53 protein-coding genes (1 of these 53 running past the window's edge) are annotated in these 56,157 nt (G+C 64.4%); 34 read left to right on the plus strand and 19 right to left on the minus strand.

Features of this window, described 5'->3' with window-relative positions:
• Window positions 1–214: 214 nt before the first annotated feature.
• The 3 genes from ACP92_RS23340 to dprA all read right to left on the minus strand — a co-directional run bounded on the left by ACP92_RS23340 (window position 215) and on the right by dprA (window position 4,902).
• On the minus strand, window positions 215–2,893 hold the full coding sequence (locus ACP92_RS23340) for a DNA topoisomerase III (protein ID WP_013236594.1): 2,679 nt from the start codon (window positions 2,891–2,893) through the stop codon (window positions 215–217).
• A 308-nt stretch (window positions 2,894–3,201) separates the two neighbouring features.
• Window positions 3,202–3,678, minus strand: coding sequence for a Smg family protein (locus tag ACP92_RS23345; protein ID WP_013236595.1), 477 nt, complete (start codon window positions 3,676–3,678; stop codon window positions 3,202–3,204).
• Between the two features lie 87 nt (window positions 3,679–3,765).
• On the minus strand, window positions 3,766–4,902 hold the full coding sequence (gene dprA / locus ACP92_RS23350; protein WP_013236596.1) for a DNA-processing protein DprA: 1,137 nt from the start codon (window positions 4,900–4,902) through the stop codon (window positions 3,766–3,768).
• Between the two features lie 258 nt (window positions 4,903–5,160).
• On the opposite strand from dprA, the gene def reads away from it, so the two are divergent.
• Window positions 5,161–5,679 carry a peptide deformylase gene (gene def, locus ACP92_RS23355; RefSeq protein ID WP_013236597.1) on the plus strand — a complete coding sequence of 173 codons (519 nt, stop codon included), beginning with the start codon at window positions 5,161–5,163 and terminating at the stop codon, window positions 5,677–5,679.
• Window positions 5,680–5,789: 110 nt separating this feature from the next.
• On the opposite strand, the gene ACP92_RS23360 is transcribed toward def, so the two are convergent.
• Window positions 5,790–6,563, minus strand: coding sequence for an aspartate dehydrogenase (locus tag ACP92_RS23360; RefSeq protein WP_013236598.1), 774 nt, complete (start codon window positions 6,561–6,563; stop codon window positions 5,790–5,792).
• Between the two features lie 134 nt (window positions 6,564–6,697).
• Here ACP92_RS23360 and ACP92_RS23365 point away from each other — a divergent pair, with 134 nt between their 5' ends.
• From ACP92_RS23365 to ACP92_RS23375, 3 genes are all read left to right on the plus strand, one after another.
• Window positions 6,698–7,642, plus strand: coding sequence for a LysR substrate-binding domain-containing protein (locus tag ACP92_RS23365; protein WP_013236599.1), 945 nt, complete (start codon window positions 6,698–6,700; stop codon window positions 7,640–7,642).
• 99 nt (window positions 7,643–7,741) lie between these two features.
• Complete coding sequence (locus ACP92_RS23370) at window positions 7,742–8,239, plus strand: contact-dependent growth inhibition system immunity protein (protein ID WP_013236600.1); 498 nt, start codon at window positions 7,742–7,744, stop codon at window positions 8,237–8,239.
• Between the two features lie 118 nt (window positions 8,240–8,357).
• Window positions 8,358–9,326, plus strand: a complete 969-nt coding sequence (locus ACP92_RS23375; RefSeq protein ID WP_013236601.1) for a PoNi-like cognate immunity protein — start codon at window positions 8,358–8,360, stop codon at window positions 9,324–9,326.
• Between the two features lie 12 nt (window positions 9,327–9,338).
• Here the strand turns inward: ACP92_RS23375 and ACP92_RS23380 are convergent, their stop codons facing one another.
• Window positions 9,339–10,403 carry an MBL fold metallo-hydrolase gene (locus ACP92_RS23380; protein WP_041311363.1) on the minus strand — a complete coding sequence of 355 codons (1,065 nt, stop codon included), beginning with the start codon at window positions 10,401–10,403 and terminating at the stop codon, window positions 9,339–9,341.
• Between the two features lie 167 nt (window positions 10,404–10,570).
• Between ACP92_RS23380 and ACP92_RS23385 the strand changes: the two genes are divergently transcribed.
• From ACP92_RS23385 to ACP92_RS23425, 9 genes are all read left to right on the plus strand, one after another.
• Window positions 10,571–10,999 (plus strand): MerR family transcriptional regulator, encoded by a 429-nt coding sequence (locus ACP92_RS23385; protein WP_013236603.1) that lies wholly within the window; start codon window positions 10,571–10,573, stop codon window positions 10,997–10,999.
• 99 nt (window positions 11,000–11,098) lie between these two features.
• Window positions 11,099–12,283, plus strand: a complete 1,185-nt coding sequence (locus ACP92_RS23390; RefSeq protein WP_013236604.1) for an isovaleryl-CoA dehydrogenase — start codon at window positions 11,099–11,101, stop codon at window positions 12,281–12,283.
• A gap of 51 nt (window positions 12,284–12,334) precedes the next feature.
• Window positions 12,335–12,937: a 2-hydroxychromene-2-carboxylate isomerase gene (locus ACP92_RS23395; RefSeq protein WP_013236605.1), complete on the plus strand. Its 603-nt coding sequence runs from the start codon at window positions 12,335–12,337 to the stop codon at window positions 12,935–12,937.
• Window positions 12,937–13,347, plus strand: coding sequence for a YchJ family protein (locus ACP92_RS23400; RefSeq protein WP_013236606.1), 411 nt, complete (start codon window positions 12,937–12,939; stop codon window positions 13,345–13,347). Before ACP92_RS23395 ends, ACP92_RS23400 begins: the two co-directional genes overlap by 1 nt.
• A gap of 77 nt (window positions 13,348–13,424) precedes the next feature.
• Entirely contained in the window at window positions 13,425–15,059 is a 1,635-nt protein-coding gene (locus ACP92_RS23405; protein ID WP_013236607.1) for a carboxyl transferase domain-containing protein, read from the plus strand.
• 22 nt (window positions 15,060–15,081) lie between these two features.
• Entirely contained in the window at window positions 15,082–17,097 is a 2,016-nt protein-coding gene (locus tag ACP92_RS23410) for an acetyl/propionyl/methylcrotonyl-CoA carboxylase subunit alpha (RefSeq protein ID WP_013236608.1), read from the plus strand.
• A 10-nt stretch (window positions 17,098–17,107) separates the two neighbouring features.
• Complete coding sequence (locus ACP92_RS23415; RefSeq protein ID WP_013236609.1) at window positions 17,108–18,037, plus strand: MBL fold metallo-hydrolase; 930 nt, start codon at window positions 17,108–17,110, stop codon at window positions 18,035–18,037.
• A gap of 85 nt (window positions 18,038–18,122) precedes the next feature.
• On the plus strand, window positions 18,123–18,632 hold the full coding sequence (locus tag ACP92_RS23420) for a YbaK/EbsC family protein (RefSeq protein WP_041311365.1): 510 nt from the start codon (window positions 18,123–18,125) through the stop codon (window positions 18,630–18,632).
• A gap of 56 nt (window positions 18,633–18,688) precedes the next feature.
• Window positions 18,689–19,597 (plus strand): hydroxymethylglutaryl-CoA lyase, encoded by a 909-nt coding sequence (locus ACP92_RS23425; protein ID WP_013236611.1) that lies wholly within the window; start codon window positions 18,689–18,691, stop codon window positions 19,595–19,597.
• 131 nt (window positions 19,598–19,728) lie between these two features.
• On the opposite strand, the gene ACP92_RS24950 is transcribed toward ACP92_RS23425, so the two are convergent.
• Complete coding sequence (locus ACP92_RS24950; RefSeq protein WP_167578400.1) at window positions 19,729–19,902, minus strand: hypothetical protein; 174 nt, start codon at window positions 19,900–19,902, stop codon at window positions 19,729–19,731.
• A gap of 298 nt (window positions 19,903–20,200) precedes the next feature.
• Here ACP92_RS24950 and ACP92_RS23435 point away from each other — a divergent pair, with 298 nt between their 5' ends.
• Together ACP92_RS23435 and ACP92_RS23440 are read left to right on the plus strand one after the other, a co-directional pair.
• Entirely contained in the window at window positions 20,201–21,175 is a 975-nt protein-coding gene (locus tag ACP92_RS23435; RefSeq protein ID WP_013236612.1) for an NAD(P)H-dependent flavin oxidoreductase, read from the plus strand.
• Between the two features lie 374 nt (window positions 21,176–21,549).
• Window positions 21,550–21,819, plus strand: a complete 270-nt coding sequence (locus ACP92_RS23440) for a hypothetical protein (protein ID WP_041311369.1) — start codon at window positions 21,550–21,552, stop codon at window positions 21,817–21,819.
• A 27-nt stretch (window positions 21,820–21,846) separates the two neighbouring features.
• Here the strand turns inward: ACP92_RS23440 and ACP92_RS23445 are convergent, their stop codons facing one another.
• Together ACP92_RS23445 and ACP92_RS23450 are read right to left on the minus strand one after the other, a co-directional pair.
• Window positions 21,847–22,542 carry an alpha/beta fold hydrolase gene (locus ACP92_RS23445; protein WP_013236613.1) on the minus strand — a complete coding sequence of 232 codons (696 nt, stop codon included), beginning with the start codon at window positions 22,540–22,542 and terminating at the stop codon, window positions 21,847–21,849.
• A 55-nt stretch (window positions 22,543–22,597) separates the two neighbouring features.
• On the minus strand, window positions 22,598–23,755 hold the full coding sequence (locus ACP92_RS23450) for an MFS transporter (protein ID WP_041311370.1): 1,158 nt from the start codon (window positions 23,753–23,755) through the stop codon (window positions 22,598–22,600).
• Window positions 23,756–24,040: 285 nt separating this feature from the next.
• Between ACP92_RS23450 and ACP92_RS23455 the strand changes: the two genes are divergently transcribed.
• Both ACP92_RS23455 and ACP92_RS23460 read left to right on the plus strand, forming a co-directional pair.
• The gene (locus ACP92_RS23455) at window positions 24,041–24,640 is read left to right on the plus strand and encodes an HD-GYP domain-containing protein (protein ID WP_013236615.1); all 600 of its coding nucleotides are present in this window, start codon (window positions 24,041–24,043) and stop codon (window positions 24,638–24,640) included.
• A gap of 62 nt (window positions 24,641–24,702) precedes the next feature.
• Window positions 24,703–25,911, plus strand: a complete 1,209-nt coding sequence (locus ACP92_RS23460) for a YbfB/YjiJ family MFS transporter (protein ID WP_013236616.1) — start codon at window positions 24,703–24,705, stop codon at window positions 25,909–25,911.
• A gap of 7 nt (window positions 25,912–25,918) precedes the next feature.
• Here the strand turns inward: ACP92_RS23460 and ACP92_RS23465 are convergent, their stop codons facing one another.
• From ACP92_RS23465 to ACP92_RS23480, 4 genes are all read right to left on the minus strand, one after another.
• A complete protein-coding gene (locus tag ACP92_RS23465) occupies window positions 25,919–26,794 on the minus strand; it encodes an OBAP family protein (protein ID WP_013236617.1) in 876 nt (291 codons plus the stop codon).
• 241 nt (window positions 26,795–27,035) lie between these two features.
• Window positions 27,036–28,118, minus strand: a complete 1,083-nt coding sequence (gene hisC, locus ACP92_RS23470) for a histidinol-phosphate transaminase (protein WP_013236618.1) — start codon at window positions 28,116–28,118, stop codon at window positions 27,036–27,038.
• Window positions 28,119–28,212: 94 nt separating this feature from the next.
• Window positions 28,213–28,911, minus strand: a complete 699-nt coding sequence (locus ACP92_RS23475; RefSeq protein WP_013236619.1) for a hypothetical protein — start codon at window positions 28,909–28,911, stop codon at window positions 28,213–28,215.
• A 90-nt stretch (window positions 28,912–29,001) separates the two neighbouring features.
• Complete coding sequence (locus tag ACP92_RS23480; protein WP_013236620.1) at window positions 29,002–29,676, minus strand: Crp/Fnr family transcriptional regulator; 675 nt, start codon at window positions 29,674–29,676, stop codon at window positions 29,002–29,004.
• A gap of 177 nt (window positions 29,677–29,853) precedes the next feature.
• Here ACP92_RS23480 and ACP92_RS23485 point away from each other — a divergent pair, with 177 nt between their 5' ends.
• The gene (locus ACP92_RS23485; RefSeq protein ID WP_013236621.1) at window positions 29,854–31,494 is read left to right on the plus strand and encodes an acyl-CoA synthetase; all 1,641 of its coding nucleotides are present in this window, start codon (window positions 29,854–29,856) and stop codon (window positions 31,492–31,494) included.
• 22 nt (window positions 31,495–31,516) lie between these two features.
• Here the strand turns inward: ACP92_RS23485 and ACP92_RS23490 are convergent, their stop codons facing one another.
• From ACP92_RS23490 to ACP92_RS23510, 5 genes are all read right to left on the minus strand, one after another.
• Window positions 31,517–32,110 (minus strand): putative pterin-binding protein, encoded by a 594-nt coding sequence (locus ACP92_RS23490; protein ID WP_013236622.1) that lies wholly within the window; start codon window positions 32,108–32,110, stop codon window positions 31,517–31,519.
• Between the two features lie 139 nt (window positions 32,111–32,249).
• Window positions 32,250–33,164: a ketopantoate/pantoate/pantothenate transporter PanS gene (gene panS / locus ACP92_RS23495; RefSeq protein ID WP_013236623.1), complete on the minus strand. Its 915-nt coding sequence runs from the start codon at window positions 33,162–33,164 to the stop codon at window positions 32,250–32,252.
• A gap of 339 nt (window positions 33,165–33,503) precedes the next feature.
• Window positions 33,504–35,171 carry an energy-dependent translational throttle protein EttA gene (gene ettA / locus ACP92_RS23500; protein WP_013236624.1) on the minus strand — a complete coding sequence of 556 codons (1,668 nt, stop codon included), beginning with the start codon at window positions 35,169–35,171 and terminating at the stop codon, window positions 33,504–33,506.
• Window positions 35,172–35,211: 40 nt separating this feature from the next.
• A complete protein-coding gene (gene rarD, locus ACP92_RS23505) occupies window positions 35,212–36,108 on the minus strand; it encodes an EamA family transporter RarD (protein WP_013236625.1) in 897 nt (298 codons plus the stop codon).
• Between the two features lie 23 nt (window positions 36,109–36,131).
• The gene (locus tag ACP92_RS23510) at window positions 36,132–37,352 is read right to left on the minus strand and encodes a Bcr/CflA family multidrug efflux MFS transporter (protein WP_013236626.1); all 1,221 of its coding nucleotides are present in this window, start codon (window positions 37,350–37,352) and stop codon (window positions 36,132–36,134) included.
• Between the two features lie 305 nt (window positions 37,353–37,657).
• On the opposite strand from ACP92_RS23510, the gene ACP92_RS23515 reads away from it, so the two are divergent.
• The 16 genes from ACP92_RS23515 (at window position 37,658) to ACP92_RS23590 (ending at window position 54,157) form a co-directional block, all read left to right on the plus strand.
• Window positions 37,658–39,079, plus strand: coding sequence for an ABC transporter substrate-binding protein (locus ACP92_RS23515; protein ID WP_013236627.1), 1,422 nt, complete (start codon window positions 37,658–37,660; stop codon window positions 39,077–39,079).
• Window positions 39,080–39,094: 15 nt separating this feature from the next.
• The gene (locus ACP92_RS23520; protein ID WP_013236628.1) at window positions 39,095–40,816 is read left to right on the plus strand and encodes a sensor domain-containing diguanylate cyclase; all 1,722 of its coding nucleotides are present in this window, start codon (window positions 39,095–39,097) and stop codon (window positions 40,814–40,816) included.
• 101 nt (window positions 40,817–40,917) lie between these two features.
• Entirely contained in the window at window positions 40,918–41,745 is an 828-nt protein-coding gene (locus ACP92_RS23525; RefSeq protein ID WP_013236629.1) for a ferritin-like domain-containing protein, read from the plus strand.
• Between the two features lie 369 nt (window positions 41,746–42,114).
• The gene (urtA, locus tag ACP92_RS23530; protein WP_013236630.1) at window positions 42,115–43,368 is read left to right on the plus strand and encodes an urea ABC transporter substrate-binding protein; all 1,254 of its coding nucleotides are present in this window, start codon (window positions 42,115–42,117) and stop codon (window positions 43,366–43,368) included.
• Window positions 43,369–43,613: 245 nt separating this feature from the next.
• The gene (gene urtB / locus ACP92_RS23535; protein ID WP_013236631.1) at window positions 43,614–45,230 is read left to right on the plus strand and encodes an urea ABC transporter permease subunit UrtB; all 1,617 of its coding nucleotides are present in this window, start codon (window positions 43,614–43,616) and stop codon (window positions 45,228–45,230) included.
• Window positions 45,227–46,357, plus strand: a complete 1,131-nt coding sequence (gene urtC, locus ACP92_RS23540; protein ID WP_013236632.1) for an urea ABC transporter permease subunit UrtC — start codon at window positions 45,227–45,229, stop codon at window positions 46,355–46,357. Before urtB ends, urtC begins: the two co-directional genes overlap by 4 nt.
• Window positions 46,354–47,223 (plus strand): urea ABC transporter ATP-binding protein UrtD, encoded by an 870-nt coding sequence (urtD, locus tag ACP92_RS23545; RefSeq protein ID WP_013236633.1) that lies wholly within the window; start codon window positions 46,354–46,356, stop codon window positions 47,221–47,223. Before urtC ends, urtD begins: the two co-directional genes overlap by 4 nt.
• Window positions 47,224–47,241: 18 nt before the next feature.
• Complete coding sequence (gene urtE / locus ACP92_RS23550; RefSeq protein ID WP_013236634.1) at window positions 47,242–47,940, plus strand: urea ABC transporter ATP-binding subunit UrtE; 699 nt, start codon at window positions 47,242–47,244, stop codon at window positions 47,938–47,940.
• 275 nt (window positions 47,941–48,215) lie between these two features.
• A complete protein-coding gene (locus ACP92_RS23555) occupies window positions 48,216–49,115 on the plus strand; it encodes an urease accessory protein UreD (RefSeq protein ID WP_414091907.1) in 900 nt (299 codons plus the stop codon).
• Between the two features lie 80 nt (window positions 49,116–49,195).
• Window positions 49,196–49,498, plus strand: a complete 303-nt coding sequence (locus ACP92_RS23560) for an urease subunit gamma (RefSeq protein ID WP_008333723.1) — start codon at window positions 49,196–49,198, stop codon at window positions 49,496–49,498.
• 10 nt (window positions 49,499–49,508) lie between these two features.
• On the plus strand, window positions 49,509–49,853 hold the full coding sequence (locus ACP92_RS23565) for an urease subunit beta (RefSeq protein ID WP_013236636.1): 345 nt from the start codon (window positions 49,509–49,511) through the stop codon (window positions 49,851–49,853).
• The gene (ureC, locus tag ACP92_RS23570; RefSeq protein ID WP_013236637.1) at window positions 49,850–51,550 is read left to right on the plus strand and encodes an urease subunit alpha; all 1,701 of its coding nucleotides are present in this window, start codon (window positions 49,850–49,852) and stop codon (window positions 51,548–51,550) included. Before ACP92_RS23565 ends, ureC begins: the two co-directional genes overlap by 4 nt.
• 18 nt (window positions 51,551–51,568) lie before the next feature.
• A complete protein-coding gene (gene ureE / locus ACP92_RS23575; RefSeq protein WP_013236638.1) occupies window positions 51,569–52,102 on the plus strand; it encodes an urease accessory protein UreE in 534 nt (177 codons plus the stop codon).
• 3 nt (window positions 52,103–52,105) lie between these two features.
• Window positions 52,106–52,786 carry an urease accessory protein UreF gene (locus ACP92_RS23580; protein WP_013236639.1) on the plus strand — a complete coding sequence of 227 codons (681 nt, stop codon included), beginning with the start codon at window positions 52,106–52,108 and terminating at the stop codon, window positions 52,784–52,786.
• A 68-nt stretch (window positions 52,787–52,854) separates the two neighbouring features.
• Entirely contained in the window at window positions 52,855–53,487 is a 633-nt protein-coding gene (gene ureG, locus ACP92_RS23585; protein WP_013236640.1) for an urease accessory protein UreG, read from the plus strand.
• 58 nt (window positions 53,488–53,545) lie between these two features.
• Complete coding sequence (locus ACP92_RS23590) at window positions 53,546–54,157, plus strand: HupE/UreJ family protein (RefSeq protein WP_013236641.1); 612 nt, start codon at window positions 53,546–53,548, stop codon at window positions 54,155–54,157.
• Here ACP92_RS23590 and glpD read toward each other — a convergent pair.
• Window positions 54,139–55,743, minus strand: coding sequence for a glycerol-3-phosphate dehydrogenase (glpD, locus tag ACP92_RS23595; RefSeq protein WP_013236642.1), 1,605 nt, complete (start codon window positions 55,741–55,743; stop codon window positions 54,139–54,141). The genes ACP92_RS23590 and glpD overlap by 19 nt on opposite strands.
• 12 nt (window positions 55,744–55,755) lie before the next feature.
• Window positions 55,756–56,157, minus strand: partial view of a phosphonate ABC transporter, permease protein PhnE gene (gene phnE, locus ACP92_RS23600; RefSeq protein WP_013236643.1) — the end only. It continues 432 nt past the right edge of the window; the window shows 402 of its 834 coding nt (coding positions 433–834); the start codon falls outside the window, past its right edge; its stop codon occupies window positions 55,756–55,758.

Consider the following 56,157-nt stretch of genomic DNA (forward strand, 5'->3'; position numbering starts at 1 on the left):
CACCGTTCGGGCTGAGTAGCGGCGCAGCCGCGTATCGAAGACGCGCCGAATTGTGATCGACGGAGCGCCCCTTCGACAGGCTCAGGACTGGCTTCGATACGGCCCTGCGGGCCTACTCAGTCCGAACGGGAAGCAGGTGAAAATCGTTCGAAAAAAAACCAAAGCCCTCGCACCGTGAAGTGCGAGGGCTTTGTCGTTTCCGGCCGGCCGACAATCAGGCGTCGGGAGCGGCCGCCTTCTTCGGCGTCGCCTTGCGCAACGCCGGCTTCTTGGCCGCTGCCGCCTTGGCCTTGGTGGCGGTGGTCTTGGCAGCCGTCTTGGTCGCCGTCTTCTTGGCGGCCGGCTTGGCTACCGCCTCATCGGCACCATCATCGGCATCGGCCGCAGCGGCCTTGCCCTTGGCGGGCGCCTTGGCCTTGCGTTCCTCGAACTCGAAGCTGATCTTGCCATCCTTGCCACGCACCAGGAAGGCCTTGAAAGGCCGGCGGGTACGTTGCGAGATGAAGCCCGGCAGCAGGTCGGTCTTGCCATCGTTCAAGAGCTTGGCCATCTGCTCCGGTAGGATTTCCTGCTGCAGGATGATGCGGCTGCTGCGGAAGTCACAGGCCTTGGGCTTGGCCACGGTCTTCTCGCAGACATAGGCCAGGCCCATCTCGTAGACGCCGCTGCCGCACTTGGGGCAGGCGCCCAGCGGCGTCTGCTCGCTGAAGTCCACCGGCTCGCCGCCCTCGCCCTCGGCCTGGTCCTGGCCGAAGTCGAATTCCAGCTTGAAGTTTTTGATCTCTTCGTCGCGCGAAATCTTCAGGATGGCCGCGAACGGTCGGCCCATCTTGGAGCGGAAGCCCTGCAACGGACCGATGGTGCGGTTCTGCAGCAGTTCTTCCACTTCGGCGATCTCGAACTGACGACCACCGGGCACCTTGCTCATCGAGAATTCGCACTTGGTGCAGGCGAAGCGACGGTAGTTTTCCTTCACCACGCCGCCGCAGTTGGGGCAAGGCGTCTTCAGCGTCGCGTAGTCGCCGGGGATGGTGTCGTTGTCGTATTCCTTGGCGCGCTTGACGATGATCTGGGTCATCTGCGCGATCTCGCGCATGAACTCGTCACGGCTGATCTTGCCGCGCTCCATCTGCGCCAGCTTGTGTTCCCACTCGCCGGTCAGCTCGGGTTCGGTCAGTTCGTCCACGCCCAGGCCGTGCAGCAGCGTCATCAGCTGGAAGGCCTTGGCGGTGGGCATCATCTCGCGGCCTTCGCGGATCAGGTACTTTTCGTTCAGCAGGCCTTCGATGATGGCCGCACGCGTGGCTGGCGTGCCCAGGCCCTTGCCGGCCATGGCTTCGCGCAGTTCATCGGAGTCCACCAGCTTGCCCGCGCCTTCCATGGCCGACAGCAGCGTGGCTTCGGTGTAGCGGGCGGGCGGCTTGGTGACCAGGCCGTTGGCGGTGACCTTGTCGGTCTTGACCTTCTCGCCAGGGGCCACGGCCACCAGGTTGCCACCGCCTTCCTTGTCCTTGTCGTCTTCCTCGACCTGCTTGCCGTAGATGGCCAGCCAGCCAGGGTTGATCATCACTTTACCTTCGCTCTTGAACTGGTGGCCCGACACTTCCGTGTAGCGGGTGGTCACCTGGAACTCGGCCGGCGGGAAGAACACGGCCATGAAGCGGCGCGTCACCAGATCGTAGAGCTTCTGCTCCGGCTCTGACAGGTTCTTGGGCACCTGGGTGGTCGGGATGATGGCGAAGTGGTCGCTGATCTTGGTGTTGTCGAAGATGCGCTTGTTGGGCTTGACCCAGCCTTGCTTGAGGATCTGCTTGGAGAACTGGTGGTAGTTGTTGTTCTCCGCCAGCGCCTCCATGGTGTCCTTGACCGTGTTGATGTAGTCCTCGGGCAGGTGGCGCGAGTCGGTACGCGGATAGGTCAGCACTTTGTGCTTTTCATACAGCGCCTGGGCCAGGCCCAGGGTGTTCTTGGCCGAGAAGCCGAAGCGCGAGTTGGCCTCGCGCTGCAGGCTGGTCAGGTCGAACAGGCCCGGCGACATCTGCGTGGTCGGCTTGGATTCCTCGGTGACATTGCCCGGCTTGTCGCGGCAGGCGGCCACGATGGAGTCCGCTGCGGCTTTGCTCCACAGGCGCTCGGGGCGCTTCTCGGGATCGGCCTCGTCCTTCTTGTGCCCCTTGTCCAGCCAGCGGCCCTTGTAGATGCCAGCGGCGCAGACGAACTCGGCGTGCACTTCCCAGTAATCGCGCGGGACGAACTTCTTGATCTTCTCTTCGCGCTCGACCACGATGGACAGGGTCGGCGTCTGCACGCGGCCCACGGTGGTGAGGTAGAAGCCGCCTTCCTTGGAATTGAAGGCGGTCATGGCGCGGGTGCCGTTGATGCCGATGAGCCAGTCGGCCTCGCTGCGGCAGCGCGCGGCATTGGCCAGCGGCAGCATTTCCTCGTCGTCACGCAGATGGGCGAAGCCCTCGCGGATGGCGCCAGGGGTCATCGATTGCAGCCACAGGCGCTTCACCGGCTGCTTGGCCTTGGTGTATTGCGCAATGAGGCGGAAGATCAGTTCACCTTCGCGGCCCGCGTCACATGCATTGATGAGGGTGGTCACATCCTTGCGCTTGATCAGCTTGGAGAGCACCTTCAGGCGCGACTCGGTCTTGGCGATCGGGTTCAGCGCAAAGTGCGGCGGGATCATGGGCAGGTGGGTGAAGCTCCACTTGCCGCGCTTGACGTCGTATTCCTCGGGGACTGCGATTTCCAGCAGGTGGCCGACGGCCGATGACAGGATGTACTGATCGGATTCGAAATACTCATCGTGCTTGGTGAAGCCGCCGAGCGTCTTCGCGATGTCGTTCGCGACAGAGGGCTTCTCGGCAATGATGAGGGTCTTGCTCATAAGTATGGGTCTCGATGTAGAGAGGTCGGTTGCTGGCTTGTTGCGGGGCCGGTCTGGCCCAGTTGGGGCCGGGATCTCCCGAAACAACCATGTCATCCTGGCAAGGGCGGCACATCTGCCGGCGCTTCATTGCCTGTGGACAACGGAATTTTTATATAGTAGCCAATAACGGCCCAATGCGGGGCAATGATAAGCGTGATGCAAATGAAACGGCAAGCACAAGGCTTGCCGTTGCTGTGTTTCAGACCATTTGCAACTCTGCGGGAACGCCCCGTCCTGGTGCAGACGCGCCAGCTCCCCAGGGGAATTCAGTGCAGCAGGCGCGGTTCGGCGTCTTCCTCGTCGAGGAACAGCTCCTCGAACATCAGCCCATCCGGCTCCTTGCCCTGGCTCCACAACACCATGAGCACGATCACCTTGAGCTTTTCCAGTCCCACCGGTGCTTCGCCAGCGGCCAGCGCGCGCTCGATGACGATCTCGCGCTGGATCGGGTCGAGCATCTTGGCCGATTCGAGGAACTGGATGAAACCGATGGCTTCCACCCCCAGCACATCGCTTTCCTGGCGCGCATAGATGCGGGTACCGAAGGAAAAGGCGGTCTGGCGGGGATAGTTGTCGGCGAATTCGTGGTTGGCGACCTCGAGATCGGTCAGCCATCCGAGTGCCTGGGAGATTTCATCTTCTTCGAAACCGATCGCGGACAACTTCTTGACCAAGGCCTCCGGTTCGGGGCAGGCATCAGGGCGATAGTAGGTTTCGTACAGGTAAACGAGGACATCAAACATGTTCGTACTCTATCGCGAAGGTTATGAATGTACAAGTCAGCCAAGGTCAGTATGGCAGCAATTGGCCGGCGACGGCTACTAATTTCTTCACTCCAACCTGCGGTAAAGCGCACCTGGCAACAACTCGATGCGCCCCGCCAGCTCCAGCGTGAGCAACAAGCCTGCCAGGACCGCCGCTTCCAGCCCACAGCGGGCGGCCAGGGTGTCGATATCGACCGGATCATGCGCCATTGCCTGCATGACAAGGGAAGTCATCGCATCGTCGTCGACCTGGCTCTGCGGTGAGGGATGGGCCACCCGGACAGCTTGCCGTGATGGCAACTCATCGAGCATGTCCTGCGTCGTCTCCACCAGCTTGGCCCCCTGGCGGATCAGCTGGTGGCAGCCCTTGGCCAGCGGCGCATGGATGGAACCGGGAATGGCGAAGACATCGCGCCCCTGCTCGGCGGCCATGCGGGCGGTGATCAGCGAGCCCGACTGCGCCGCCGCCTCCACCACCAGCACCGCGCGCGCCAGTCCCGAGATGAGACGGTTGCGGCGCGGGAAGTTGGATGCCAGCGGCGGCGTACCCAGGGGATATTCACTGACGATGCAGCCGGCAGCGGCGATGCGCGCTGCCAACGCCTCATGGCGGCGTGGATAGACGATGTCGATACCGGTACCGATCACGGCCACGGTCGATCCCGGACCATCGAGCCCACCCTCGTGCGCGGCGGCATCGATGCCCAGGGCCAGTCCGGAGACGATGCTCAGGCCGGCGCGGGAAAGCTCGCGCGAGAAACGGCTGGCATGCGCGATCCCCTGCGCGGTGGCGTTGCGGCTGCCCACCACGGCCACCGCCTCGGCGCCGAGCCAGGCGGGGTCGCCGCGCAGGTAGAGCAACAACGGTGGATCGGCGATGTCCAGCAGGGCCGGCGGATAGCGGGAGTCCGCCAGGGTGAGGATGGCATGGCCGGGCTGCTGCAGCCAGGCCAGCGTCGCTGCGATCTGCGCGCGCACGGCCGGCGTGGGAGCGCGCAGCAGGCGCGCGGCCAGGGCCGGCGACACCACGGCCGCCAGGGCGCTGGCATCAGCCTGCCAGAGCTGGCCCGGCAAGCCGAAGGCCGCCAGCAGGCGGCGCGCCGTGGCTGGGCCCACGCCCTCGGCCAGGGACAGACGCAGCCACCAGGCCAGGTCGGCAGGATCATCATCAGGAAAGTCAGGCAAGGCAGTCGAAGTTGGCATGGTGGCAATGCCGCGCACCCCGAGGCGTTCTGCGGCGCTGTGATACACTTTTTCAGCTTGATCGGGAGATCAACCTGTGGCCGCAAGGCATTCCCGGCGGACCAGACCACGATTGTGCCGCGGTCGCGCTTGAAGCCGTACAGGCTGGCCACATCTAAAACACATTCCCGACACGAATCCTCCGGCGTCTCGCAAAATGACGAGGCCCGGTCCTCCTGCTCCACCCAGAACGATTGCAAGATTTCCGAGAACCAGCGTATGGCCCTGCTCAACATCCTCCGTTACCCCGATCCGCGCCTGCACAAGATCGCCGCCCCCGTGACCGTCTTCGACGAGCGCATCAAGAAGCTGGTGGCCGACATGGCCGAGACCATGTACGCCGCGCCCGGCGTGGGCCTGGCCGCGACCCAGGTGGACGTGCATGAGCAGGTGGTGGTCATCGACGTCTCCGACGATGGCAAGAACCTGCAGGTCTTCATCAACCCCGAGATCGTCTGGGCCAGCGAAGACAAGCGCGTCTATGACGAAGGCTGCCTGTCGGTGCCCGGCATCTACGATGGCGTGGAACGCCCGGCCCGCGTGAAGGTGCGCGCCTTCGACGCCGACGGCAAGGCCTTCGAGGTCGATGCCGATGAACTGCTGGCCGTGTGCATCCAGCACGAGATGGATCACCTCAAGGGCAAGGTCTTCGTCGAATACCTCTCGCCGTTGAAGCGCAACCGCATCAAGACCAAGCTGCAGAAGGAAGAGCGCGAGCTGAAGAAGAAGGCGGGCTAAGCCCCGGCCTGCCAGCCCAGCGAGATGCACCGGCGCAAACGCCGGCCAGGTGGATGCCTGGCCGGCGTTTTTCATGGGCTCCTCGGTCCCAGTGCGCCAGCGCGCCCCCGCTACAGCCGGCGCAGCAAGGCCAGCACCGACTGCGCCGCCAGCGATGACGTCCTCGGATTGGAGGAAGGCATGGCGTCCATGGAAAAGCGCAAGCGTCCGCTGTCGGCCTGCACCTCAACCTCATGCCGGTTGGTGCGTGCATGCGGATCGAGCCACAACTCCACCATGGTGCGGTGCGCGCCCGCGCCCGCCAGCGCCAGCGCCGCCGCCACGTTCAGGTTGTCGGGAAAGAGCTCGAGGGCCTGGGCCGCCGTCCCACCAAAGACCTGGGTCGGCCCGGTGAGCGATTGCAGATCGATGCCCAGCTGCGTCAAGCCGGGGGCGCCCCGCAGCGCCGCCGCCGGCTTGGTGCTCACCAGGCGCACCGTATCGATATGCCCCTCGGCCATGGCGGCCACGGCATCGAGCCCGCCGAGCGCACCGCTGGGGATGTGGATTTGCGAACGATATCTCTGCCACAGCAACGCCAGCGCCGGCGAAGACACAAAGCCCCCCGCACTCATCGCCACCAGCTGCCGGCCCGATTCCAGGACGGGATCGGCTATCTCGCGCAACACATGAGCACCAGCGCACTCGACCACGACGTCGCCGTAATCGGCAAGCGAAGCCAGCGCGACACAGGCCGGAGGATGCGCCAGCATGCGCAGGCGCTCAGCTGCTGCATCCGGATCACGCACGGCGACCGCTGAGAGCGTGATCCCCGGCATCCCTTTATCGATGGCATGGGCAACAGCCCAGCCAATGGCGCCCAGACCTGCAATGGCGACGTTCATCCTGGTCTCCCTGGTAATCAGATCCGCAAAGTCTAGGGAGCCTGGCCGGCGCTGACAAATGACTATAATGGCACACGCATTCCTTCAACTCATGCATGCGCTGATGGCAATGCCCCACCATTCTTCCTCCCACCATGAACAAGCTCCCTCCCCTGACCGCCTTGCGCGCCTTCGAGGCCACCGCACGACTGCTCTCCTTCACCGCCGCTGCCGACGAACTGCATGTGACCCAGAGCGCGGTCAGCCGCCAGGTGCGCATTCTGGAGGCGCATCTGGAGCAGAAACTGTTTGTCCGGCTGACCCGACGCATCGAGCTCACCCGAGCGGGAGCGGCGTACTTCCAGCAGATACGCCAGGCCTTCGAGCGCATCTGCGCAGCGGGCGAGCAGCTCCATGCGCGGCGGCAGCGCCACACACTGACGATAGGCGTGCTGCCCGGCCTGGCCTCGTTATGGCTGGTGCCACGGCTGGAGCTGTTCTGGCGCGAGAACAAGGAGATCGATGTGCGCATCGTCGTGGCCACCGGCGCGGCGGACTTTGGCCGCACGACGATGGATATGTCGATACAGGTGGGCAATCTTCCCGGCACGACCAGTCAGGGTCTGCCGCTGAAGAAGCGCATGGCCGTAGACTGGCACGACCTGCGCGCCGACCTGCTGTTTCCGGACGCCCTGGTCGCGCTCTGCCATCCACGCCTGTGGCGGCAGCATCCGGTCAGGAGCGTGGCCGACCTCAGCCAGCACCGGCTGATCCATACCGCCATCCGTCCCGATGCATGGGCGCACTGGCTGCAGCAGCACGGCAGCCGCCTCGGCGCCCGACAGGCCGGCATGGAATGCAGTCAGTATCCGGTGGCGCTGCAGGCCGCGATGAATGGCGAAGGCATTGCGCTGGTGCCGTCGGTGCTGGCGGAGAGTTTCGATCCCCAACACCGCCTGCGCCGGCTCTTCGGCGGCCCCACCCCCAGCGCGGGGCAATACTACCTGCTCACGCCAGGCGATCGTTATGACGATAGCGCGGTGCGGCGCTTCAGGCAGTGGCTGCTGATGCAGGCGCAAGCCATGGGTTCAACGGGGTGAAAAGGCTGCGGTACAATCGCCGCAACCTCATCGGCGAAGCCGCCGTCGGGCCTGCAACGAAATGCAGACAGCTTAAGTTTCCGGAACGAAAGCCACATCATGGAAGATGCATTCAGAGCGACGGTCTACTTCAATGGTGACCTGTACCAAATCATAACGATGGCGCAAGGTATGCTCGATTTTGCCGACCCCGACCTCTCCCCTCAGATATTGATGCCAACGACCACCGATGCCGAGCTCGGCGGCGCCCTGCGACTGGCCTTGTCCAAGAGCAGACAGGTCACGGTGCCTGAATTTCAGGAAATTCTCAAATCAGGCATCGTGCAAAAAAATGCCAAGGAACGGCAAGCATTGATCATGCAGCGACATGGCTACAAGAATCGCAAGGCCATGATGAGAAAGATGGCGTGCTGCTGGATTACGGCAGACAAGGCCAAAATCGAGATCAAACCCACGCACCACAAGAATATCGATGGCTATTCCGGCATCAGCAATGATGGCCCGGAGATCATCTTTATCAGCACCAACAGCGGCGATGCAGAACTCGGCGCTGCGTTGAAGGAAGGTTTCTCTCGTTGCACCAGTGCGGTACCGTGACAAGAATTCCTGTACAGCCATCCTCGTCCAGCAGTGGTGATCGCAGTCAAGCAGAGGTCATCATCAAGGCTCGCTCCTTGGTTGTCAGTCATGTCAGTCATATTTCAGGACATATAAAGTGACCAGAGCTCCCTTTTGCGACGAAGCATATTGGAACAAGTGGATTCACTTCGGCGGCGAGAGCATCGCTGATCAGCTTGATCGCTTAGGTCGCCCCAGCGGAAATCCCAGCTATCGTCCGCAGTATGCTTTCACCATAGTCAGCAATTATCTGGAGTTGATGCTGATGCATTACTCCAGAGGCGACTCTGCAGAAGTCGTCACGCAACACCTGCCCGACCTGATCTCGGCCTGGGAGGAAGCCGAACGTCTGCATCTGGAAATCATGTCCAGCGAAGACTATTGGCGCAAGTTCAACTGGTCCACCAATCTGGACCATTACATCGTCTGCTTCTGGATCACCGGATTGGCGCTATGTTCGCCCCTCGGTGAAGATGGATGGAAGCGGTTGATCGCCCTGATGGGCAACGAAGGCAAGGATCGTCTGCTCGATACCATTCTCGCCAGCCGGCAGCAGAATCGCGTGATCGGCACGACGCTATGTCATCCCAAGCCCTACCAACAATTGCTCGACGTGGTGACCTGCGATCCAGAACAGCAGGCTCATGCCTTGCAACGCTTTGTCAGCACCTGGTATGCCGATCTGGATCGCCCACCCGCCAACAAGAAGCTCTCCTCCGACACCGCCCTCTACAACAGACCGTTCTGGTACAAATACGGCGAGCACAACAGACAGGGCGGAGCTTATTTCGGCCAGTGGTGCGTCGAGGCTGTCGCTGTGGCCAAGCTGTTCGGTATCGACGATAGCCTTTGCGTGGGTCACCCGCAGTACCCAGGTGATCTCCTGCGCCCTGGCGTCGTTACACCTCCGGACCTGCAGCGCCTGCCGGCCAGCCTGAAGAAGTGGCCGCCGGACACGCCAGCAGAGGAAAATGCATCGGGATCCGAGAACGACGCTGCTCAGAAAAGCAGCACCACCGCATCACGCGGTTGGCTGGCGCGTCTATTCTCCAGGAATCGCGACTAGCCTCGTCCGCACTCACACCACCACAAACCGATACACCCCATCCTCCCCCACCAAGCGCCGCACCGCGCCGTCATACCAAAGCTTGTGCAGATGCGCCACCGCCTCTCCCAGTGCGAAGGAGAGCTGGTGCGTATCCAGCGCACGCTTGAACATCACCGGCAGGATGTCCACGCCCGTCTGCGGCGTGGCGCACGCTTCCAGCACTTCGGCCAGGCGCTGGCGGTGATGATCGTTCAACTGTTCAATGCGCGTGTGCAAGCCTCTGAAAGGCTTGCCATGCGAGGGCAGCACCAGCGCGTCGGCGGGCAGCTGCGCATACTTCTTCAATGAATCCAGATACTGCTGCACCGGATTGCTCTCCGGCTCGATGGCAAACACCGACACATTGGTGGAGATGCGCGGCAAGACCATGTCCCCCGAGATCAACACATTCAAGTCGCGGCAATACAGCGACACATGCTCCGGCGAATGGCCAAATCCGGTGATGATCTCCCAGTCGCGTCCACCGATGGCCACGGCATGGCCATCCTGCATCCGGTGATACGAACGCGGCACCGCCGGCACCAGGTCCTGGTAATAGGTATTGCGCCCTTGCAGCGTGGCAATGGTCTGCGGATCGGCCAATCCATGACGCTGGAAATGCGGCGTGGCCGCCGTGCCTTCCGCGCCGGGCAAGGCCGCTGACATCACGCGGGCAAAGGCGTACTCGCCCGTGCTCATCCATAACGGCGCCTGCCAGCGCTGGCACAGCCACTCGGCCAGGCCGACGTGATCGGGATGGCAGTGCGTGACCAGCACGCGCAGGATGGGCAGGCCTTCGAGCTCATCGGCAAAGATCCTCTCCCAGGCCTGGCGGGTGTCCTCGGTGGCGATGCCGCAATCGACGACGGTCCAGCCGCGCTGGCGTCCGTTGGGCGTGTCCATCTCATCGGCCAGCAGCCACAGGTTGATATGGTTCAACGCAAAGGGCAGCCCCATGCGCAGCCAGCGCACGCCGGGCGCAACCTCCATGACGTGGCCCGGTTCGGGCAGGGTGTCGCCAAAGACGTAATCAAGCTGGGATTCAAGTGCATTCATCAGTGAAATGAGCCGGGCCGCAACGATGACAAGAATGACGCCGGATATTGCTCCAGCGACAAGGAAAGAACGCTCGCCCGGCGCATGCTGCATTTTCCGCTGGACGGCAAGGCACAATATACTTTACGTTAACGTAAAGTGCCAGACCAACCGTATCCGACACCGCCATGCCCACCTACACCATCACCGAACTGGCTGAGGAATTCGCCATCACGCCGCGTGCGATCCGCTTCTACGAGGACCACGGCATCCTCAATCCCAAGCGCGAGGGCGTGGGCGGCCGGCACCGCGTCTACCCAGCACGGGAGCGCACCCGCCTGAAGCTGACGCTGCGCGGCAAGCGCCTGGGTTTTACGCTCTCGGAGATCAAGGACCTCATCGACATGTACGAATCACCCAAGGATACGCAAGCGCAGCTGCAGCGTTTCCTGGGCTTGCTGCAACAGCATCGCGAGAAGCTGGAACAGCAGCGCGAAGACCTGGAATTGACGTTATCGGAAATCGCCGCCCACGAGGAAGAGTGCCGCCAGTTGCTCACCGATGGCAAGCCCAGGCCCCTCGGCAGCAAGCCCCGACGCAAGGCGGTGGCCGCCTGATCGCACCAGCCCGACATCAACCAGACATCATCCAGACACCCGCCGACAAGAACGCGAAGAACGCCCACCACGGCCCCCACCACCCACGAGGAGACCCCCATGATCCACCTGCCCGGCCTGAGTTTCGACCACGGAGAAGACATCGCCGCCCTGCGTGAAGCAGTGGCCGCCTTTGCCCACAGCGAGATCGCCCCGCGCGCCGCCGAGATCGACCGCAGCGACCAGTTCCCCATGGACCTGTGGAAGAAACTGGGCGATCTGGGCGTGCTGGGCATCACGGTGAGCGAAGAATATGGCGGCGCCGGACTGGGCTACCTGGCCCACATCATCGCCATGGAAGAAATCTCGCGCGCCTCGGCCTCGGTGGGATTGTCCTATGGCGCGCACTCCAATCTCTGCGTGAACCAGATCAAGCGCAACGGCAACGAAGAACAGAAACGCAAGTACCTGCCCAGGCTGATCTCGGGGGACTTCATCGGCGCCCTGGCGATGTCCGAACCCAATGCCGGTTCGGATGTGGTGAGCATGAAACTGCGCGCCGACAAGAAGGGCGACCGCTATGTGCTCAATGGCAGCAAGATGTGGATCACCAATGGTCCCGATGCCGACGTGCTGGTGGTCTATGCCAAGACCGATCTCGAAGCCGGCGCGCGCGGCATGACCGCCTTCCTGGTAGAGAAAGGATATAAAGGATTTTCCGTCGCGCAGAAGCTGGACAAACTCGGCATGCGCGGCTCCCACACCGGCGAGCTGGTGTTCCAGGATTGCGAAGTACCGGAAGAGAACGTGCTGGGCGGCGTGGGCCGGGGCGTGAACGTGCTGATGTCGGGCCTGGATTTCGAGCGCAGCGTGCTCTCCGGTGGTCCGCTGGGCATCATGCAGGCCTGCATGGATGTGGTGGTCCCCTACGTGCATGACCGCAAGCAGTTCGGCCAGGCCATCGGTGAATTCCAGCTCATGCAGGGCAAGCTGGCCGACATGTATTCCACCATGATGGCTTGCAAGGCCTACGTCTATGCGGTCGGCCAGGCCTGTGACCGCGCCGACAGCGCCGACAAGGTGCGCGCGCTGCGCAAGGACGCTGCCGGGGCCATCCTGTACTCCGCCGAGAAAGCCACCTGGATGGCCGGCGAAGCCATCCAGTCCCTGGGCGGCAATGGCTACATCAATGAATATCCGGTCGGCCGCCTGTGGCGCGACGCCAAGCTCTACGAGATCGGCGCGGGCACCAGCGAGATCCGCCGCATGCTGATCGGCCGCGAATTGTTTGCCGATACCCTCTGAATACCTCTGAACATTTCTGAACACATCCGCATTCACCAGACACCGGACATCATGAGCAACCCCATCGATTTCTACTTCGACTTCAGCTCGCCCTACGGCTATTTCGCCGCCGTCGAGATCGACAAGCTGGCCGCGCAACATGGCCGCGACGTGAACTGGCATCCCATCCTGCTGGGCCCCATCTTCAAGGCGCTGGGCACCAATTCGCTGGTCAACATTCCGGTCAAGGGCGAGTATTCGCGTCATGACATGGAGCGCACGGCGCGCTTCCACAACATTTTCTACAAAGCGCCCAGTCACTTCCCCATCGGCACCCAGGTCGCCGCACGCGCCACGCTGTGGGTGCAGCAAACCCAGCCGGCCAAGGCGGTCGAGTTGATCAAGACCTTGTACAGCGCCTACTTCACCGAAGACATCGACATCAGCGTCGTCGACAACGTGCTGCGCATCGCCGCCGATCTCGGCATCGACCGCAACGCCCTGCAGGCGGCGCTGGAGTCGCCCGAGCTCAAGGACCAGCTGCGCCAGTCCACCGAAGCGGCGGGCCAGGCCGGAGTGTTCGGCTCGCCCTTCATGATCGTCGATGGCGAACAGTTCTGGGGCTTTGATCGCTTCCCGCAACTGGAAGCCCTGCTGAAGAACGGAAAGATCTGATGAGCAACAAGAAAGACAAGGCCTGCCCCTGCGGCCAACCCAGCTTCGACAAATGCTGTGGGCGCTTCATCACGGGCGGCCAGATTCCCGCCACCGCCGACCTGCTGATGCGCTCGCGCTACAGCGCCTTCGCCCTGCGCGATGAAGCCTACCTGCGCGCCACCTGGTTTCCCGACACCTTGCCCGAGGAAGAGCTGACCAGCGAAACCGACGTCAAGTGGATAGGCCTGGACATCAAGAAGCACCAGCACGTCGCCGGCAGCGATGAGGCAACCGTGGAATTCGTGGCCCGCTTCAAGGTGGCTGGCCGCGCGCACCGCCTGCACGAGATCAGCAACTTCGTGCGCCAGCCTGATGCGGCCGGCCAGATGCGCTGGTACTACGTGGATGGCAGCTTCCCGGAGGATTGACGTTTTCTGCACTACGTACCAAGGCATCAAGGCAGCGCTGCATCACGACAAGAAACTGAACAGAGAGACGAGACACCATGCCGCAGATTGAAAGCAAGCTCAACCCGCGCAGCGAGGATTTCCAGAACAACCGCGCCGCCATGCAGCGCATCGTCGATGACCTGCGCGAGAAGATCGCCGCCATCGCCGAGGGCGGTGGCCAGGCGGCGCGCGAGAAGCACCTCGCGCGCGGCAAGCTGCTACCGCGTGACCGGGTGCAGATGCTGCTGGACCCGGGCACGCCCTTCCTGGAATTCTCGCAGCTGGCCGCCTACGGCATGTATCGCGAAAAAGACCGCGATGGCCAACCCAAGGACGCCGCGCCCTCAGCCGGCATCATCACCGGCATCGGCCGCGTGGCCGGGCAGGAGTGCGTGATCGTCTGCAACGACGCCACCGTCAAGGGCGGCACCTATTATCCGATGACGGCCAAGAAGCACCTGCGCGCCCAGGAGATCGCCGAATTCAACCACCTGCCCTGCATCTACCTGGTCGACAGTGGCGGCGCCAACCTGCCCAACCAGGATGAGGTCTTCCCCGACCGCGACCACTTCGGCCGCATCTTCTACAACCAGGCCAACCTGTCGGCCAAGGGCATTGCCCAGATCGCCGTGGTGATGGGTTCCTGCACCGCCGGCGGCGCCTATGTGCCGGCCATGAGCGATGAGTCCATCATCGTCAAGGACCAGGCCACCATCTTCCTGGCCGGGCCGCCGCTGGTGAAGGCCGCGACCGGCGAAGTGGTAAGCGCCGAAGAACTGGGCGGGGGCGACGTGCATACGCGCCTCTCCGGCGTGGCCGACCACCTGGCCCAGGACGACACCCATGCGCTGGCCATCGCCCGCAACATCGTCGGCCACCTCAACCGCCGCAAGCCGCAACCACTGGCGCTGCGCGAGAGCATCGAACCCAGGTACCCGGCGCAGGAGCTCTATGGCGTCATCCCCACCGATACCCGCAAGCCCTTCGACGTGCGCGAAGTCATCGCCCGCATCGTGGACGCCAGCGAGTTCGATGAATTCAAGGCGCGCTACGGCACTACGCTGGTGTGCGGATTCGCTCACCTGCATGGCATGCCGGTGGGCATCATCGCCAACAACGGCATCCTCTTCTCGGAGGCCGCCGAGAAAGGCACGCACTTCATCGAACTGTGCTGCCAGCGCAAGATCCCGCTGATCTTCCTGCAGAACATCACCGGCTTCATGGTCGGCAAGAAGTACGAGAACGAAGGCATTGCCCGCCATGGTGCAAAAATGGTCACCGCCGTCTCCACCGCCAAGGTGCCCAAGCTCACCGTGATCATCGGCGGCAGCTTCGGCGCCGGCAACTATGGCATGTGCGGCCGCGCCTTCTCGCCGCGCTTCCTGTGGATGTGGCCCAATGCGCGCATCTCGGTGATGGGGGGTGAACAGGCCGCCAGCGTGCTGGCCACGGTCAAGCGCGATGGCATCGAGGCGCGCGGCGGCAGCTGGAGCGCCGAGGAAGAGGCCGCCTTCAAGGAGCCCATCCGCGCCCAGTACGAAACCCAGGGCCATCCCTATTACGCCTCGGCGCGCCTGTGGGACGACGGCGTCATCGATCCCGCCGACACCCGCCAGGTGCTGGCGCTGGGCCTGTCGGCGGCGCTCAACGCCCCCATCGAAGAGACCCGCTTCGGCGTGTTCCGTATTTGAGCCGCGCCTGCGAGGAGAGTCCATGTTCACCAAGATCCTGATCGCCAATCGCGGCGAAATCGCCTGCCGCGTGGCAGCCACCGCACGTCGCCTGGGCATTGCCACGGTAGCCGTCTATTCCGATGCCGACGCCCGCGCCAAGCACGTGGCCGCCTGTGATGAAAGCGTGCGCCTGGGCCCGGCGCCAGCGCGCGAAAGCTACCTCTGTGCCGAAAAGATCATCGCCGCCGCGCTGGCTACAGGCGCACAGGCGATCCATCCCGGCTATGGTTTCCTGTCGGAGAATGCCGGCTTCGCCCAGGCCTGCGCCCAGGCCGGGCTGGTCTTCATCGGCCCGCCCGCGTCGGCCATCGAGGCCATGGGCTCCAAGGCGGCAGCCAAGGCGCTGATGGAACAGGCTGCCGTGCCGCTGGTGCCGGGCTATCACGGCGAAGAACAGGAGAGCGGCTTGCTGCACAGCCAGGCCGATCGCATCGGCTACCCGGTGCTGCTCAAGGCCAGCGCTGGCGGCGGCGGCAAGGGCATGCGCGTGGTCGAGCGTTCGGAAGACTTCGACGCCGCGCTGGCCTCCTGCAAGCGCGAGGCCATTGCCAGCTTCGGCGACGATCGCGTGCTGGTGGAAAAATACCTGACCCGGCCGCGCCACATCGAGATCCAGGTCTTCGCCGATGGCCACGGACACTGCGTCTACCTGTTCGAACGCGACTGCTCCGTGCAACGCCGCCACCAGAAGGTGCTGGAAGAAGCCCCTGCGCCCGGCATGAGCGAAGAGCGCCGCGCCGCCATGGGCGAGGCCGCCGTGGCCGCCGCCCGCGCCGTCGGCTATGTCGGCGCAGGCACGGTGGAATTCATCGCCAACCAGGATGGCAGCTTCTATTTCATGGAGATGAACACCCGCCTGCAGGTCGAGCATCCGGTGACCGAAATGATCACCGGTCTCGATCTGGTGGAGTGGCAGTTACGTGTCGCCGCAGGGCAGGCATTGCCGCTGAAGCAAGAGCAATTACGCATCCACGGCCACGCCATCGAAGCGCGCATCTATGCCGAGAATCCCGAGAAGGGTTTCCTGCCCGCCATCGGCACGCTCACCCGCATGCGCAGTGCTGCAGCGGTGGAATTCCGCCTGGGACAGAGCGCGCCGGGCGACCCGGCGCATGTGCGCATCGACGCGGGCGTGAGAGAAGGCGACGCCATCTCGCCCTTCTATGATCCGATGATCGCCAAGCTCATCGTCTGGGGGCCGGACCGCGACGCCGCCCTGCGCAACATGCAGCGCGCGCTGGCGCAATACCAGGTGGTCGGCCTGGCCACCAATATCGCTTTCCTGCAGCGGCTGGTCGCAGGCCAGGCCTTTTCCACGGCGGCCCTCGATACCGGACTGATCGAGCGGCATCGCGATACCCTGTTCCCGCCGCCCTCCTCGCCCGATACCGAGACCCTGGCCCTGGCCATCGCCGCGATCCTGCAGCAGGAGCACGCACAAGCCGAGCGCAGCGATCCCTGGTCGCAACGCAACGGCTGGCGACTCAATACCCGCCTGCTGCGCACGCTGCGTTTCGAGCACGACGCGGGCGACACGACCGTGCAACTGGACTATGCCGGCGACGGCCAGCACTGGTCCTTGCTGACGAACGGGCAGACGCATGCGCTGCAACTGCACGCAGCCGACGGCGACACCCTGATCATCTCGCTGGACGGACGCACCCTGCGCGCCGATGTGCTGCGCGAAGGTGAATGGCTGCACGTCTTCGATGCCCACGGACAGCACAGCCTGCGCCATGTCGATCCCCTGGCCCACGCCGGCCATAGCGAGGCCGAAGGCGGACGCCTGACCGCGCCCATGCCCGGCAAGATCGTCGCGCTGCTGGTGCAGAAAGGCGCGAGCGTGGCGCATGGCACGCCGCTGCTGATCATGGAGGCGATGAAGATGGAACACACCATCGCCGCGCCTGCCGATGGCGTGGTCGAAGACCTGCTCTATGCAGTCGGCGACCAGGTGGCCGAAGGTGCGCAGCTACTGGAATTCAAGGCCGCTTGAGCACCTCGCCATGAACGCACCGGCCCTGCACATCGCCGCCAGCATCCATGTGCTGGAACGCGGCTGGCTGTCGTCCAACAATGTGCTGCTGTTCGGGCGCGATGAGGTGGCGATGATCGATAGCGGTTACGTCACCCACGCCGAACAGACCCGGACCCTGGTGCGCCATGTCCTGGCGCAACGCGGGCGGCCCCGGCTGGACCTGCTGGTCAACACCCATCTGCACTCGGACCACTGCGGCGGCAATGCTGCGCTCCAGCAGGAGCACCACTGCCGCATCGCCATCCCCGCTGCAGAAGAGGAGAAGGTCCGCCACTGGGATGAAGACGCGCTGAGCTACCGCGCCACCGGACAGCGCTGCGCGCGTTTTACCGCTACGCAGACCTTGCGCAGCGGCGAGGTGCTACGCATGGGCGAGCTGGACTGGCAGGTGCTGGCCGCACCCGGCCATGATCCGCATGCGCTGCTGTTCTACTGCGCGCAGGAGGGCGTGCTGGTCTCGGCTGATGCACTGTGGCGCAACGGTTTTGGCATCATCTTCCCGGAACTGGACGGTCAATCCGGCTTCGCAGAAGCCCGCGCCACGCTGGAACTGATCCGCAGCCTGGAGGTACGCACCGTCATCCCCGGCCACGGCGCGCCCTTCACCGAGGTCGATGATGCGCTGGAGAAGGCCTTCTCGCGGCTCGATTACCTGCAGGCCGATCCACGCCGCAATGCGCACAATGGCATCAAGGTATTGGTGAAGTTCCTGTTGATGGAGCGTGGCCGCATCGCGCTGGAGCAGTTGCCGGCGATGATGCGGGAGATCCCGCTGCTGCGCATCACCAATGAACGCCACCTGCAGATGGACGACCTCGCCCTCGCCCGCTGGTGCGTAGCGCAGCTGGAGAAGGCCGGCGCCGCCCAAAGCGACGGCGTCTTCCTGCTCGACCGATGAGCACACGCACCGGCCTGCCAGCGCCTGAAGCACGGCAGCCATGCTGTTATCATTTCCCGCTTGTTCCCCAGCCTTTGTGATTGCCATGACTGATACCGCCGCACCCCTGCCCTCTTCCGCCCAACGGGTGGCCGACCTGCTGGTCTCCATGGGCCACGACAAGCCGGTCGTGATGCTGCCCTCGACCGGCCGCACCTCTGCCGAAGCCGCTGCCGCCGTCGGTTGCGACGTGGCCGAGATCGCCAAGTCCATCATCTTCCGCCGTCTTGCCGACGACGCCCCGGTGCTGGTCATCGCCAGCGGCGCCAACCGCGTAGACGAAGCCAAGGTCACCGCGCTGACCGGCCCGCTGGGCAAGGCCGACGCCAAGTTCGTGCGCGAGAAGACCGGCTACGCCATCGGCGGCGTCTGCCCGGTCGGCCATGTGGTCAAGCCGGTCATGCTGATCGACCGCGACCTGTTCAACTTCGACAGCATCTGGGCCGCCGCCGGCCATCCCCATGCGCTGTTCAGCCTGACCGCCGCGCAGCTGGAAAAGATGACTGGCGGCGCCGTCGCCGACGTGCGCCTGGAAGCACCGCCCCCGGCCCACTGATATCATCGTCGCAGACAGAGACAAGCCCGCCCATCCCAGCCACGGAGACCCGCCAGATGAACCTGCCCAAGAAAGTGAAGATCGTCGAAGTCGGACCGCGCGACGGTTTGCAGAACGAGAAGGACACCATTTCCGCCGAGGTCAAGATCGAGCTGGTCAATCGTCTCGCCGCGGCGGGCTTCCCGAATGTGGAGGCGGCCTCGTTCGTCTCGCCCAAGTGGGTGCCGCAGATGGCCACCTCCGCCGAGGTCATGCATGGCATCACGCGCAGGCCCGGCGTGGTCTATTCCGCGCTGGTGCCCAACATGAAGGGCTTCGAGGCCGCGCTGGAGGCCGGCGTTGACGAGGTGGTGATCTTTGGCGCGGCCTCGGAAGCGTTTTCGCAGAAGAACATCAACTGTTCCATTGCAGAATCCATCGACCGTTTTGCCGAAGTGGCGCGCGCCGCCAAGGAGCACCGCAAGCGCCTGCGTGCGGCGGTCAGTTGCGCCTTTGGCTGTCCCTACCAGGGCGAGGTGCCGCTGGAGGCCGTGGCCGACGTAGTACGGCGCTTCCGCGAACTGGGCTGTGACGAGATCGACATCGCCGACACCATCGGCGTAGCCACGCCAGGCAAGGTGCGGCCGGTGATGGAAACGGCGATCCGCGAATTCCACATCGAAGGCCTCTCCGGCCATTTCCACGATACCTATGGACAGGCGCTGGCCAACATCTATGCCAGCCTGCAGACGGGCATCAGCATCTATCACGCCTCGGTGGCGGGGCTGGGCGGATGTCCTTATGCCAAGGGCGCCACCGGCAATGTGGCCACTGAGGATGTGCTGTACATGATGAATGGACTCGGCATCGAAACCGGCGTGGACCTGGACGCCGTGGTGGAGGCGGGGCAGTTCATCTCGCAGCAGCTGGGGCGCAGGTCGGTGAGCAGGGCGGGGAATGCGATCGCGGCGAAACGTGCGGGATAAGCCATAGGCGCTGACACCTCGCGCCGCTGAATCTCATCACGCCGTTTCGCTACCGAGGCCATTTCCGTTCAGACAGATGAACGGCTACCCGCCCAGCCGATGCGCTGGCGCTGCTGAGCCAGCAGCCGACCTCACTGCTGGCGATACCGCCGCAGCCCGCGAATCGGATACTTCTCGCGCTTCTCGCGCGTATCCGACGCCGCCAGCGCCTTCTTCAGTGCACGCTTGTGCAACACCGCCCCGCCGATCACGACGACAGCCGCCAGGGCGATGATGAGGATATTGACCAGATCGAATGTTTGCATGACTTCCCCCTCTTGCAACAACAGATGAAACGCGGGCATGGCCCCTTTCCGGTTTTGCCGGAGCCGCAAGGCACCCCCGGTGGCGCTTGCGTGGCCTGTCAAACACCAGGCTTGTGGAAAACATAGCACATGGTTTCGGTCGGACAGTAAATCATATAAATAATTTCCTGAATATTTCCCCTGTATGCAACAAAGCCACAAAAAGCACGACCGTAATATTTTGTGGCTTTTTGCCCTATAATCGTCCGACAAACCCGGCCCTGCGCCTTGAAATAACGACAACCCACGAGAGACGACCATGACATCAGCCCCGGCTTATCCGAAAGCTTTGCAAGATCTGCGCCTGCCCATCATCTGCTCACCGATGTTCATCGCCAGCGGTCCGGCCCTGGTGGCGGCGCAGTGCAAGGCGGGGTTGGTGGGGTCGTTTCCGGCGCTCAATGCGCGTCCGGCCGAGCTGCTCGATACCTGGCTGACCCAGTTGCAAGAGGAGCTGGCGCAGTGGCAGGCCGAGCACGCGCAGCGCAAGGTGGGGCCGATTGCGGTCAACCAGATCGTGCACCAGTCCAACGACCGGCTGGCCCAGGATGTGGCCACCTGCGTGAAGCACCAGGTGCCCATCATCATCTCCAGCCTGCGCGCGCCGCCGCAGGAGATGCTGGATGCGGTGCACAGCTATGGCGGCATCGTGCTGCACGATGTGATTTCGCTGCGCCATGCCGAGAAGGCGCTGGAGGCCGGCGTGGATGGGCTCATCCTGGTGGCGGCCGGGGCGGGCGGACATGCGGGTACGCTCTCGCCGTTCGCGCTGGTGGGCGAGGTGCGCAAGATGTTCAAGGGACCGCTGGTGCTTTCCGGGGCCATCGCTACGGGCGACGCCGTGCTGGCGGCGCAGGCCATGGGCGCGGACTTTGCCTACATGGGCTCGCGCTGGCTGGCCACGCAGGAATCGAATGTGGACCAGGCCTATCGCCAGGCCATCGTCGACTCCACGGCGGCCGATGTGGTGTACACCAATCTCTTCACGGGTGTACACGGCAATTACCTGAAGAAATCCATCGTCAATGCCGGCCTCGATCCGGACAACCTGCCCGAGGCCGACAAGACCAAGATGAATTTCGGCTCCGGCGGCGGCAGCAAGGCCAAGGCCTGGCGCGACATCTGGGGCGCGGGCCAGGGCGTGGGCCTGATGGATGACGTGCCGACGGTGGCCGAGATGGTGGACCGGCTGGAGGCCGAATACCGCGCCGCGCGCTCGCGCCTGGCGCTGTAGGCGCGCCCTGCGCGCACGGGCCTGCGGCCACGGACGCGACCGCAGGCGGACCTTCCCGGTCCGCCTTTCTTTTTTTGTGCATCTTTGCACCAGCCTGACGGAACGCGCCCCGCGCTGGCGCATCCAAGCATGAGCTTGTACGGCGTCCATCCCCGCCGGATGAGCGCTCCCCCCTTCATTTGTGAGATTTGTCCGTCGGACAATTTCTCATTTTTCATCACGCGCTGAATCTGGCGGCACTTCTGCTGCGCCCTCCGGTCGTACCTGTTCGCTTCCTGCCTTCGCAAGGGCCGGGGCTAGCGCCGCACTCAGCTGCAGCGGCACTGCCTCCCTGCGACAAAGAAGAGCCATGACTTTTATGCGAGGACATCCCCATGACCAGCTTCCTAAGAACCAGAAAAGATCGTCATCCCAAACACGACAAGCCACGCCTGCCGCACGAGCATGACCAGAACATCGATCGCCAGGACCCGGCGCGCAGCGGCCACAAGGTGGAACGCCCGGAGATCCGCCAGGCCTACGATGACATCCGTCAGGGCCAGGTCGATACCGACCTGCGCGGCACCGGCGGGCTTGATGAAATGAACAAGGAAGGCGGCAAGCGCGCCGCCAGTGCGCCGCCCAAGCAGCTGGAAAAGGACTGAAGTTTGGAGGATGGCCGGCCAGCGCTGCTATAGCGCTGACTGCGCCATCCAGTCACGGATCAGGGCCGCGAGTTCCTGCGGCTTTTCCATCGGCGTCATGTGGCCGCAGTCGCGGATGAGTTCCAGGCGTGACTGCGGAATCTGCCGCGCCATCTCCTCCGATTCCTCCACGCTGCGCAACTTGTCCTGGTCGCTGCTGACGATGAGCACCGGGCAACGTAACTGCTGCAAGCTCTCCGCATCACTATCCCGCAAAGTCTGCAGCTGGCGCAGGAACACTTCCTTGCCATTGGCCAGGGCCATCGCCTGCAGGCGGTCCAGCAAGGCGCGCTCGCCGCTGCGTGCCGGGTGCAAGGACGAGGCCAGCGCCCGCGAAGTCAATCCCTTGAAGGGCGTACGTTGGGCCAGTTCGATCTGCGCCAGCGTACCGGCCGATTCACGCTCGGTCTGCGGGCGCGACGAGGTGTTGAGCAGGGCCAGCCCGGCTACCCGCTCGGGCGCCATCAGCGCCATGGCCTGCGCCACGAAGCCTCCCATCGAGAAACCGAACAGCACGAAGCGCTCGGGCGCATTGCGCAGCACTGAGGCGGCCAGGGCGCGGATGCCGATCTCCTGGCCGAGATCGCCGAAATGCAGTGCGCCCAGCGCCTCCAGGTCGGACTGCATGTCGTCCCAGAGATGATGATTGAGCATGAAGCCGGGCAGCAGGACCAGGTTGCGCATGGAATTCCTTACAACGTTGAACAAAGAAGAAAACGAAAAACGCCACCGCAAGCGGCTATTGCAGCCACTGCGCGCGCCGGCTCGACAGCGCCATGGCCAGGCACAGCGCGCCCAGCAGCGCCAGCGCCGCCTGCAGGCCCCAGCCATGGGCCAGGAAACCGAACACGGGCGGCCCGATCAGGCTGCCGCTGTAGCCCAGCGTGGCCACGGCGGCCAGGGCGGTCGAGCCATGCCGGCCGGCGGCGCTGAAGACGAACGGGAACACCGCCGCCACACCCGCGCCTGCAATGGCAAACCCGAGGATGGCCGGCGTCATGCCCTGCGCCGTCACGGCCAGCGCCATCCCGCCGGTGGCCACCAGGGTGCCGATCGAGACCACGCGGCGCGCATCATAACGCGCCTTGAGGCCGTCGCCGACCATGCGCATGACCAGCATCATGCCGGCAAAGGCGGCATAGGCCAGGGGCGTGGCGCCATCGCTGGCGCCGATGTGGTCCTTCATGTAGATGCCGCTCCAGTCGGCCACCGACCCTTCCACGATGGCGCCGCAAAAGGCGATCACGCCCAGCACCACCAGATGGCCATGCGGCAGCGCGAAGAGCTGGCGCTGCGGATCGTACTGCGGACGGTCATCGGGCAGGGCCTGGCAACCGGCATAGAGCGGCCAGGCCAGCAGCGCCGCCGCCAGCAGGAAATGCCACAGCGGCGCCACGCCCAGGCCGGCCACGGCGCTGGCGACCAGCGCGCCAGAGAAGGTGCCGACACAGAACCAGCCATGCAGCATCGACATGATGGGCCGGCCGGCCTCGCGCTCGGCCTGGGCGCCCAGTGCATTGATGGCCACGTCGAAGCAGCTGGAGGCCGCGCCATACAGGGTGCAGACCGCCATCAGCGTCCATAGCCCCGGGGCCAGCGCCAGCAACGGCAATGAGAGCAGCAGGACCAGCCCGGCGTAGAGGCTGCTGTGACGCGCGCCGTAATGGCCGGTGATCCAGGCCGCCAGCGGAAAGGAGCCGACCGCGCCGATGCCGCCGCACAACAGGACCAGGGCCAGCGTTGCCGCGTCCAGCTGCAACTGGTCCCGGATGGCGGGAATGCGCGCCGCCCAAGTGGAAAAGACCACCCCCAGCAGGAGGAACAGGAAAGGGATGGCGATCTTGCGCCAGGCCTGGTGGTTTTGCGGGAGTGCAGGAATGCAATGCTTGGTTGTCATCGGGATGTCAGGAATGTAAACTGCCGGAAACTCATTTCGCTTCAGCAATGAGTCTCAGTAATGCCACCGCTAGCCACCGCTATTATCCGACAACCGGGAAGGACGCAGGAATGCGGCCTTTGTCGGAACCGGCGGGAGCAGGCAAGAGGGGGGTCGCCGTGGGACGGCGGCCAATGCCAGAGGTTCAACGTCAACGCGGGTGCAAGCCCGCCTCGCCAGATCACGCATCCAGCCGCTTCTGACGACAACCGACTCCGCCAGCGGCGGCGACTCGCAGGGACAGGGATGCCAGTTTCAGAATCAAACAAGATCTACCAGGAAGTCATCGACGCCATGATCGCCGTGCATCGGCTCACCGATGGCTATACCCCCAATCACGAGGACCAGACCGCCGAGCTGGCCGTCATGATCGGTCGTCACCTGGACCTGGCCACCGAGCGCATCGACGCACTGCACATGGCTTCGCAGGTGCATGACATCGGCAAGGCCAGGATTCCGCTGGCGCTGTTGACCAAGCCGGGCCGCATCAGCGTGGAAGAATATGACGTGCTCAAGACGCACGTACAATTCGGTTACGAGATTCTCAACAAGATCAGTTTCCCCTTCAACCTGGCCGAAATCGTCCATTGCCATCATGAGTACCTGGACGGCAGCGGCTATCCGCGCGGCATCAGCGGCGACGAGATCCCGTTGGAGGCCCGCATCCTGACCGTGGCCGACATTGTCGAGTCGATGTCGGCCGACCGCCCCTATCGCAAGTCCCTGGGCATGAGCGCGGCGCTGGACGAGATCCAGCGGCAAAGCGGCGTGCGGCTGGACGCCGTTGTGGTGGACGCCTGCCTGGATGTGGTCAAGCGCAGCAACTGGCGTCCCATCTCCAACTGAGTTACACCCTTGGGCTACACTGGGCGTCATAACCTCACAATGACACCCGGAGACGCCACCCCATGCCCACCGACGCGGCCCGCCCGCCCTCGCCTTTCATCCTCCAGCATCCCATCCTGACAGCCCTGGCCTTGTCGCTGGGCACCGCCGTGGCGCTGGGCGTGGCGCGTTTTTCCTATGCGCTGCTGCTGGCGCCGATGCGCGCCGACCTGGGCTGGCCCTACCTGGTGGCTGGCGGCATGAATACCGGCAATGCACTGGGCTATCTGCTGGGCGCGCTGGCCACGCCGCTGCTGATGCGCCGCTTCCTGGCGCACCGGGTCCTGATTGCCGGGGCGTTCGCCACCGCGCTGCTGTCCTTCCTGCCGGCGCTGACCACCGACACGCTGCTGCAACTGCTGCTGCGTGTGGTCACCGGGGTGAGCAGCGCGCTGATCTTTGTCTCGGGCGGCCTGCTGGTGAGCCGCCTGGCGGCCATGCACGGACATCGTGCCGGCCTGTTGCTGGGACTGTATTACGGCGGGACGGGACTGGGCATCGTGGCGGCCTCGCTGCTGGTGCCGCCGGTCATGGCGGCAGCGCTGGCGCACGGCGCAGCCCATCCCTGGCAATGGGCCTGGCTGCTGCTGGGGACGCTGGCGCTGGCGGCCAGCCTGGTGATGGCCGGGCCGGCGCGCCTCATGCCCACCACCGCTGCGCATGTCCAGGGCAACGGACGCTGGCAGGCGCGCAGCCTCCTCTTCGGGCTGATCGGCTATCTCTTCTTTGGGCTGGGCTATATCGGCTACATGACCTTCGTCATCGCCCTGCTCAAGGAAGAAGGCATGCCCGCCGAACGCATCACGCTGTTCTTTGCCTTGCTGGGGGCGGCCACCTTCGCTTCTTCACGCATCTGGGCGCGCATGCTGGACCGCTTCCGCGGCGGCCAGTCGCTGGCCATCCTCAATGGCCTGCTGGCGCTGGCGACCCTGTTGCCGGCGCTGACCGCCGAGCCGGTGGCGGTGTTCGCTTCCGGCCTGCTGTTCGGCGGCTGCTTCCTCTCGGCCGTGGCCTCGACCACCGCCATGGTGCGGCACAACCTGCCGCCACATCACTGGCCGGCGGGCATCAGCGCCTTTACCATCATCTTTGCAGTGGGCCAGATCATCGGCCCGACCATCGTCGGCTGGATCGCCGATGGCGCCGGCGGGCTGCAGCGCGGGCTGAGCTTTTCGGCACTGATGCTGCTGGCCGGTGCGCTGACGGCGTGGCGGCAGCGGCCGCTGGCCTGAGCCCGCCTCAGCGCGAGGAACGGGCATTGCGGTCGGGCTCGCTGGCGCGGGAATAGTCATCGTCCTGGCGGTGGGCGTGGGCGTTGCCGGTGGGGTCGGTGATCTGCCAGGCCTTGCCGTGCAGCCAGCCGTTGGCCTGCGGGGATGGCGCGGGCGCGGCGATATCGGCACGGTCGAGGCGCTTGGCCTCGGCATCGATGCGCATGCGCCGGTTGCGTTCTTCGACCATGGCCGCTTGCGCCTGACCATCGGCAGTGAAACCCATCATCAACTGCGGCACGCCCAAGGGCAGGGTCTTGTCCAGATCGGTATGCCAGGTGTGCCAGGTCTTGCCGTAGCTGCCGACCAGCTTCTTCATCAAGGCCTTCTCGGCCGGCTGCGGCACGCCGGGCGCCACCAGCTGGCCCGACTTCACCTCATAGGCGTGGCTGTGCCAGAGCGGTTTTTCCTGCGCCGGCAAGGCGTCGAACAGACGCGCGCTGATGATGTATTCGATGCCCATCATCTTGGCGTCCCGGCCATTGCCGTCGAAGATCAGGCACTGGATCAGCTCTTCGTTGAGGATGCTGCAATAGTGATGGGCTTCCATCTGCGCGTCCTGGCGGTCGCTGTAGAAGTGGAAGCCGTCGAGATAGGTATTGATGGCTGCGACGGGCCACTTGTCCTGCAGGGCGTCCGCGCCCGCTTCGAGCAGCCGGGTCTTGCCGCTTTCGGCCGCGCCCGGCGCACTCACGGCGGAGCGGGTATCGCCGCTGCGCTCGCAGGCGCTCAGCAACACGCCGGCGGCCATCAGCAGGCAAGGCGCAAGACGCGTCATCACCAGAACGGCGCCGAGATCAGCAGCACCAGGATCAGGACTGCGCCTGCGGCCTTCCAGGGCCATTTGTAGGTTCGTCGTTGCATGGATGTCCTCCTCTGAAGTGTCGGGCCGCAGGAAATGCGGCAGAGAGAAGTCATCCTAGCGGGCAGGCGCCCGGCCATACAATCGGCGATCAAGGTAGGCGCGCGTAGGAAAGAAAGAAAAGCGGAAGAAATGCAGAAGAAATGGGAAAAAACGCCGCTGACGTTTTCTGCACATCGGGCCGCGCGGTCAATACCGGCGCGGCCCGCAGGCAAGCCTGCTGCTACTGCTGGCCGAGATGGCGGCGCAGCGCCTCCACCAGGACGCCGCAATCCTCATCGGTGCCGATGGTGATACGCAGGAACTGGCTGATGCGCTCGCTCTTGAAGTGCCGCACGATGATGCCGTCGGCGCGCAATGCCGCCGCCAGTTGCGCCGCGTCGTGCTGCGGATGGCGCACGAACAGGAAGTTGGCCGCCGACGGCAAGACCTGGAATCCAAGTCCGGCAAGCTGGGCAGCCAGCGCGGTGCGGCTGGCGATGACCATGTTGCAGGTCTTGCGGAAGTAGTCCTCATCCTCGATGGCAGCGGTCGCGCCGGCGATCGCGGGGCGGTCCAGCGGATAGGAGTTGAAGCTGTTCTTGACCCGCTCCAGCGCATCGATCAGGTCGGCATGGCCGACCGCAAAGCCCACCCGCATGCCGGCCAGCGCGCGCGACTTGGACAGGGTCTGCACCACCAGCAGGTTGGGATAGCGCTGCACCAGCGGGATGGCGCTCTGGCCGCCGAAATCGATGTAGGCCTCATCGACCACCACCACACGTTCAGGATTGCCCTGCAGGATGCGCTCGACGTCTGCCAGTCCCAGCAGGCAGCCGGTGGGCGCATTCGGGTTGGGGAAGATGATGCCGCCGATGGCCTGGCCATGGCCCAGATAGTCCTCGCTGCGCAGGGTGAAGTCCTCGGCCAGCGGCACGGCGCGATACTCGACCTGGTACAGGCCGGCATAGGTGGGATAGAAGCTGTAGGTGATGTCCGGGAAGAGGATGGGCTTGCCATGCTGCAGCAGCGCGTGGAAGGCATGCGCCAGCACTTCATCGGAACCGTTGCCCACGAACACCTCGCGCACGCTGACGCCATCGGCGGCGTGACGGCGGGCGATGGCCTGCTTTAGGGGTTCGGCGTCCGGATTGGGATACAGGCGCAGGCTGTCGCTGACTTCGCGGGCGATGGCCTGCAAGGCCAGCGGCGAGGGGCCGTAGGGGCTTTCATTGGTGTTCAGCTTGACCAGGCGGGCGATCTTGGGTTGTTCACCGGGGGTATAGGGCGTCAGGCGGCTGACGATGGGGCTCCAGAACTTGCTCATGAGAATGCGGCCCCTGCCGGGCCGTGCTGAATTGAGGGGAAAGCGCAGATGGTAGCAAACTTGCCGCCCACCGGCGCCAGTCGCCCTGGAAATCTCAGAAATAGGGACGGTAGCGCGGCTGGCGCGGGGCATCCCCACCAGAGTGCTGCGCCGCCCCGATGGCAGGCAGGGCCGCAGGTGCGACGCTGCTGCTGAGCAGGGAGATAGCGCGGCTGGCAGTCCCGGGCGGCAGGCCGATCAGGTCCTGGCAAGCCCGTTGCAGGGCCGGCAAGGTCGCAAATCCTGCTGCGGCCGGCGCGGGAGCCGAGGCAGCGCCGGCATCGTCCATGCGCGCCAGCTGCGCCAATACCCAGGCCACGCGCTGCTCGCGCACCAGGCTGCGCAGCGATTCGCCTTCGGCAAAGAGCAGGGCGCGCAGCCGCGCCGTGCTGAGCTGCCAGTCGCCGGCGATACGCTCGGCGCACCAGTGCGCCGCTGGCTGCGCGAAGATGGCGGCGGCCAGACGGCGAGCGTGGGGCTTGCTGGTATCGGCGGCGCGCTCCAGGTCGGCGCTGGATTGCGTCTCCAAGGCCAGCGACCAGACGGCCGGCCGCATGCCCTGCGCGCTCACGCGCGGATGGGCCAGGCAGGCAAAGCGCACGAACGATGGCACCGTGAAGCTCTCGCCCTCGCCCAGCTCGACAGCCACGCCGCCGCTCTTCAAGGTGGCCGCGCCCTTCCATACCCGCACGCGCGCCGGTGCGGCAAAGCGCAGGTCGTGCAGGTGCAGGTGATGATGGGTGACGATGGCCATGGATGTGTCAGAAGGGGCAGCGGCTGCGGGAGGCTGGCCCGATCTTAAGACAGGGACGGCGGCAAGACTGTCATCGTGGTGACAGGCCGCTTAGAGCGAGGCCATGCCGAAGGCGCGCAGGCCATCCAGGTCGACCACGCGGATGCTCTGGTAGGAGATCTCCACCAGGCCCAGCTCGGCCAGACGGCGCATGGCCTGATTCACGCGCTGGCGCGACAGGCCGGTCAACAGACCGATCTCTTCCTGCGACAGCTCCAGCACCTTGGACGTGCGCGGATACAGCATGGGATGGAACAGCTGCGCAATGGCCTGCGCCACGCGGGCATCGACATCGAGCAGCCGCTCGTTCTGGACGGTCGCGATGAACTGGCCCATGCGCTCGTTCAACTGGCCGATCACGAAGGCATTGAAGGGCAGGCTCTCGGCCATGAGGCAATGGAAGGTATCGGCCGGCACCAGCAGGATCTGCGACGCCCGGATGGCGATGACGTCATAGCGGCGCGGCTCGCGCTTGATGACGCTGCCCTCGCCGCACCAGCCGCCTTCGGGCACGCCCGAGAGCGTGCTGCTGCGACCATCGATGTTGTAGACGGCCAGCTTGATCAAGCCCTCATGCACGCCGATCCAGTATTGCGAGAGCTCACCGCGCCGGGCCACGAAGGCATCGGCGGCATAGCGCACGCGCTGGGTGGTGGCCGCCGCCAGCGCACGATGCTCGCTGGCCAGCGCGGCGAACCAGTCGTATTGCTGCAGAAGCTGCGCCATCGGGCTGCTCATAGGGTGGGCACGGAGGTGGAGGGAAACGGCAAACATTGTCGCATGTCAGCCTTGTCGTCGTGATGACAAAGCGCAAGGCGGCATCGGTGCTACCCTAGCGCGATAGCACGCGGCTGATAAAAAATGCACAGGCCGCCACCCTCATCCCGCTGCAAGGAGACCAGCATGGCAGACTTCGACACCGGCCTTGGCCGCAATGCCGCCAATTACGCGGCCCTCACGCCCATCGACTTCATCGCGCGCGCCGCCGCCGTCTATGGCAAGCGCACCGCCATCATCCACGGCGCGCTGCGCCAGGACTGGGACCAGACCTATCGCCGCACACGTCGCCTGGCCAGCGCCCTGCAAGGCCTGGGAGTGGGCAAGAACGATACCGTCTCGGCCATGCTGCCCAATACGCCGGCGATGGTGGAGGCGCACTTTGGCGTTCCCATGGCGGGAGCGGTGTTGAATGCACTCAACATCCGGCTCGATGCCGAATCGATCGTCTTCATGCTGCGCCATGGCGAGGCCAAGGTGCTGCTCATCGACAGCGAATTCGCTGCACTGGCGCAGCAGTTGCGCACGCAACTGCCGGCGCTGAAGATCGTCGAGGTGTTCGACGAACTGGGTCCACCGCCGGTGGCCGGCGAGCGCTTCGGCCATCTGGAATACGAAGCCCTGCTGGCCGGCGGCGATGAGCATTTCGACTGGCAGATGCCGGCCGACGAATGGGATGCGATTGCCCTGAACTATACCTCCGGCACCACCGGCGACCCCAAGGGCGTGGTCTATCACCATCGCGGCGCGGCCTTGAATGCGGTCTCCAACATCCTCGAATGGGACTTGCCCAAGCATCCGGTCTACCTGTGGACGCTGCCCATGTTCCATTGCAATGGCTGGTGCTTCCCGTGGACGGTGGCGGCACGCGCGGGCGTGAATGTCTGCCTGCGCAAGTTCGAGCCCAAGCTGGTGTTCGACCTCATCGCCGAGCATGGCATCACCCATTACTGCGCTGCGCCCATCGTCCACGCGGCCTTGGCCAATGCGCCCGAAGGCTGGCGCGCCGGCATACGCGGCCCGGTCAAGGCGATGGTGGCCGGCGCGCCGCCGCCAGCGGCCGTGCTGGCCAAGATGGAGGCAATGCAGTTCGAGCTGACCCATGTGTATGGCCTGACCGAGGTCTATGGCCCGGCCGCCGTGTGTGCGGAACAGGATGAATGGAACACGCTGTCGGTGGACCAGCGCGCCGTGCAGAAGTCGCGCCAGGGCGTGCGCTATCACCTTCAGAGCGGGGTCACGGTGCTCTCACCGGACACCATGGCGCCGGTGGCCGCCGATGGTGAGGAAATCGGCGAGATCATGTTCCGCGGCAACATCTGCATGAAGGGTTACCTCAAGAACGACCGTGCCACCCACGAAGCCTTTGCCGGCGGCTGGTTCCATACCGGCGACCTGGGCGTGATGAATGCCGATGGCTATATCAAGATCAAGGATCGCAGCAAGGACATCATCATCTCCGGCGGGGAAAACATTTCCAGCGTGGAGGTGGAGGACGTGCTGTATCGCCATCCCGCCGTGCTGGCCGCTGCGGTGGTGGCGCAGCCCGACGAGAAATGGGGCGAGACGCCCTGCGCCTTCGTCGAGCTGAAGGAAGGGGCCGAGGTCGGCGCGGCTGAACTGACCGAGTTCTGCCGCAGCCACCTGGCTGGCTTCAAGGTGCCCAAGGCGATCTACTTCGGCCCGCTGCCCAAGACGTCCACCGGCAAGATCCAGAAGTTCGAGCTGCGCAAGCGCATGAAGTCGGACAGCGCCATCAACGTCTGAGGCGCTGCCCTACGGCATCTCATCAGGCCTTGCGTACGGCGATGTGATACAGGCCCCACGGACATTGGCCGAAACGCTCCGGCAAGGCACGCGCGGCCATGTCGGGGAAGCTGTCGGCGTCATAGACGGCCCACAGCGGACCCAGGCCGCCCAGCGGGATGGGCTTGCCATCGAGGTGGGTGGCGATGATGAAGCGATACTTGGCGATATCGGCTGGCGAGACCAGGACCGCATAGCCATCCACGGCGCGCAGGGCGCAGTTCTCCAGGGCGGCGGGCGCACCCACGGCGCGCAATACCTCCGAGAGCAGCGGGCCGCGCAGGCGGTGGCGGCGGCCGTCGTATTCCAGCGTGGGCTGGATCTCCACCGAGGGCAAGGCCGCCAGGGCGGCGAAGTCGAAGGTATAGGCCTTGTCGAAACTGAGCTTCTGCTTGGCCATCATCTGGTCCAGCGCCGGATCGAGCGCGCCGCGATTGGCCTTGCCGATGTCGCCGGTGATGGTGAGCAGGACCGGGCCAGCGCTGGCGCCGGCCTTCTTGTCAGCCGCCAGCGCCGGCAGAGCGACGGGCGCGGCCAGCAGCGAAGCGCCCAGGCTGAGGAACTTGCGTTTTTGCATCGGATTCCCTCTCCTTCGGTATGGATGTGAGCTGTATTGATGGCGGATTGTAGACGCATCGGCGCGCAACCGACAACGCACAAGGGACAACGGCCCGGTTCCATCAGGAAGCGGGCCGTTGTCTTCAGCGTCGGACTACTCAGTCACGCGGCGGACGCCCGCGCCAGTAGCCGGCCAACAGCGAGCCCGAGAGGTTGTGCCACACCGAGAACAGCGCGCCCGGCAAGGCCGCCACCGGCGTGAAATACAGCTTGCCCAGCGCGGCGGCCAGTCCGGAATTCTGCATCCCCACTTCAATGGCCAGCGTGCGGCAGACCGCTTCGTCGAAGCCCAGCAGGCGACCACCCCAGTATCCCCCCAGCAAACCCAGGCCGTTGTGCAGGATCACGCCCACCAGCACCACCAGGCCCACCGAAGCGATGCTGGCCTGGCTGCCGGCGACCACTGCGGCGATGATCAAGAGGATGGCCACCATCGATACCAGCGACAGATAGGGCTCGATGCGGCGGATCAGCTTGCCTGCGAACAGGTTCAGCACCAGGCCGACCGCGATGGGGACGACGACGATCTGCACGATGGACATCAGCATGGCATGGGCGTCGAAGTGGATGGAGGCATCCACGTAGAGCTCGGTGAGCATCGGCGTGGCGAACACCGACACCAGCGCCGACAGTGTGGAAATGGTGACCGACAGCGCGACGTCGCCGCGCGAGAGATAGATCATCACGTTGGAGGCGGTGCCCGAAGCGACGCTGCCCACCAGCACCATGCCGGCGGTGAGATCGGGCGGCATGCGCAGCACCTTGGCGATGATCCAGGCCGCCAGCGGCATGACCAGGTAGTGCAGGATGATGCCGGCGGCGACTGGCGCGGGGCGCTTGATGATGCGCTTGAAGTCGTCCACCGTGAGGGTGACGCCCATGGTCAGCATGATCAATGTCAGCAGCTGGGTGATGTATTTGCCGATGGGCGTGAAGGTCGGCGGAGTGAAGTAGGCAGCGGCGGAAAGCAGCAGCGCCCACACGGGAAAGAGGCGGGTGATGGTGGCAAGCATGGCAGTGGATGAAAGGATCTATACAGTCCCGGCCGCCGATGCGATCGGGGACAGGTGGCGCGTTCTTTTTCTGGGTGCTGCGCGCGTGGCGCAAACGAAAGGCAGAGGCCGTCTCGCACCGGATAGGACGGCGACCTCTTCCTGGGCTTGCGCCGGATGGACGCAAGGGCGTGATTCTACCCGCGCAGGGGCTTTTCTGCCGCGTCCCGCCTGGCGCGACGCCGCGGCGGGCGCATGTTGACGCGGTCGGCGCGAAAAAAAAACGCCGCTGGCTTGTCCAGCGGCGTCTTGCTGCATGCACCTGCCCGGTTTGCCCGGGCTTGCGCATCGGTCAAGCCATTAGCGCGTAACCGGCTTGTAACGGATACGCTTGGGCTTGGCGGCTTCTTCGCCCAGGCGCTTCTTCTTGTCGGCTTCGTATTCCTGATAGTTGCCGTCGAAGAAGGTGACCTGCGAATCGCCTTCGAAGGCGATGATGTGGGTGGCGATACGGTCCAGGAACCAGCGATCGTGGGAGATCACCAGCACGGTGCCGGCGAATTCCAGCAACGCATCTTCCAGGGCGCGCAGGGTTTCCACGTCGAGGTCGTTGGAGGGTTCGTCCAGCAGCAGGACGTTGCCGCCCTGCAGCAGGGTCTTGGCCAGGTGCAGACGGCCGCGCTCACCACCGGAGAGGTTGCCGACGATCTTCTGCTGGTCGCCGCCCTTGAAGTTGAAGCGGCCCAGGTAGGCGCGCGAAGGCATTTCGAAGCGGCCCACGGTGAGGATGTCGGCGCCGCCGGAGACGTCTTCGAAGACCGTCTTCTTGTTGCCCAGGTCTTCGCGCGACTGGTCCACCAGCGATACCTTGACGGTGGGGCCGAGCACGACTTCGCCGCTGTCCGGGGTTTCGCGGCCGGCCAGCATGCGGAACAGGGTCGACTTACCGGCGCCGTTGGGGCCGATGATGCCGACGATGGCGCCGGCCGGAATCTTGAAGTTCAGATCGTCGATCAGCAGACGGTCGCCATAACCCTTGCTGACGTTCTTGAATTCGATGACTTCATTGCCCAGGCGCTCGGCCACGGGAATGAAGATTTCCTGGGTCTCGTTGCGCTTCTGGTATTCGTATTCGGACAGCTCGTTGAAGCGCGCCAGACGCGCCTTGCTCTTGGCCTGGCGGCCCTTGGGGTTCTGCCGCACCCACTCCAGTTCCTTGGCGATGGTCTTCTGGCGCGCCGATTCGCTGGCTTCTTCCTGCTTCAGGCGCGCTTCCTTCTGTTCCAGCCAGGAGCTGTAGTTGCCCTTCCAGGGGATGCCGTGGCCACGGTCCAGTTCCAGGATCCATTCGGCGGCGTTGTCGAGGAAGTAGCGATCGTGGGTGATGGCCACCACGGTGCCGGGGAAGCGTTGCAGGAACTGCTCCAGCCAGTCCACCGATTCGGCGTCCAGGTGGTTGGTCGGTTCGTCCAGCAGCAGCATGTCGGGCTTGGAGAGCAGCAGCTTGCACAGCGCCACGCGGCGCTTTTCGCCGCCGGAGAGCACGCCGATCTTGGCGTCCCAGGGCGGCAGGCGCAGTGCGTCGGCGGCCATTTCCAGCTGCTGGTTGAGGCTGTTGCCGTCAGCGGCGGCGATGATGGCTTCCAGGCGCGCCTGTTCGGTGGCCAGGGCGTCGAAGTCGGCGTCTTCCTCGGCATAGGCGGCATAGACCGCATCGAGCTTGGCCTGGGCTTCGAAGACTTCGCCCAGGGCGCTTTCGACTTCCTGGCGCACGGTCTTCTCGGCGTCGAGCTGGGGTTCCTGCGGCAGGTAACCGATGTTGAGGTTGGGCATCGGGATGGCTTCACCCTCGATTTCCTTGTCGATGCCGGCCATGATCTTGAGCAGGGTGGACTTGCCCGAGCCGTTCAGGCCGAGCACGCCGATCTTGGCGCCGGGGAAGAAGGACAGCGAGATGTCCTTGAGGATCTGCCGCTTCGGCGGCACGATCTTGCCGACGCGGTTCATGGTAAAGACGTATTGGGCCATGGTATGAGTTGCCAGTAAGAGGGAAACGATAGGGCAGCGTTCAGGCGCCGCCGGCGCTGGGCTCTGCCGAGCTTTGCGCGCGGGTGCGCAGGTAGCGCCACAAGCCTTCGGCGGAGTATACCGCGAGCGCCGCCCAGATCACGCAAAAGCCGATGGCGCGCGCCCCGGTAAAGGCTTCGCCGTAGATCAGCACCCCGCCCAGCAGCTGGATGGTGGGCGAAATGTATTGCATCAGGCCCAGCATCGACAAGGGGATGCGACGCGCGCCATGGGCAAAGAGCAGCAGCGGCACCGCCGTGATGGGGCCGGACAGGGCCAGCAGGATCCGGGCCGAGGTGGAGGCATGGGTGAAGGCATTGCTGTCGCGCAGCGTATCCACACCCAGGACCAGCAGCACCAGGGGCAGCATCAGCAGGGTTTCCAGCGACAGGCCTTCGAGCGCACCGAGGTGCGCGGTCTTGCGCAAGAGGCCATAGAAGGCGAAGCTCAGGGCGATCAGCAAGGAGACCCACGGCAGGCTGCCATTGGCGATGGTCAGCCAGATCACCGCCCCCAGCGCCAGGAAGACCGCCAGCCATTGCAGCGGCCGCATGCGTTCCTTCAAGATCAGGTAGCCCATGAAGACGCTCATGAGCGGGCTCATGAAATAGCCCAGGCTGGTATCGACGATGCGCCCGGCGTTGACGGCCCAGACATACAGGGTCCAGTTGCCGGTGAGCAGCAGCGCCGACAGCAGGAAGCCGCCCACCACCATGGGCCGCTTGACGACCTCCCCGACCCAGCGCCACTGCCGCCGCCAGGTCAGCACGGCCACCAGGAACACGCAGGACCAGAACAGGCGATGCACCACGATATCGAAGGAGGGGATCTCCTTCAACAGCTTGAAGTAGAGCGGAAACAGGCCCCACAGGATGGAGGCGGCGACGGCGTAGAGCATGGTCGGTCAGGCCATCGGCGCGGTCATTGCGGCGACACCGCCGGCGCATGCTTGGCCGCGAAGTGATAGACCAGCAGGGCCGTGACCCCGCAGACCGCCATCACCGAGACCAGCGGCAAGGCCGTGCCGTCATGCCACAGGCTCATGGCCACACCGGAGAGCACGCCCATGCCGAACTGCAGGCTGCCCATCAGGGCGGCGGCGGTGCCGGCCTGGCGGCCCTGGTGCTTCAGGGCGATGGCGGTGGCGTTGGGGCCGGTGAAGCCATAGGCGGTCAGGAAGCCGAAGAAACCTAACAGGAGCAGCGGCAGCGTTTCCAGCCCGACCAACACCAACAGCGAGACCGTCAACGACAGACCAGCGGGCACCCACAGCACCTTGCCCAGCACGCGTTCGGCCGAACGCTTGACCACCAGGCGCGCATTGACCTGCGAGGCGGCGATGAGGCCGATGGCGTTGGAGGCGAAGACGAAACCGAAATACTGCGGCTTGACCCCATGCAACTCGATCACCACGAAGGGGCCGCCGGCGATGTAGGCAAACATGCCGGCCTGCACCAGGCCGCCGCACAGCACATACGACATGAACTGGCGGTGCCGCAGCAAACCCCAGTACTGGCGCAGGGTGCGGCCCAGGTGCAAGGGTTCGGCGCGGGACACGTCCACGGTTTCGGTGAGGTACTTGCGCGTACCCAGGATGCACAGCAGGCCGAACAAGGTCAGCACCACGAAGATGCCGCGCCAGCTGGCGAAGACCAGCATCAGGCCGCCGATGAAGGGCGCCAGGATGGGCGCCAGGCCGAACACCAGCATGAGCATCGAGAAGGCCTTGGCCGAGCCTTCCGCCCCCATGCGGTCGCGCACCATGGCGCGCGGGATCACCATGCCCGCGCTGCCGCCCAGGCCCTGGAACAGGCGCAGCACGATCAGCGTCTCGATGTTCTGGGCGAAGATGCACAGCAGCGAACAAACGAAATACAGCGCAATGCCGAAGAACAGCGGCGGCTTGCGCCCGAAGCGGTCCGACAGCGGGCCGTAGAACATCTGCCCCACGGCCACGCCGATCAAGAAGGTCGCCAGCGTCAGCTGGACCTGGTTGGTCCCCACGCCCAGGTCCTGGGCGATGGCGGTGAAGCTGGGCAGGTACATGTCGATGGCCAGCGCGCCCATGGCGGTAAGGCCAGCCAATACGGCCAGCCATGCGGGAAATTTGCCCGTCGAGAGCGATGTGTCGTTGTTCTGCATGTGGAAATGATGAGGCAGCTGCCGGGGCAGCCTGATGGCGTGAGGCCGCCATTATAGATCGGTGCGCAATTTGCTTCAGGCATCCAGGTCAAGGCCCCAGCGTCAACACGAGCAACAAACCTGAGCCTGGACAAGGAAATGGCAGGCCATCTCTCCCCGGATTCGTGCACGACCGTACAAAAACTGGCACACTCGTTTCCACAGAGCTCACAGCCAGGCAACAGTGCAGCGAGCGGCGAGGAGGCGCACCGTATCACGATGACGCCAGGAAACACAGACAAAACTCATAGCCGCAGGGGGAATCGATGCATGGACGATCCACGCCATCCAGCAGCGTTGCAGGACCAACAGATGAAGTAGGTGCGCCCGCGGCCTGCGCTGCGGATTCGGCCTATTCTGCCTATTCGGCGTGCTCGCGGCGCACATGGCTGCGCGCCAGCGCCGCCGCCACAGCCTCGCTGCTGCTGGGCTGCGAGCGCGCGGGCAAAGAGGAAAGCTCAACAGTCGAGCTGGCGCCGGCGCAGGACACGCTGGTGCTCAACGCCCTGGTCTGGGCGCCGGACTGGGCCGAGGAAATGCAGCGTGTCTGCGATGGCTTCATGCATGAGCACCCTGGGGTGCGCATCAACCTGCAATTCATGATCGGCAATTCGGTGGAGGAAAACCTCAAGCCGCGCGCCACCACCGACAGCCTGCCCGACATCGTCTCGGTCAACGCCAGCCCCTACACCGCCAGCCTGGCGGACCAGGGCCTGCTGGCCGACCTGGGCCAGACGCGCAGCTGGCACGGCCTGCTGGATATCCTGCAACGCGAGTGGACGGCGCCGGGCGGCTGCCGCTTCGGGCTGCCTTCGGGCGTGGCCACGACGCTGATCTATTACCACCCCGACCTGTTCGAACGCGCTGGCATCCAGGCGCTGCCGGGCGACTTCGAGCAATTCCTGGCGGCCGGCGCAGCCTTGCGTCGGGCCGGCATCACCCCGCTGGCGCTGTCGGGCGGCTTTCCCAACATGCTGGGCAACGGACCTTTCAGTTACGGCTTTGCCAATCTGGTGGCCAGCAGCACGCCGGACTGGCGCCAGCACATCGCCAACGGCACGCTGGCGCTGGACAATGCCCAGGGCTGGGCAGTCTTCAGCCGTCTGCGCACCCTGATGACGCGACACCTGGTGCAAGCCGATTGCCTGCGCGCCGGCTACGACGCCACCCTGCGCCAGTTCGCCGAGGGCCGCGCCGCCATGACCTTCCAGGGCAGCTGGGCGGCCGGCGTGCTCATGCAGGGGCGCGGCCAGCCGGTGGGGGTGTTCGTGCCGCCGTGGAATGACAAGGATCAGCCGCGCCAGGCCGTCATCGGCAGCGAAACCGGCTTTGCCATCGCCCAGCGCATCAGCGCGCGGCACCGCCAGGCGGCGGCGCGCTTCCTGGACTATCTGTTCGGCGCGGGTCTGCCGGTCTGGCAAGGCAAGCGCCAGAATATCCTGCCCTTCAAGACGCCCGCCCCTTCGGCCAAGGGCGATGCCGCCCTGTTCGCGCTGGCGGCCGGGATGGCGCGCGACGCGGCGGCCACGGGCGCGCCGGGACTGTATTACTCCTACCTGCCGGTCAATACCATCGACGTGCTGCATGCGCTGCTGCCGGCGGTGCTGTCGGGCAAGACCACGCCTGTGCAGGCGGCCCGCGCGCTGCAGGAGTCCATCAGCGCGCAAGCCCGCGTGGGCGGCAAATAAGAGCGAGGCCAAGGCATGCGCAAGCGACTGGACTTCCTCTCCCGCCATTTCCTGCGCCGCATTGCGATCGGCTATCGGCTCATCAGCGCCTTCATCCTGGTCTCGCTGTTGCCGCTGCTGATCTCGGGCCTGCTGGCCTATGGCGAAACCAGCCGCGCGACCCAGGACAAGGTGCGCGCCTACTCGGTGCAAGTGGTCCAGCAGATCTCGCAGAACCTGCTCTTGCGCATGGAAAAGATCGAGGACACCAGCGAAGCGCTGGCGCTGTCGGAGAAGATGCAGCGTCTGCTGGCCGACTACTACAGCGGCGACGCCGACGCCAGCGCAGCAGCCCGCAACAGTGCGGCGCGCGTGCTGCTCGATACCTACGGCGCCTTGACTTACGTGAACCAGAAGTATTTGCTGGACCGTGACCGCCAGGTCATCGATCCGCAAATCTTCGCGCCGCTGGCCAGCAGCATCGGCCGGGTGGCGGAAGAGGCCCCCGAGCTGACCGGGCGCGGCTGGTGGACGCTCTACCACGCCGGCCATGGCCAGAAGAGCCTGGCCATGCTGCGCGAGGTGCGCTTCACCGCCAACAACCGGCCTGCCGGGGTGCTCTTCGTGGGCGTGCATCCGAGTTACTTCTTCGACATCTTCCGTGGCGCGGACCTGGGCTATGGCGCCAGCATTTCGATTGTCGACGCCAGCGATGGCGCAGTGGTGGTACAGAGCCGGGAATCTTCCGCCAGCCAGGCCGATCCGGCGCTGCTGGGCGGCATCACCGAGAGCCTGGCGCAAGGCCGCGACAGCGACTTCATCGCCTATGTGGGCGCTGACAAGACCCCCTATTACGCCGCCATCGCACGCCTGCCGCATACCTCCTGGTGGGTGGCCAGCATCACGCCCAGCGATCGCCTCAATGCCGATACGCGCTCGGTGCGGGACAAGATCATCGCCATCGGCCTGGTCTGCTTTGCGGTCTCGCTGCTGCTCTCGGCGCTGATCTCGCGCAGCATCAGCGTACCGCTGCAACGGCTGGTGGCGGCGATGAAGGAGGCGGGCAGCGGCGACACCACGGTACGGGTGGAACAGCACGGCAATGACGAGATCGCAGTGCTTTCGCGCAAGTTCAACGAGATGGCCGGCAAGCTGCAGCAGAACAGGGAAGTGCTGGAAGAACAGGTGCGGCTGCGCACCCGCGAACTGGAGCGCGCCAACCGCAAGCTCGAGGCGCTCTCGGCCACCGACGGGCTCACGGGCGTGGCCAACCGGCGTCGCTTCGACGAGGCGCTGGCCAATGAAATGCGGCGCGCGGTGCGCTCCGGCCAGTCATTGGCCTTGCTGATGCTGGACGTGGATTACTTCAAGAAATACAACGATCGCTATGGCCACCTGGCCGGCGACGAATGCCTGCGCATCGTGGCGCGGGTGCTGCAGAAGAGTTCGCGTCGCGCTACCGACCTGGTAGCGCGCTACGGCGGCGAAGAGTTCAGCGTCATCATCGCCGAATGCGATACCACCCAGGCGCTGCAACAGGCCGAGAACATCTGCCAGGCCATCTTCGAACTGAAGCTGCCACATGCCGATTCGCCCTTCGGCTACATCAGCGCCAGCATCGGCGTGGCCGTGCTGCTGCCCGATGAGCATACCGCGCCCGAACAGATGGTGCGCATCGCCGACCAGGCGCTGTATCACGCCAAGTACCAGGGCCGCAACCGCGTCGTGCTCGGCAGCGACGCTACCCAGGGCCTCTAGAGCAGCCTTCCTGACGCCGCGCTGACAGCCCTGAACCAATGCCGGTGCGCTGCATCATACCGCTATGCCAACCCGTTCCTGACAGAGAAAGGTATAGCAAGATGAGCTCGAGCCGCCAAGAAAAACAACACTGGACCATTGAAGACATCGACTTCTCCCGCATCGACCTGGCGCGGGTGCGACAGGATGAAGACCTGTTCTACCTGGTGGCCTGCGCCTCCTTTGTCGAGAGCGGTTCCGACCTCTACACCCACAACCTGGTCGAATACTACAAAGGCGACGCCGAGGTCGAGACCTGGCTGCGCGAGCAATGGGAACAGGAAGAGCTGCAGCACGGCGCGGCCCTGCGCGCCTATGTCGAGCACGTCTGGCCGGAATTCGACTGGCAGCGCGCCTATCAGGGCTTCCTGGATGAATATTCGCAGTATTGCAAGGTCGAGCTGCTCGAGCCCACCCGCGCCCAGGAGCTGGCCGCGCGCTGCGTGGTCGAGACCGGCACCTCGACCTATTACCGGGCGCTGGCGCGCGCCACCGACGAGCCGGTCCTCAAGCAGCTGGCCGGGCTGATCGCCAATGACGAGGTCAACCACTACAAGCACTTCTACCATTACTTCCGCCGCTACCGCCGCGAGGAAAACATCGGCCGCTCGCGCGTCTTCGGCACCCTCAGCCGCCGCACCCTGGAACTGAAGAACGAAGACGCCGATTGCGCCATCCGCCACGTGGCCATGGTCTACAAGCCGGAACTGGCGGCCGATCCGGCCCGCCTGAAGGAACTGGCCTCGCGCATGAGCCGCACGGTGCGGGTCAATCTCAAGCCCGAGACCACCATCAAGATGATCATGCGGCCGCTGGAATTGCCCATCCGCCTGCAGAACATGATCGAATTCCCGCTGCGGCAGTTCATGCAGCATGTGCTGCTGCGCTGAACGATCCAGGTTGGCGCAAGCGCGGCCTCCGCTGTGATTTGCTGATTGCCAACAATTGAGAACGCGCGCGGCCTGAACTGGCAACAGCCCGCAAACCCGCTTGTGACATGGCTTTTCGGCCGCCCCAAGATCGGGCGGTCGCAAGCGCCAGCTTGGTGAATATTGCCATCCCGCCATTAAATTGTTGACGATTGCGCCCGCCTTTGGTGCGCAATCGTTTTCATCCTGGCACGACCTCCCCTGCCAGGCCTCCCTCTTCGCCCCGCTTTGATGCAGCCGCACGCCCATTTCCGGGGATTGGCACGCAATCTGCTAAAGCGACTGGGCAGTGAAAAAATTCTTCCAAAACTCTTCTCGAGGGAGCACCACATGTCACGTCGTACCGTACTGAAAGCCACCGCTCTGGGCGCATTCGCACTGGCCGCATCCTCCTGGCTGCCTTCGGCTTTCGCTGCCGACACCATCAAGGTCGGTATCCTGCATTCGCTGTCGGGCACCATGGCCATCTCTGAAACGTCCCTGAAGGATGTCGCCCTGATGACCATCGATGAGATCAACGCCGCCGGCGGCGTGATGGGCAAGAAGCTGGAACCGGTGGTGGTCGACCCGGCCTCGAACTGGCCGCTGTTCGCTGAAAAGGCGCGTCAGCTGATCTCGCAGGACAAGGTCTCGGTGGTGTTCGGCTGCTGGACTTCGGTGTCGCGCAAGTCGGTGCTGCCGGTCTTCAAGGAATTGAACAGCCTGCTGTTCTACCCGGTGCAGTACGAAGGTGAAGAACTGGAGAAGAACGTCTTCTACACCGGTGCGGCGCCCAACCAGCAAGCCATTCCGGCCGTGGAATACCTGATGTCCAAGGAAGGCGGCGGCGCCAAGCGCTTCGTGCTGCTGGGCACCGACTACGTCTATCCGCGCACCACCAACAAGATCCTGCGCGCCTTCCTGCACAGCAAGGGCGTGAAGGATTCCGACATCGACGAGGTCTACACCCCGTTCGGTCACTCCGATTACCAGACCATCGTGGCCAACATCAAGAAGTTCTCCGCCGGTGGCAAGACTGCGGTGATCTCGACCATCAACGGCGACTCCAACGTGCCCTTCTACAAGGAACTGGGCAACGCTGGCCTGAAGGCGACCGACGTGCCGGTGGTGGCGTTCTCGGTGGGTGAAGAAGAACTGCGCGGCGTGGACACCAAGCCGCTGGTGGGCCACCTGGCCGCCTGGAACTACTTCGAATCGGTGAAGAATCCGGTCAACACCGCCTTCATCAAGAAGTGGAAGGAATACGCCAAGGCCAAGAACCTGCCCAACGCCGATACCGTCGTGACCAACGACCCGATGGAAGCCACCTACGTCGGCATCCACATGTGGGCGCAAGCCGTGGAAAAGGCCAAGTCCACCGACACCGACAAGGTGATCGCGGCCATGGGCGGCCAGACCTACAAGGCGCCCTCGGGCTACACGCTGGAAATGGACAAGACCAACCACCACCTGCACAAGCCTGTGATGATCGGCGAAATCAAGGCGGACGGTCAGTTCAACGTGGTCTACAAGACCAAGACCACCATCCGCGCGCAACCCTGGAGCCCGTACATCCCGGGCAACGAAAGCAAGCAGAAGAACTAAGCTTGCGCTTGTTGTTGTAGTTCATGGCGTTCTTCGGAGCGCCTTCGATACGCCGCTGGCGCGGCTACTCAGGACGAACGGTCCGTGGGTTGTGCAACAAAGACCCGTTCGGACTGAGTAGCCGCAAGGCGGCGTATCGAAGGCGCTCCGTCCGCCCAGGCATTCCCCTCCACAAGAAAACCGCCCGACGACTCGCCCCGGCCACAGCATCGTGCCCGGCCCGCGCTTCGCGGCGCACACCGACCATGAAACCAGCCATCCAGTTCCTACGCGGGCTGCTCGCGACCTGGCTTTGCGTCCACGCCCTGGCGGCGTCGGCGGCCATCGATCCGGCCTTGCTCAAGCCCCTTGGCGGAGACGACCCCGACGCGCGCATCGACGCCGTCAACCAGATTGCCGCGCTGGCCAATGATGACGCGCTCAAGATTCTCAACGCATTGAACAGCGACGCGCTCTACGTCACCCCGGCCGGCGACGTGCTCATCGTCGATGAGGCCGGCCAGGCCTTCAACCCGGCCACCGACAAGAGCGGCCCCGCGCCCGATGACGCCGAAGGCATTACCGTCAACAACCGTCTGCGCGGTGCGGTCGATGGCGCGCTCTCGGGCCTGAAGCTGCTCTCGCCGCAACGCGAGCAACGCCTGGCGGCCGCCAATGAATTGCTCAAGAATGCCGACCCGGCGCAGATCCCCTTGATCGTCAAGGCGCTGGCCAAAGAAAGCGATGCGCAGATCAAGGATGTGCTGCAACAGGTGCAGGCCACCGCCAATCTGCATTCTCCTGATCCCGCTGCGCGTCGCGCCGCCGTCAAGACGCTGGCCGACACCACCAATGCCTCCTTGAAGCCGGCCCTGGAAAACATGCTGGCCAAACATCCCGATGGCTCCTACGTGGAACCCGATGAGGGCGTGCGCGTGGAAGCCGTGCGCACCCTGGCCGCGCTGGACCGCCACTTGGCCATCGTCGATTTTGCCGGCAAGCTGTTCTATGGCGTCTCGCTGGGTAGCGTGCTGTTGCTGGCGGCGCTGGGCCTGGCCATCACCTTTGGCCTCATGGGCATCATCAACATGGCGCATGGTGAATTGCTGATGATCGGCGCCTACACCACCTATGTGTGCCAACTGGTCTTCCGCAAGTTCTTCCCCGGCGCCATCGATGCGTATCTCGTGGTGGCGCTGCCGGCGGCCTTCATCGTGGCCGCCGCCGTCGGCATCGCGCTGGAGCGCCTGGTGATCCGCTGGCTCTATGGCCGTCCGCTGGAAACCCTGCTCTGCACCTGGGGCATCAGCCTGATGTTGATGCAAGGCGTGCGCTCCATCTTCGGTGCGCAGAACGTGGAAGTGGCCAACCCGAGCTGGATGTCGGGCGGTGTCACCGTGCTGGGTTCGCTGGTGCTGTCCTATAACCGCATCGTGATCGTGTTCTTCGCGCTGTTCGTGGTGTTCGCGGTCTGGCTGATCTTGAACAAGACCCGCCTGGGCCTGTTCGTGCGGGCCGTGACGCAGAATCGCCGCATGGCCGATTGCGTGGGCGTGTCCACCGGCAAGATCGACATGATGACCTTCGGCCTGGGTTGCGGTATCGCCGGTCTGGGCGGCGTGGCGCTGTCGCAGCTGGGCAACGTCGGCCCCGACCTCGGACAAGGTTACATCGTGGATTCCTTCATGGTGGTGGTGCTGGGCGGTGTGGGCCAGTTGGCCGGTACCGTCATCGCCGCCTTCGGCCTGGGTGAGGTCAACAAGTTCCTGGAGCCGATGGCCGGCGCCGTGCTGGCCAAGATCGCCATCCTGGTCTTCATCATCGTATTCATCCAGAAGCGCCCGCAAGGCCTCTTCGCACTCAAGGGAAGGAGCGTGGAATGAGCACCATGATCATGCGCCCCTCGCTGTTCAATCGTCCGGCCTGGACCGGCATCGTCATCTGCACCATCGTCCTGGCGCTGCTGCCGGTCTGCAACCTGCTGTTCCCCGCCGGTAGCGCATTGCACGTCTCGTCCTATACCGTCGCCCTGGTCGGCAAGTTCATGTGCTACGCCATGGCGGCGCTGGCGCTGGACCTGGTGTGGGGCTACACGGGCATCCTCTCGCTGGGACATGGCGTGTTCTTTGCCCTGGGCGGTTATGCCCATGGCATGTACCTGATGCGCGCCATCGGCCGTGATGGTGTGTACCAGAGCGACCTGCCGGACTTCATGGTGTTCCTGAACTGGAAGGCCTATCCCTGGTACTGGTGGATGACGGATCACTTCTGGTTCGCCATGCTGCTGGTGGTGCTGGTGCCGGGTCTCTTGGCCTTCGTGTTCGGTTACTTCGCGTTCCGTTCGCGCATCAAGGGCGTGTATTTCTCCATCATCACGCAGGCCATGACCTTCGCCTTCATGCTGCTGTTCTTCCGCAACGATACCGGCTTTGGCGGCAACAACGGCTTCACCGACTTCAAGCGCATCCTCGGCTTCACCATCACTGCACCTGCCACCAAGGCGGTGCTGTACCTGGTGACGCTGGGGCTCCTGTTCGGTGCGCTGGTACTGTGCCGCATGATCGTCACCTCCAAGCTGGGTCGCGTGCTGCAGGGCGTGCGCGATTCCGAATCGCGCCTCATGTTCATCGGCTACAACCCGCTGTGGTTCAAGCTGTTCGTCTGGACGCTGTCGGCCGTGATCTGCGGCATCGCAGGTGCGCTGTACGTGCCGCAGGTGGGCATCATCAATCCCTCCGAGATGTCGCCGGCCAATTCCATCGAGATGGTGATCTGGGCCGCCGTCGGTGGCCGGGGCACGCTGATCGGTCCCATCATCGGCGCCTTCACCGTCAATGGTCTGAAGAGCTGGTTCACGGCCGCCTTCCCGGACCTGTGGCTGTATGCGCTGGGCCTGATCTTCATCCTGGTCACGCTGTTCCTGCCGCAAGGCATCCTCGGGCTGGTGCAGAAATTCAAGAAACGCGATGCCGTTGCCGCTGAAGGCAGCGCATCCAAGGAGGCAGCATGAGCGCAGTCGAACCCGGGAAAAATCCGGTCGCCATCGGCGGCCTGGGCGGCAACGTCGATACGCCACGCGCCGATCACGGCACGTCCTACGAGCGCATCAAACCCGAGGGCGTCGATACCACCCACGGCGCCATTCTCTACCTGGAAAACATCACGGTGTCCTTCGATGGCTTCAAGGCCATCAACAACCTGAACCTGGATATCTCGGTGGGGGAGCTGCGCTGCATCATCGGCCCCAATGGCGCGGGCAAGACCACGATGATGGATGTGATCACCGGCAAGACCCGTCCTACCTCGGGCACCGCCTTCTTCGGCCAGACCATCGACCTGACCAAGATGACCGAATACGAGATCGCCCACGCCGGCATCGGCCGCAAGTTCCAGCGTCCGACCGTGTTCGAGCAGCACACCGTGTTCGAGAACCTGGAACTGGCGATGAAGATGGACAAGCGCGTCAAGACCACGCTCTTTGCGCGCCTGTCCTCCGAGCAGATCGGCAAGATCGAGGAGATCCTCAAGCTGATCCGCCTGAACGGCCAGGAGCAGCGCGTCGCCGGCCTGCTCTCGCACGGCCAGAAGCAATGGCTGGAGATCGGCATGCTGTTGATGCAGGAACCGCAATTGCTGTTGCTCGATGAACCGGTGGCCGGCATGTCCGACGCCGAGACCGCCCGCACCGCTGAGCTGTTGAACGAGTTGCGCGGCAAGCATTCCATCATGGTGGTGGAACACGACATGGGCTTCGTCGAAGAGATTGCCCAGGGTGGCAAGGTGACCGTGCTGCATGAAGGATCGGTGCTGGCCGAGGGCAATATGCGCCAGGTGCAATCCAATGAGCGCGTCATCGAAGTCTACCTGGGACGATAAGAGCGGAGACCATCATCCATGCTGCAAGTCAATGAACTGAACCAGTACTATGGCGCGGCGCATACGCTGCGCGGTGTCTCGCTCGATGTGCAAAAAGGGAAGGTATTGTCCCTGCTGGGGCGTAATGGCGTGGGCAAGACTACGCTCTTGAAATGCCTGATGGGCGTGCTGCCGGTGGCCAAGGGCAATGTCATGTTCGAAGGCCATGACATCACCAAGCTCAAGCCGCACCAGCGCGCCAAGCTGGGCATCGCCTACGTGCCGCAGGGGCGCGAGATCTTTGCGCGCCTGACGGTCGAGGAAAACATGCTCATGGGCATGGCCACGCTGTCGGGCCGCCGTGCATCCAGCATCAAGGGCGAGGTCTATGAGCTCTTCCCGGTGTTGAAGGAAATGCTGCATCGTCGCGGCGGCGATCTTTCCGGCGGTCAACAGCAGCAGCTGGCGATTGCCCGCGCACTGCTGGCCGAACCCAAGCTCATCATCCTGGATGAACCGACCGAGGGCATCCAGCCTTCCATCATCAAGGACATCGGTCGTGTCATCAGCCTGTTGCGCCAGCGCGGCGACATCGGCATCCTGCTGTGCGAGCAGTATTTCGACTTCGCGCGCGAACTGGCCGATACTTTCGTGGTGATGTCGCGCGGCGAGGTGGTGGCTGCCGGCACGCAGGATCAGATGGATGGCGAGGATGTGAAGAAGCATCTGGCGGTGTGAGCAAAGGATGTCCGAACGGGAAGAGATGGAAATGATGCTCCCCCCGACCGTTCGGACTGAGTAGCCGCGCAGCGGCGTATCGAAGGCGCTCCAAGGTTGCGCCCGGCACAGTGCCTTCGATACGACCCTACGGGTCTACTCAGTACGAACGGGGGGCGATGCACAAGACGAAGCTGCGCTTTTGCAGCGGGTCTGCTATAAAGTCGCATGTTCGCGGCCAGGCAATCCGGCAGTCCGACTCTGAGCGCCGCCTTCCACGCAATGAAGAACCAGGTATGAAACGACTCCCCGGCCATCCGGAACCCGCCAGCATGCCGGCCCCCGCGACACCAGGCGCGCCTCTGCGGCATGCGCCGGACCAGGCACGCCTGGCGCTGGGCTTTGCCGACGACAAGGGTACGACGCGCCTCATGCGCCGCCAGCACTTCGGCCCCCTGCGCGTACAGAAACCGCTCTATCCCGAAGACCCGTCGATCTGCCATGCCATCATCGTCCACCCGCCGGGCGGCATCGTCGGTGGCGACCAGCTCTCCATCACCGCCGAGGCGGGCGAACGCGCCCATGCGCTGCTGACCACGCCCGGTGCGGGCAAGTGGTATCGCGCCAATGGCCAGTCCTCCCGCCAGGCCGTCAGGCTCGACGCCGCAGCAGGGGCGACACTGGAGTGGCTGCCGCAGGAAACCATCTTCTTCGATGGCGCCGAGGTGCGCATGGAACATGAAGTGACCCTGGCCGCCAACGCGGCTTACCTGGGTGCGGAAATCCTCTGCTTCGGCCGCACCGCTTCGGGCGAAACCTTCAACACCGGCGCAATCAGCCAGCGTACCAGCATCCGCCGTGGCGGCAAGCTGGTGTGGTTCGAGCAGGGCCGCCTGCAGGCCGAGGCAGGCGCCATGCAAGGTCCGCTGGCGCTGGATGGGCAGACCATCTGCGGCACCCTGATTGCCGTAGGCGATGGCATGGATGCCGCCCTGTTGGGCCACTTGCGCGAGACCATCGGGGCGCTGCAACTGGAAGGACGCAGCGGCGCCACGCTGATGAAGCAGGTACTGATCGCGCGCTACATGGGGCAATCCAGCCTGGTGGCGCGGCAGTGGCTGCATGCGGCGTGGCATGTGCTGCGGCCAGCCGTGACCGGCAAGGAGGCCGCCATCCCGCGCATCTGGAATACCTGAATACGCTGCATCAGAAAAACTGCATCAAGCGACGTTGAACCTTATAGAACCTGAAGGCCGCCAGCCGGCCGGGAGCCAACATGGAACTGACCCCACGAGAAAAAGACAAGCTGCTCATCTTCACCGCCGCCCTGCTGGCCGAGCGCCGCAAGGCCCGGGGCCTGAAGCTGAACTATCCGGAAGCGGTGGCGCTGATCACGGCGGCCATCATGGAAGGCGCACGCGATGGCAAGACGGTGGCCGAACTGATGTCCGAAGGCACCACCATCCTGACCCGCGACGACGTCATGGAAGGGGTGCCGGAGATGATCCCCGACATCCAGGTCGAAGCCACCTTCCCCGACGGCAGCAAGCTGGTCACCGTCCACCATCCGATTCCTTGAGGAGCGCGTCATGATTCCAGGCGAAATGCTGGTCGAACCCGGCGACATCGAACTCAACACCGGCCGCCCCACCGTGACGGTGACGGTGGCCAACAGCGGCGACCGTCCGATCCAGGTCGGCTCCCACTTCCATTTCTACGAAACCAATCCGGCGCTGCGCTTCGAACGTGAAGCGGCCTATGGCATGCGCCTCAACATCGCAGCCGGTACGGCAGTGCGCTTCGAGCCCGGACAGGAACGCACGGTGGAACTGGTGGCGCTGGCAGGGGACCGCCGCGTCTATGGCTTCAATGCGCTGGTGATGGGCAAGCTGAAGGCCCAGCATGGCAACGACAAGAAGGGGCAAACCAAATGAGCAAGATTTCCCGTTCGGCCTATGCCGAGATGTTTGGCCCCACCGTCGGTGACCGCGTGCGCCTGGCCGATACCGAGCTGTTCCTGGAGGTGGAGAAGGACTATACGGTCTATGGCGAGGAAGTGAAATTCGGCGGCGGCAAGGTGATCCGCGACGGCATGGGCCAGTCGCAACGCGCCCATGCGGACGTGATGGATACCGTCATCACCAATGCCCTGATCGTGGATCACTGGGGCATCGTCAAGGCCGACATCGGCATCAAGTCGGGCAAGATCGCCGGCATCGGCAAGGCCGGCAATCCCGACATCCAGCCTGGCGTGACCATGGCCATCGGTGGCGCTACCGAAATCATCGCGGGTGAAGGCATGATCGTCACCGCCGGCGGCATCGACAGCCACATCCACTTCATCTGTCCGCAGCAGATCGAGGAAGCCCTCATGAGCGGCGTGACCACCATGCTGGGCGGCGGCACCGGTCCTGCCGTGGGCACGGCGGCGACGACCTGCACGCCCGGCCCGTGGCACATCCATTCCATGCTGGCCGCGGCCGACGCCTTCCCGATGAACCTGGGTTTCCTGGGCAAGGGTAACGTCAGCCTGCCGCTACCGCTGGAAGAACAGATCCGCGCCGGCGCCATCGGCTTGAAGCTGCACGAGGACTGGGGCTCGACCCCGGCGGCCATCGACAACTGCCTGACGGTGGCCGACCGCATGGACATCCAGGTGGCCATCCACACCGATACGCTCAACGAGGGCGGCTTCCTGGAACACACCCTGTCCGCCTTCAAGGACCGCACCATCCACACCTTCCACACCGAAGGCGCAGGCGGCGGCCATGCACCGGACATCATCGCCGCCGTGGGCGAGGGCAACGTGCTGCCGTCCTCGACCAATCCGACGCGTCCCTTCACGGTCAATACGCTGGACGAACACCTGGACATGCTGATGGTCTGCCATCACCTGGACCCGGCCATCGCCGAAGACATCGCCTTCGCCGAGTCGCGCATCCGCCGCGAGACCATCGCCGCCGAAGACATCCTGCATGACATCGGCGCGATCTCGATGATGTCGTCCGACTCGCAGGCCATGGGCCGGGTGGGCGAGGTGATCATGCGCACCTGGCAGACCGCGCACAAGATGAAGGTGCAGCGCGGTTCGCTCAAGGAAGACACTTCCCGCAACGACAACTTCCGTATCAAGCGCTACATCGCCAAGTACACCATCAACCCGGCCATCACCCACGGCATCGCGCACGTGGTCGGTTCGCTGGAGGTGGGCAAGCTGGCCGACATCGTGTTGTGGAAGCCGGCCTTCTTCGGCGCCAAGCCGTCGATGATCTTGAAGAGCGGCATGATCGCAGCCGCCCAGATGGGTGACCCGAACGCCTCGATTCCGACGCCGCAGCCGGTGCATTACCGGATGATGTTCGGAGCCTATGGCGGTGGCCTGAAGACCTCGATGACCTTCGTCTCGCAGGCCGCCTTCGATGCCGGCATCGGTGAGCAGTTGAAGCTCAACAAGCCCGTGGTGGCCGTGAAGAACATGCGCAACCTGCGCAAGCGCGACATGATCCACAACGGCGCCACGCCGAAGATGGAGGTCGATGCCGAGACCTATGAAGTGCGCGCCGATGGCGAGTTGCTGGTATGCGAACCGGCGGTCTCGCTGCCGCTGGCGCAACGCTATTTCCTGTTCTGATTTTCTTTAGATTTCTTCATGCTCACTCTCAATACCAAGATAGCCCAGGCCGAGCGGATCGACGGCGAACTGGAACTGCCCTACGACCAGCGCGAGAAGAGCCGCCTGCGCGCCACCCTGCGTTCGGGCGAGGACGTGGCGGTGTTCACCGTGCGCGGTACGGTACTGCGCGATGGCGACCTGCTGCGCGGCGATGATGGCCGCGTGGTCAAGATCGTCGCCAAGGCCGAAGCGACCTATCGCGTCGATGCGGCCGATGCGCACCTGCTGCTGCGTTGCGCCTTCCATCTCGGCAATCGCCATACCCAGGCGCATGTGGGGCAGGAAGGCGGCGTCGGATTCCTGCGCATCCGCAAGGATCCGGTGCTGAAGGAAATGCTGGAAGGGCTGGGGGCGCGCGTGACTGAAGAGCTGGCGGCTTTCGAGCCGGAAGCGGGTGCCTATGGCGGCGGTCATCACCATCATGGCGACGACCATCACCACAATCCGCTGGCGCCGATTCCGCTGCGCCAGAAGATCCATCGTCCGAGCGACAAGAAGGAAGAGGGCTGACCCATGCAAGCCAGCGCCTTGCTGCATCTGCTGCAACTGAGCAGCCCGTCCTTGCCGATTGGCGCCTACAGCTATTCGCAAGGGCTGGAGGCGGCCATCGAGAATGGCCGGGTCAGCAGCGAAGCCACGGCGCGCAACTGGATCGGTCATGCGCTGCATGAAGTGGTGGCGCGTTTCGAAGCCCCCATTTTTGCGCGCCTGGTGGCGGCCTTCGAGGCCCGTGATGCAGAAAAGGTCAGCTTGTGGACCGAACGCTTCATCGCGGCCCGCGACACTTCCGAGTTTCGTGCCGAGACCATCCAGATGGGCTACTCATTGGGCAAGCTGGTCACTGACCTGAAGCTGGGCGACGCGACCTTGCTGGCCATCCTGCAGGGCCAGCCGGAACTGCCGCTACCGACCTCGCTGGCCTTTGCCACAGTGGCCTTGCAGGTGCCGCGTGAAGCGGCGGTGCTGGGCATGCTGTTCGCCTGGGCCGAGAACCAGGTGCTGGCCTGCGTGAAGACGGTGCCACTGGGCCAGGTGGCGGGGCAGCGCATCTTGCTGTCGCTGCAGCCGGAACTGGAAAAGGCCGCGGCCACCGCGCTCACGCTGGAGGATGACGAGCTGTGCAACTGGGCGCCGGGGCTGTCGCTGCTGTCGATGCAGCATGAGGTGCAGTACAGCCGCATCTATCGTTCTTAATGATTGAATTACCGAAATCGTTTATATCGTTTTCGTTCCAACACGACCAAGAGATCAAGAGACCAACCATGAGCAATTCCACTTCCAATCCGCTGCGCGTGGGCATCGGCGGCCCGGTCGGTTCCGGCAAGACGGCGCTGTGCGAAATGCTGTGCAAGCGCATGCGCGACCATTACGACATGGCCGTCATCACCAATGACATCTACACCAAGGAAGACATGGAAATCCTGCTGCGCGCCGATGCACTGCCGGCAGAACGCCTGATGGGTGTGGAAACCGGCGGCTGCCCGCACACGGCCATCCGCGAGGACGCCTCCATCAACCTGGAAGCCATCGCCCGCATGAGCGCCGATTTCCCCGACCTGGACCTGATCCTGGTGGAGTCCGGCGGTGACAACCTGGCTGCCACCTTCAGCCCGGAACTGTCGGACCTGACCATCTACGTGATCGACGTGGCCGGTGGCGAAAAGATTCCGCGCAAGGGCGGCCCCGGCATCACCCGTTCGGACCTGCTGATCATCAACAAGACCGACCTGGCCCCCTACGTGGGCGCAAATCTGGATATCATGGCGGCCGATGCCAAGCGCATGCGCGGTGAACGCCCCTTCGTGTTCACCAACCTGCGCAGTGGCGACGGGGTGGAGAAGGTCATCGAATACATCCGCAAGCAGGGCTTGCTGGACGAGAAGCCGAAGAACTGAACCTGAACCCTGTCATTTCACCGATCAAGAATCTGCCGTATCAGCCCAAGGAGAAAACATGTTGACCCTCTCGACCAAGACCCGCGCCCGCCTGGGCGTTCTGGCCGTCACCGCACTGGCGGCCGGCACTGCCCTGGCGCACCCCGGCCATCCGGGCTCCGCCATGGATGCCTCGGCCAGCATGGCGGCCGGCTTCGCCCACCCGTTCTCGGGCATCGATCACCTGCTGGCCATGCTGGCCGTGGGCCTGTGGGCGGCGCAGAACAAGCAGCGCGCCCTGTGGGTGCTGCCGCTGGCCTTCCCGCTGATGATGGTGGCAGGTGCGCTGCTGGCCTTCGCCGGCCTGCAGGTGCCGGCCGTGGAAACCGGCATCGCCGCTTCGGTGGCCGTGCTGGGCTTGCTGATCGCCTTTGCCGTGCGCATGCCGCTGTGGGGCAGCACGCTGGTGGTGTCGCTGTTTGCGATGTTCCATGGTTACGCGCACGGTGCTGAACTGCCGCATGGCAGCTCGGCGGCGATGTACGGCGCCGGCTTCATCGCCGCCACCGCATTGCTGCATGCCGCCGGCCTGGGCATTGGCCTCATCGCCGGTCAGCAGATGGCCGACCGCGTGGTGCGCATCGGCGGTGTGGGTATTGCCGCCGTGGGTGCTTACCTGCTGGCTGCCTGAGCCAGCTCAAGCGCTTCGTGCGCTTGTTCCCGACCTGACTGCTGGCCGCCGCGTGCGGCCAGCCAGGCATCCAGCACGGCCTCGCTGCCCTTGGGGAAATGCAGGCCGAGCTTGGAGCGGCGCCACAGGATGTCGGCCGCATTGCTGGCCCATTCGTGACGCAGCAAGTAGTCCACCTCGGCGGCGTAGAGCCCGTCCAGAATCTCTTCTCCCATCTCTTCCACGTTCTGTCTTCCTTCCAGCAGCGTATGCGTGCGGCTGCCATAGGCGCGCGCATAGCGTTGCAACAATGCAGCCGGCAGCCACGGATACTGCTGCTGCAAGCCTTGCACGTATTGATCGAACTGGCGCACCGAGCGGTTGGACGGCTGCGCACCATACAGGTCGCCGCCCGGCAGGCAGCCGTGTTCTGTCCAGGCGCCGCGCTGGTTGCCCAGCACCGGCGCGATCATGTCCACCGCTTCCTCGGCCAGCTTGCGGAAGGTGGTGATCTTGCCGCCGAAGATGGAGAGCAGCGGGGCGCCTTGCAGGTTCAGGTCCAGTTGATAGTCACGCGTGACGGCGGACGCATCGGCGGCGGCGTCTTCCAGCAGCGGGCGCACACCCGAATAGGACCACACCACATCGTCTGGCGTGATGGGCTTCTCGAAATAGCGATTGGCCAACTGGCAGAGATAAGCCGTCTCATCCGCGGAGATGGCCACGTCTTCCACCCGGCCCTGGTACTCGATATCGGTGGTGCCGATGAGCGTGAAGTCCTGCTCGTAGGGAATGGCAAAGACGATGCGGCCATCCGGGTTCTGGAAGATGTAGGCGTGATCGTGCTCGAACAGGCGCGGCACCACGATGTGGCTGCCCTTGACCAGGCGCACCGACTTGCTCGAATGCACGTGGGCCGCACCGCCCAGGAACTGCGCCACCCACGGGCCGGCGGCGTTGACCACGCAGCGTGCACGCACCTGCATGGCATGGCCGTCCTCACGGCGCAGCACCGCTTGCCAGCCGTTGTCCTGGCGGGTCAGGGATTCACAGCGGGTGCGGGTCATGATGTGCGCGCCTTTTTCGGCGGCATCCATGGCGTTCAAGACCACCAGCCGCGCATCATCGACCCAGCCATCGGAATAGACGAAGCCACGCGTGAATTGCGCTTTCAAGGGCGCACCGGAGGCGTGGCGGCGCAGGTCCAGCGCCCGCGAGCCGGGCAGCAGCTCGCGCCGGGCCAGGTGATCGTAGAGGAACATGCCCAGGCGGATCAGCCAGGCCGGGCGCTGTCCCTGGTCATGCGGCATGACGAAGCGCAGCGGCCACATGATGTGCGGGGCGCTGCGCAACAGCACTTCGCGTTCGATCAGCGCCTTGCGCACCAGGCCGAACTCGTAATGCTCCAGGTAGCGCAGGCCACCGTGGATGAGCTTGCTGGAAGACGATGAGGTGTGCTGCGCCAGGTCGTGCTGTTCGCACAGGGCCACCGACAGGCCGCGTCCGGCGGCGTCACGCGCGATGCCCGCGCCATTGATGCCGCCGCCGACCACCAGCACATCGTACTGCGGAGGATAGGTGATGCCTTCCGTGCCACGTGCTTTCATGCTGGCTCCCGGTCAGAGAATGCGCTTGCGGATCTGCGTGACCACCACTTCGGTCACGATCACGATGGCGAAGATGGAGACCAGCACGGTAGCCACGCGCGGCCACTGGAACAGGTTCAGCGCGGTATCGAGCACCATGCCCACGCCACCAGCGCCGACGATGCCCAGCACGGCCGATTCACGCACGTTGATGTCCCAGCGCAGCAGCACGATGGACATGAAGGCGGGCTTCAGTTGCGGCCAGTAGCCATACCAGATCTCGGAGAACTTGCTCGCGCCCGACGCCTGCAGGGCTTCGATGGGACCACGCGGCATCTGCTCGATGGTTTCGCCGGCCATCTTGCCGACGAAGCCGATGGAGCGGAAGGCGATGGCTAGGGTGCCCGCCAGCGGGCCGGGGCCGAAGATGGCCAG

It is taken from the genome of Herbaspirillum seropedicae, assembly GCF_001040945.1.
GTDB classification, from domain to species: Bacteria; Pseudomonadota; Gammaproteobacteria; order Burkholderiales; family Burkholderiaceae_D; genus Herbaspirillum; species Herbaspirillum seropedicae.

Excerpts from the sequence above, each read along its gene's own strand:
- ACP92_RS23340 (WP_013236594.1), bottom strand. The coding sequence starts at position 2,893 with ATGAGCAAGACCCTCATCATTGCCGAGAAGCCCTCTGTCGCGAACGAC.
- ACP92_RS23345 (WP_013236595.1), bottom strand. The coding sequence starts at position 3,678 with ATGTTTGATGTCCTCGTTTACCTGTACGAAACCTACTATCGCCCTGAT.
- dprA (WP_013236596.1), bottom strand. The coding sequence starts at position 4,902 with ATGCCAACTTCGACTGCCTTGCCTGACTTTCCTGATGATGATCCTGCC.
- def (WP_013236597.1), top strand. The coding sequence starts at position 5,161 with ATGGCCCTGCTCAACATCCTCCGTTACCCCGATCCGCGCCTGCACAAG.
- ACP92_RS23360 (WP_013236598.1), bottom strand. The coding sequence starts at position 6,563 with ATGAACGTCGCCATTGCAGGTCTGGGCGCCATTGGCTGGGCTGTTGCC.
- ACP92_RS23365 (WP_013236599.1), top strand. The coding sequence starts at position 6,698 with ATGAACAAGCTCCCTCCCCTGACCGCCTTGCGCGCCTTCGAGGCCACC.
- ACP92_RS23370 (WP_013236600.1), top strand. The coding sequence starts at position 7,742 with ATGGAAGATGCATTCAGAGCGACGGTCTACTTCAATGGTGACCTGTAC.
- ACP92_RS23380 (WP_041311363.1), bottom strand. The coding sequence starts at position 10,403 with ATGAATGCACTTGAATCCCAGCTTGATTACGTCTTTGGCGACACCCTG.
- ACP92_RS23385 (WP_013236603.1), top strand. The coding sequence starts at position 10,571 with ATGCCCACCTACACCATCACCGAACTGGCTGAGGAATTCGCCATCACG.
- ACP92_RS23390 (WP_013236604.1), top strand. The coding sequence starts at position 11,099 with ATGATCCACCTGCCCGGCCTGAGTTTCGACCACGGAGAAGACATCGCC.
- ACP92_RS23395 (WP_013236605.1), top strand. The coding sequence starts at position 12,335 with ATGAGCAACCCCATCGATTTCTACTTCGACTTCAGCTCGCCCTACGGC.
- ACP92_RS23400 (WP_013236606.1), top strand. The coding sequence starts at position 12,937 with ATGAGCAACAAGAAAGACAAGGCCTGCCCCTGCGGCCAACCCAGCTTC.
- ACP92_RS23405 (WP_013236607.1), top strand. The coding sequence starts at position 13,425 with ATGCCGCAGATTGAAAGCAAGCTCAACCCGCGCAGCGAGGATTTCCAG.
- ACP92_RS23410 (WP_013236608.1), top strand. The coding sequence starts at position 15,082 with ATGTTCACCAAGATCCTGATCGCCAATCGCGGCGAAATCGCCTGCCGC.
- ACP92_RS23415 (WP_013236609.1), top strand. The coding sequence starts at position 17,108 with ATGAACGCACCGGCCCTGCACATCGCCGCCAGCATCCATGTGCTGGAA.
- ACP92_RS23420 (WP_041311365.1), top strand. The coding sequence starts at position 18,123 with ATGACTGATACCGCCGCACCCCTGCCCTCTTCCGCCCAACGGGTGGCC.
- ACP92_RS23425 (WP_013236611.1), top strand. The coding sequence starts at position 18,689 with ATGAACCTGCCCAAGAAAGTGAAGATCGTCGAAGTCGGACCGCGCGAC.
- ACP92_RS24950 (WP_167578400.1), bottom strand. The coding sequence starts at position 19,902 with ATGCAAACATTCGATCTGGTCAATATCCTCATCATCGCCCTGGCGGCT.
- ACP92_RS23435 (WP_013236612.1), top strand. The coding sequence starts at position 20,201 with ATGACATCAGCCCCGGCTTATCCGAAAGCTTTGCAAGATCTGCGCCTG.
- ACP92_RS23440 (WP_041311369.1), top strand. The coding sequence starts at position 21,550 with ATGACCAGCTTCCTAAGAACCAGAAAAGATCGTCATCCCAAACACGAC.
- ACP92_RS23445 (WP_013236613.1), bottom strand. The coding sequence starts at position 22,542 with ATGCGCAACCTGGTCCTGCTGCCCGGCTTCATGCTCAATCATCATCTC.
- ACP92_RS23450 (WP_041311370.1), bottom strand. The coding sequence starts at position 23,755 with ATGACAACCAAGCATTGCATTCCTGCACTCCCGCAAAACCACCAGGCC.
- ACP92_RS23455 (WP_013236615.1), top strand. The coding sequence starts at position 24,041 with ATGCCAGTTTCAGAATCAAACAAGATCTACCAGGAAGTCATCGACGCC.
- ACP92_RS23460 (WP_013236616.1), top strand. The coding sequence starts at position 24,703 with ATGCCCACCGACGCGGCCCGCCCGCCCTCGCCTTTCATCCTCCAGCAT.
- ACP92_RS23465 (WP_013236617.1), bottom strand. The coding sequence starts at position 26,794 with ATGGCCCTGGAAGGCCGCAGGCGCAGTCCTGATCCTGGTGCTGCTGAT.
- hisC (WP_013236618.1), bottom strand. The coding sequence starts at position 28,118 with ATGAGCAAGTTCTGGAGCCCCATCGTCAGCCGCCTGACGCCCTATACC.
- ACP92_RS23475 (WP_013236619.1), bottom strand. The coding sequence starts at position 28,911 with ATGGCCATCGTCACCCATCATCACCTGCACCTGCACGACCTGCGCTTT.
- ACP92_RS23480 (WP_013236620.1), bottom strand. The coding sequence starts at position 29,676 with ATGGCGCAGCTTCTGCAGCAATACGACTGGTTCGCCGCGCTGGCCAGC.
- ACP92_RS23485 (WP_013236621.1), top strand. The coding sequence starts at position 29,854 with ATGGCAGACTTCGACACCGGCCTTGGCCGCAATGCCGCCAATTACGCG.
- ACP92_RS23490 (WP_013236622.1), bottom strand. The coding sequence starts at position 32,110 with ATGCAAAAACGCAAGTTCCTCAGCCTGGGCGCTTCGCTGCTGGCCGCG.
- panS (WP_013236623.1), bottom strand. The coding sequence starts at position 33,164 with ATGCTTGCCACCATCACCCGCCTCTTTCCCGTGTGGGCGCTGCTGCTT.
- ettA (WP_013236624.1), bottom strand. The coding sequence starts at position 35,171 with ATGGCCCAATACGTCTTTACCATGAACCGCGTCGGCAAGATCGTGCCG.
- rarD (WP_013236625.1), bottom strand. The coding sequence starts at position 36,108 with ATGCTCTACGCCGTCGCCGCCTCCATCCTGTGGGGCCTGTTTCCGCTC.
- ACP92_RS23510 (WP_013236626.1), bottom strand. The coding sequence starts at position 37,352 with ATGCAGAACAACGACACATCGCTCTCGACGGGCAAATTTCCCGCATGG.
- ACP92_RS23515 (WP_013236627.1), top strand. The coding sequence starts at position 37,658 with ATGCATGGACGATCCACGCCATCCAGCAGCGTTGCAGGACCAACAGAT.
- ACP92_RS23520 (WP_013236628.1), top strand. The coding sequence starts at position 39,095 with ATGCGCAAGCGACTGGACTTCCTCTCCCGCCATTTCCTGCGCCGCATT.
- ACP92_RS23525 (WP_013236629.1), top strand. The coding sequence starts at position 40,918 with ATGAGCTCGAGCCGCCAAGAAAAACAACACTGGACCATTGAAGACATC.
- urtA (WP_013236630.1), top strand. The coding sequence starts at position 42,115 with ATGTCACGTCGTACCGTACTGAAAGCCACCGCTCTGGGCGCATTCGCA.
- urtB (WP_013236631.1), top strand. The coding sequence starts at position 43,614 with ATGAAACCAGCCATCCAGTTCCTACGCGGGCTGCTCGCGACCTGGCTT.
- urtC (WP_013236632.1), top strand. The coding sequence starts at position 45,227 with ATGAGCACCATGATCATGCGCCCCTCGCTGTTCAATCGTCCGGCCTGG.
- urtD (WP_013236633.1), top strand. The coding sequence starts at position 46,354 with ATGAGCGCAGTCGAACCCGGGAAAAATCCGGTCGCCATCGGCGGCCTG.
- urtE (WP_013236634.1), top strand. The coding sequence starts at position 47,242 with ATGCTGCAAGTCAATGAACTGAACCAGTACTATGGCGCGGCGCATACG.
- ACP92_RS23555 (WP_414091907.1), top strand. The coding sequence starts at position 48,216 with ATGAAACGACTCCCCGGCCATCCGGAACCCGCCAGCATGCCGGCCCCC.
- ACP92_RS23560 (WP_008333723.1), top strand. The coding sequence starts at position 49,196 with ATGGAACTGACCCCACGAGAAAAAGACAAGCTGCTCATCTTCACCGCC.
- ACP92_RS23565 (WP_013236636.1), top strand. The coding sequence starts at position 49,509 with ATGATTCCAGGCGAAATGCTGGTCGAACCCGGCGACATCGAACTCAAC.
- ureC (WP_013236637.1), top strand. The coding sequence starts at position 49,850 with ATGAGCAAGATTTCCCGTTCGGCCTATGCCGAGATGTTTGGCCCCACC.
- ureE (WP_013236638.1), top strand. The coding sequence starts at position 51,569 with ATGCTCACTCTCAATACCAAGATAGCCCAGGCCGAGCGGATCGACGGC.
- ACP92_RS23580 (WP_013236639.1), top strand. The coding sequence starts at position 52,106 with ATGCAAGCCAGCGCCTTGCTGCATCTGCTGCAACTGAGCAGCCCGTCC.
- ureG (WP_013236640.1), top strand. The coding sequence starts at position 52,855 with ATGAGCAATTCCACTTCCAATCCGCTGCGCGTGGGCATCGGCGGCCCG.
- ACP92_RS23590 (WP_013236641.1), top strand. The coding sequence starts at position 53,546 with ATGTTGACCCTCTCGACCAAGACCCGCGCCCGCCTGGGCGTTCTGGCC.
- glpD (WP_013236642.1), bottom strand. The coding sequence starts at position 55,743 with ATGAAAGCACGTGGCACGGAAGGCATCACCTATCCTCCGCAGTACGAT.